Origin of the sequence: Mycolicibacterium chengduense (assembly GCF_033741155.1) — a bacterium.
Taxonomy (GTDB): Bacteria; Actinomycetota; Actinomycetes; order Mycobacteriales; family Mycobacteriaceae; genus Mycobacterium.
In genome coordinates this window covers 1-56,652 of record NZ_JAWQNH010000008.1, presented here as the reverse complement: position 1 = coordinate 56,652, position 56,652 = coordinate 1, and the positions used below count along the sequence as shown (strand labels likewise).

The window sequence follows — 56,652 nt, the reverse complement described above, 5'->3', positions numbered from 1 at the left end:
TTAAACCCGCTGGAGGCTAGCGGGGCGCCGACAAGTGGGATGGTGGGGCCAGGTGGGGGAGCGGGGTCACTCGGTGCCGGTGCGGGCGCCGGATCCGGGGGCAGAGGGTCCGCAACGGCGATCGCCGGGAAGGCGATCGCCGTTGCGAGAGCGAGCAAACCCGCTGCCGTCACAACCGCAGAGCGGCTACGTACAGAGCGTGGGTAAACCATCTCGATGTCAGACGGTCTTGGTTACGCCGTAGTACGCAACCACATCGTCGGTGTCTTCGGTCGAGCTGGTCAGCGTCGCGTAGGAACGCAGGAACGACTGACCCACGCAACCGTCGACCTTGATGTGGGTGTCCTTCAGGGTGACGCGAACCGGCGCCGCCTTGAATTCCTTCTTGTCGACGCTCACCGTGGAAACGGTGCCCGGCTTGGGGTGGATTTCGATGGTGCCCGAGAGCGGGAATGACACACCGGTCGGGATGAGGCCACCGGTCAGCGACGAACCCGAGGTGCTGATACCGGCCTGGCCGATGAGGCGGACCTGGCCGAGTTCGATGCCGCAACCGATCTGGTACCCGGCTTCGAGTGTGCCGCCCTTGAGGGTGGTCTTGCCCTTGCCCGTCACCGTGCCGGTGAACGTACCGCCGACCAGGTACTCGCGCGAGGAGACGGCGGTCGTCAGCGGGGCCACGGGCAGCTGCGTCTCGTCCTTGGCGACGACAGTCAGTGTCCAGCCGTCGGGGGTGGTCACGATGCCGGGATCGGCGGAGGCGACCACCCCGTTGTCCGGCGGCGGTCCGGCGTCGTCGGCCGGCGGATCTGCCAATGCCAGGGGCGACGTCGCGAGCGGGAGCACCATGCAGGTGGCCGCGATGGCAAAACGCTTCAACATGTTTTCTTCCGTTCGAGTTGGCGGGTGGTCAGACGGCCTTGGTGACGCCCAGGTATGTGACGACGTCATCGGTGTTGTCGGTCGAGCTGGTCAGCGTCGCGTACGAGCGGATGAACGACTGGCCCGCGCACTGGTCGGTCTTGATGCGGACGCCGGTGATGGTGACGCGGGTGGTGGTGCCCTTGAACTTCTTCTTGTCGATCGCGACCGTGGTGACCGTGCCCGGCTTCAGGTAGACCTTGCCCTGCAGCGATACGCCGAAGCCTCCGGTGACATTGCCGGTGAACGGAATGCCGATACCGGGGGTGAAACTCGCACCCGGGTTGATCTCGGTTTCGTCGGAGATGATGCCGCACCCGATCTGCTCTCCGGCTTCCAATGAACCGCCGGTCAGCTTGGTCTTGCCGCCCCCGGTGATCTTGCCGGTAAAGGTGCCGGCGACCAGGTATTCGCGCGAGGTGATGGCGGTGGTCAACGGGGCCACCGGCAGCTGGGTCTCGTTGCTTCCGACGACCTCGAGATGCCAGCCGTCCGGGGTGTTCAGCACACCTGGGGCCGATGACGGTACGGCGCCCTCGGGTGGCAGCGGGTTGGTGGCATCGAGCGGGACGACCGCAGGGTCGGCCGGGGGCGGAGGCGGGTCAGCCTGTGCGAGAGGCGCCGTCGCAACCGGCACCAGCACGCAGGCAGCCAGAGCGGCAAGATGTTTGTACATGGTGATGATTTCGCCCTCTCGTGGTCGAATCCAGAGTTCAACGGATGTGTAACGAATACGTCGCGACGAAGCGTCCAATGACCGGGTTGCCGGACGGTGAACGGCGGGCTAATAGTCCGCGCCCTGTACCCGTCGAGTGAGCGTCTACGAGCTGGAGTTCTTGTCGGAATCACAATCGCGCCCAATGATTCCCACAGGCCGATGCAAACCAATGGACAGTGAATGGAAGCCGACCGTTGGGTGTTCGTTCACCGTTTGGACACCTCGTGAATGGACCGTGATTCGGGTTGCTGATCGGCCGCGGAGTCGCAGCCTCGCTCAGACACACCGAACGCACTTGGAGGAAACAACGTGAAGCCACTTCGGTTGCAGGGCAGGGCATGGAGCGCTGGGGCCGCGTTGCTGATTGCTTTCGGTGCCGGATTGCCCGGTGCCGCCACGGCCCACGCAGACGACCTCGACGCCGATCCGGCGCCCGCACCGGTGCAGGTTGCGCAGGTTCAGGTCGGCGCGGTGACCAACGACGCTGCCGATCCGGCCGCGGTTGCGGCATGCGGTCAGTTCGCCCAGGTGCTCGATGGATCCGCGCAGTACTACGGAGATTTTGCCGACTCGCTCGAGGGCTCGAACTACAACGATCCGGCGGTGGCGAGCAGCAACACGACCGGGCGGACCGCGCTCCGTCAGGCTGCGGGAGTCGCGATGGATGCCGCGAACACGCCGGGGCTGCCGGGGGACATCTCCGACCCGATGCGGACGTGGTCGCTGGGGGCCACCAAGTTGCTGGTGAAAATGGGACTGCGCATTCCCGGCGACAGCCTCAACAGCACCGCCACCGAGATGAACAACGAGGCCACCAAAGTTCAGCAAGCCTGCGCCGCGGCCGGGACGCACGCCTGACCCGGTGAAGATCATCGTTGTGGGGGCCCTCGCCCTGGCCCTCGGGCTGGCCGGTTGCTCGTCGGGATCGGACTCGGGTGCCGCTGCGGCACCCAAACCCGTGGCCGACTCGGCGTTGCCGGGGTTGCTGCTGAGCGCCGCGGACGTGGACGCGATCATGGGCACCTCCGGCATGACGCCGCAGAACCCGGTGGACGTGATGGGTGACCATCGGAACCTGCTGCCCAACCTCAACTGCCTAGGGGTGTGGCAGGTCAACGAGGCCCCGATCTACGACCCCAGCCACTACAAGACGCTGCGCCAGCAAATGTTGCGCATACCCAACAGTGACCAGTGGGACAGCATCGTGGTGCAGTCCGCGGTCACCTACCGCACCGCCGACGCGGCCCGGGCCTTCTTCGATGATTCGGCCGGCCGGTGGTCCAAGTGCGCCAACCACACCGTGAACATCCGGCTCAACGAGCAGGCGCTGCCCAAGTGGGTGAGCGGTGCCCTGAACAAGACCGACGCTCTGCTCTCGATGCCGTACACCCGCACGGCCGGCGACCAGATCAGGTCGTGCCAGCGCGCGCTGGCCGTCGCCGCGAACCTGATCCTCGACGTCCAGGCCTGCAAGCCGGCCCAGCAGCAGCCCATCACGTCGGCGGTGGACATCGTCGACAAGATCGAAACGAAGCTGCCCCGATGATCACCACATTCATGAGGTATGGCCGCGGGTGCGGTCCGTTCCACCGGGGACGGGACGGCGGCGGCCAACTGTTACTCTCGTAGACTGTTTGACGCGCGACTGTGCAGGCTGGGAGCAGCTGAACCGGGCACCGCGCACGACTTGACCAAAACGCTGGATCAACCAGCCCCATTGGCACGCCGCGACAAGTGCTCGGCTGCGCAGGAGGAAGAGTGCTTTCGGCTTTCATCTCGTCATTGCGGACGGCCGACCTCAGGCGCAAGATCCTGTTCACACTGGCGATCGTCATCCTCTATCGCGTCGGCGCGTCGATCCCGTCGCCCGGTGTCAACTACCCGAACGTGCAGAAATGCATCGAGCAGGTCAGTGGCGGCAGCTCTGCGCAGATCTACTCGCTGATCAACCTGTTCTCCGGCGGCGCGCTGCTGCAGCTGACGGTGTTCGCCGTCGGTGTGATGCCCTATATCACCGCCAGCATCATCGTCCAGCTGCTGACGGTGGTCATCCCGCGGTTCGAGCAGCTGCGTAAGGAAGGCCAGGCCGGCCAGGCCAAGATGACGCAGTACACGCGTTACCTGGCCGTCGCGCTGGCCATCCTGCAGGGCACCAGCATCGTGGCGCTGGCCGCCAACGGCGGACTGCTGCAGGGCTGCAACCTCGACATCATCGACGACACCTCGATCTTCGGCCTGATCGTCATCGTGCTGGTGCTCACCGCAGGTGCATCGCTGGTCATGTGGATGGGCGAGCTGGTCACCGAACGCGGCATCGGCAACGGCATGTCGCTGCTGATCTTCGCCGGTATCGCCGCCCGCATCCCGTCCGAGGGCAAGACCATCCTGGACAGCCGCGGCGGCCTGGTCTTCGCCGCCGTCTGTGTGGCCGCCCTGGCGATCATCGTCGGCGTGGTATTCGTCGAGCAGGGCCAGCGGCGCATCCCGGTGCAGTACGCCAAGCGAATGGTCGGCCGGCGCATGTACGGCGGCACGTCGACCTACCTGCCGCTGAAGGTCAACCAGGCCGGCGTCATCCCGGTGATCTTCGCGTCGTCACTGATCTACATCCCGCACTTGATCACCCAGTTGATCCAGAGTGGCCGGTCCGAGCCCAGTAACGGCTGGTGGGACCGGTTCGTGGCGAACTACCTGACCAATCCGGCCGACCCCGTCTACATCTCGATCTATTTCGGCCTGATCATCTTCTTCACCTACTTCTACGTCTCCATCACGTTCAACCCCGACGAGCGCGCGGACGAGATGAAGAAGTTCGGTGGCTTCATCCCGGGTATCCGGCCCGGTAAGCCGACGGCGGACTACCTGCGCTATGTGCTGAGCCGTATTACTCTTCCGGGATCGATCTACCTCGGTGTGATCGCCGTGCTGCCCAACCTGTTCCTGGAGATCGGGAACTCCGGGTCGGTACAGAACCTGCCGTTCGGCGGGACGGCGGTGCTGATCATGATCGGTGTCGGCTTGGATACGGTCAAACAGATCGAGAGCCAGCTCATGCAGCGCAACTACGAGGGTTTCTTGAAGTGAGAGAGGGTTCCCCTAAGTGAGAATTGTTTTGCTCGGCCCGCCAGGTGCCGGAAAAGGCACACAGGCAGAGAAACTGGCCGAGAAGCTTGGGATCCCGCAGATCTCCACCGGCGATCTGTTCCGGCACAACATCAGCAATGGCACACCGCTGGGTGTGGAAGCCAAGAAGTACCTGGATGCCGGTGACCTGGTGCCGGCGTCACTGACCAACGCGCTGGTCGACGACCGTATCGATGCCGACGACGCGGCTGCCGGGTTCATCCTCGACGGTTTCCCGCGCTCGGTGGAACAGGCCGAGGCGCTCAAGGAGATGCTGGCCAAGCGCGGCCTGACGCTCGACGCCGTGGTGGAATTCCGGGTCCCCGAGGACGAACTGGTCGAGCGCCTCAAGGGCCGCGGCCGCGCCGACGACACCGAAGAGGTCATCCGCAACCGGTTCAAGGTGTACCGCGAGGAGACCGCGCCGCTGCTCGACTACTACGCCGACGAGCTGAAGACCGTGGACGCCGTGGGTTCCTTGGACGAGGTGTTCGCGCGGGCGCTGCACGCGCTCGGCCACTGAAGTAGGCGATCGTGATCTCGGTGCCAGGGCGGCGTAAGACCGTCCCGCAGCGCAGTGCCGGTGAGCTCGATGCCATGGCGGCGGCCGGTGCGCTCGTCGCGGCGGCGTTGCAGGCCGTCCAGCGGGCGGCGGCGCCAGGTGTGTCCACCGGCGAACTGGATCGCATCGCCGAGACGGTGATCCGCGACGGCGGCGGCGTGCCCTCCTTCCTCGGCTACCACGGCTATCCGGCCACGGTGTGCGCATCGGTCAACGACCGCGTCGTGCACGGAATCCCGTCCGATGACGAGGTGCTGGCCGACGGTGACCTGGTGTCGATCGACTGTGGGGCCATCCTGGACAAGTGGCACGGCGACTCGGCCGTCACGTTCGGTGTCGGCACCTTGATCACCGCCGACGAACTGCTCTCCGAGGCCACCCGACTGTCGATGGAGGCCGGTATCGCGGCGATGGTGCCCGGCAACCGGCTCACCGACGTGTCGCACGCCATCGAGACCGGCACCCGCGCCGCGGAGGCCCGCCACGGCCGCAAATACGGCATCGTCGCCGGTTACGGCGGCCACGGAATCGGTCGTGAGATGCACATGGACCCGTTCCTGCCCAACGAGGGGTCACCCGGGCGGGGCCCGCACCTGGCGGTCGGCTCCGTGCTGGCCATCGAGCCGATGCTGACCTTGGGCACCACCAAGACCAAGATCCTCGACGACGAATGGACCGTCGTCACCACCGACGGTTCGCGCGCCGCGCACTGGGAGCACACCGTCGCGGTCACCGAGGACGGACCGCGCATCCTGACTTTGCTGCCGGCTTGACCTGGTTGTGCGGTTGACCGCGTACCTTTGAACCGGATCACCACCCACGTCGTGTTAGAGACGGAGGTTGGTAGTGGACGATCCGGAGGCCGCAATGATGCGGGTGCTGTACGACGAGCACGCGGGTGCATTGTGGCGGTATGCCCTGCGGTTGACGGGCGATGCCGCCCGCGCCGAAGACGTGGTGCAGGAAACACTGCTGCGCGCCTGGCGGCATCCCGAGGTGACCGCCGACCCGGACCGGCCCGCGCGTGCATGGTTGTTCACCGTCGCGCGTAATCTCGTCATCGACGAACGGCGGAGTGCGCGGTACCGCAACGAGACCGGCACCCCCGACGTCGAACAGGCCGCCGACCGGGCCGGCCCCGACGAAGTGGATTCCGCGCTGGACCGGCTACTGATCAGCACCGCGATGAGCGACCTCTCCGAGGATCATCGCGCGGTGGTCAAGCGTGCCTACTACCAGGGCATGTCCACCGCCCAGATCGCCGCCGACCTCCAGATCGCCGAAGGCACCGTGAAGTCCCGGCTGCACTATGCGGTGCGGGCGCTACGTCTCAATCTGCAGGAGATGGGGGTGACACGATGACCGGGTTCGACCTGATGTCCGACGGAGATCAGTACGCCACCTGGGATGCCTCCTACGTGCTGGGCGCGCTGTCTCCGGGCGAGCGGCGTGAATACGAGGCGCACCTGCGCGGCTGTGCCCGCTGCAGCGCCGCGGTGGCCGAACTGACCGGTATGCCCGCCCTGCTGGCGATGGTCGACCTGGCCGATATCGAGGCGATGGATTCCGGCAAACCCGAACCGACTCCGCCGCCGGAACTACGTGAACAGGTGGTCGACCTGGTGCGTTCGCGCCGGCGCCGGTCTCGGTGGCTGACCACGGCGGCCGTCGGCCTGGCGGCCGCGCTGCTGGCCGTCGGCGCCGTGGTGGCCGTCCGCCCCGATGTTTTCGGCCTGCAGCAGGGCAGCACTCAGCAGGCGGCGCCGTCGCTGGAGATGACCAAGGTCAACGAGACGCCCATCGCCGCGAGCATCACCATGTCCGGTTACAGCTGGGGCACCCGCATCGACATGGCGTGCAGTTACGGCGACTGGGGGCAGCGCGACGTCAAGCCGCAGAACCTGGGAATGGTGGTCGTCGGTAAGGACGGCCGTCGCGACCAGATCGCCACCTGGCTCGGTTTGTCCGGTGCCACGGCGCTACCCAGCGGAAACACCCCGCTGCCGATGAATGAAATTGCCGCCGTGCAACTGGTTTCGGCGGACGACGGAAAGGTGCTGCTGGAAAAGAACCTGTGAATCGGCTTCGGGGGTGAACCCGATCCGGGCCGGGCCCGTGTCATCTGCAGAACGAGAAAGCAGGTGAACAGTGTCCGAACAGGTGACCAGCACGTACCGTGTCGTCGACCGCATCATCGGTCGGCTGGCTCGGCACGGGGTACGGCACATCTTCGGCGTCGACGGCGCCAACATCGAAGATCTCTACGATGCGGCCCACTTCAGCGCTGATATCACCGCGGTACTGGCCAAGCACGAGTTCTCGGCCGCGACCATGGCCGACGGCTATCGCCGCGGCGGTGCGGGCCTGGGGGTGGTGGTCGCGACCTCCGGGGGTGGTTCACTGAATCTGGTTGCGGCGCTGGGGGAGTCGCTGGCCAGTAGGATTCCGGTGCTGGCGCTGGTCGGTCAGCCGCCGACGGCCATGGACGGTCGCGGCTCCTTCCAGGACACCAGCGGTCGCGGTGGCGCGCTCGACGCCGAGGCGCTGTTCTCCGCGGTGTCGGTGTACTGCAGGCGAGTGGTGGACGCCGGGACGATCGACACCGCGCTGACCGAGGCGCTGGCCGTCACACGTCGGGGTCCGGCGGTGTTGCTACTGCCAAAAGATGTGCAGCAGAATCGTTTTGAAGTCGACACCGATGAACCCGCTGTGGTGCCGTGGAACGTTGTGATCGGTGATCCCGCCCCGATCGTGGCACAGCTGCGCCAGGTACGCGGGCCCGTGACCATCATCGCCGGTGAGCAGGTCGCCCGCGACGACGCCCGCGACGAACTGGAACGGTTGCGCGCCATCCTGCGGGCCAGGGTGGCCACCGTGCCCGACGCCAAGGACGTCAGCGGCGCACCCGGTCTGGGTTCGTCCTCCGCACTGGGCGTGACCGGTGTGATGGGCCATCCCGGGGTCGCCGACGTGGTCGCCGACAGTGCGGTCTGCGTGTTGGTCGGCACCCGGCTCCCGGCCACCGCACGCGCCGGGCTGGACGGCGTGCTGGCCCAGGTCCCGGTGCTGTCGCTCGGTGCCGAACAGCCGTACCCCCCGAGCCTGCACGTGCACACCGACGATCTGCGCGAATCGCTGACCATGCTCAACGCCGCGCTGTCCGGACCGCTGAGAGTCACCGTGCCGGAACGGATTCCGCATGCCGAGCTGAGTCCACCGGTGTATCACGGCGACGGGATCCGGTACCGCGACGCGATGGCCGCACTGGACCGAGCGCTGCCCGACGGTGCCGACATCGTCGTCGACGCGGGAAACACCGGCGCGGCCGCCATCCACTATCTGCCGGTGCGCCGCGGCGGACGACTCGTGGTGGCACTCGGGATGGGTGGGATGGGTTACAGCTTCGGCGCCGGTATCGGAATGTGTTTCGGACGGGGTCGGCGCACCGTGATCATCGCCGGCGACGGGTCGTTCTTCATGCATGGCCTGGAAGTGCACACCGCCATTCAGTACCAACTGCCGGTGACGGTGGTGTTGTTCAACAACAACGCCCACGCCATGTGCGTCACCCGTGAGCAGCTGTTCTACCGAGACCTGTACAGCTACAACCGGTTCGCACCGAGCAAGCTCGGTGCCGGGCTGGCCGCGATGTTCCCCGGCCTGCCCTCCGTCGATATCGCCGACATCGATGGACTGCCGAAGGCTCTGCACAGCGCCCTCAATGCCGAGGGTCCGTCGGTGGTCAGCATCGAATGCTCGGCCGACGAAATTCCGCCGTTCGCACCATTTCTGGAGAAGAAAGAGAGCCCCGCCCATGTCGCTGCCCGCACTCGCTGACATCACCGAACCCATCGACGGTGTGGTCCGTATCGAGACCTCGCCCCGGGAACAGGCCACGCCGATCATCATGGAGATGATGCGGTCGGTGTATCCACACGACAAGGTGTTCGGGGAGTTCTGCACCGTGAACAGTTACATCGACTGTCCGCCTGCCGAACTGTTCGATTATCTGGCCGACACCCGCAGCCTGGAGGAGTGGACCTACAGCCTGCGCGGGTTCACGCCGACCGACGAAGAGGGTCTGTGGTTGGCCTATGACCGGCTCGGTTCGGAGACCGAGATCTTCACCCGCACGGTGGCCAACCGCGACGCCATGACCGTCGACTACCACTGCGCCTGGGATCAGGGCCATCACCTGTGGATGATCTATCTGATGCGGGTCGTTGACGCGCAGCTGGTGTTCGACAAGCCGGGTTCGGTGGTGCTGTGGACCAACTGCCACCACCCGTTCTACGACAAGAACCCCTATCCGGAGGCGGCGCCGCCGGAGCGCCCGGTGTGGGTCGGCGATTTCTGGGACATGTTCGGCGCCGGTCACGAACTGGAGCTGCGCAACCTGAAGGCCATCGCCGAATACCGGCACCGCAACGGCCTGCCGATCACCCCCGACTGGATGAAGTGAGGTCCCCCATGACTGTCAGCCTGATCGATGTCTCCACCTATCTGCCCGGCGAGCCGATCGGTGCGGATTACTACGCACAGTTCGCCGATACCGACGACTTGCGGGAAAACCTGATGTTCCGTGCACCCAAGTACCGCCATCACGTCGCGCCCGACGAAACCGCCACCGACATGATCGAACGGGCCGCCGCCGGCCTGATCGAGCGGCACGGCGCCGACGCGCTGTCCGAGGTCGACGTGCTCATCACGCACACCCAGTTGCCCGATATGCCCTTCTACGGTGGCGGCGGGGCGATCGCGCATCGGCTCGGCATGAAGCCGGGCTGGGTGGTGGACCTGCACAACGGTGGCTGCGCCGCATTCGTGCTGGGGCTCAAGATGGCTCGCAACCTGCTGGCCTCCGGCGAGGGACGGACGGCGCTGGTGGCCGTCGCGCAGAACGCGGCGGGCCAGATCTTCGACCAGGAAACGGTGCGGCGCAAAGCCCAGGCCTCGGTGCCCGGTGATGGCGCGGCCGTCGGGTTGGTGACGTGCTCGGACACCTCGCCCATCCTGGATGTGGAGTGCCGCACCTATGGTGAGTTCGCCGGGGACATGACCATCGCGGTGGACCCACCGCGCAAGTGGTGGGCCGCCGGCCCCGGCGAGGGGTGTATCGGCTTCACCGAGTCGAAGATCACCAAGGTGCTGGCCCGCGGTAATCGACAGGTGCCCGAGGTGTCCTATGCGGTCTGTGACCGAATCGGGATGGCGCCCAAGGATGTCGATTTGCTGGTCACCAACCAGCCCAACCGGGTGTTCCTGCGCAACTGGCGCGAAGCGCTGGAGCTGCCCGAGGAGCGGCACGTCGACACCTTCGATGTCTGCGGCAACCTGTTCGCCGCCGGGATCCCGGTCAACCTGGACCGCGCGATCACCGAAGGCCGGGTCAAGGCCGGCGACACGATCCTGATGGCGGCTTTCGCGCACGCCGGCGATTTCGCGGGGGCGGCCGCGGTCCGCTGGGGTGGACGATGAGCATCCCGGACGGGGTGCTGGCCGACGTCTTCGACACCCTGCCGGCAGCCCAGGATCCACTTGCGCTGTCGCTCAACGAGATTCCGTTCCCGCCGCTGCCATCGGTGCGCTCGGCGCTGATGGCCTCGATCGGCGCGGCCAACCGCTATCCGGAGTTCCTGCCCGAGCGGTTGCGTGCGCTGATCGCCGAGCACCTCGGCGTCGACGAGACCCAGGTGGTGATCGGCACCGGAGCCACCGGGGTCATCATGCAGGTGCTGCAGGCGCTCACCCGGCCCGGTGACGCGATGGTGATGGCCACCCCGACGTTCGACGGCTATCCGATCTTCGCCCAGATCGCCCGGCTGCGGTCGATCACCATCGCCCTCGACGCCTACGGCCACCACGACCTGGACGCGATGGCCGCGGCCGCCGCCGCCGGCGCCCGGGTGGTGGTGGTGTGCCGGCCGCACAATCCCACCGGCACGGTGGAATCGGCCGCGGAGTTGCAGCGCTTCCTGGACCGGGCGCCGACCGACACCATCGTGGTGCTCGACGAGGCTTACGTCGAGTTCCTGGGTTCCGAACACCGGCTGGACACCCGTGAACTGGTGCGTACGTACCCGAATCTCGTTGTGGTCCGGACCTTTTCGAAAGCCTACGGACTGGCCGGTTTGCGCATCGGCTACGGGTTCTGCGGTCCCCAGCTGGCCCGCCGGCTGTGGACGATGCAGCTGCCGTTCGGCGTGGGGCTGACCGGCTTGGTGGCGGTGGCCGCCTGCTACGCCGCCGAAGACGAGATGCGCCAGCGCATCCGGATCATCGACACCGAACGCAGGCGGCTGCGTACCCAGTTGTCCGGACTGGGCATCTACAGCACCGATGCGCAAGCCAACTTCGTCTACCTGCCGGCCCCCGGCGGTGACCGGACGGTGTGGCGGCAGGTGTTCGACGGGGATGGGCCGCGGGTGCGGCACTACGGTGACGGCGGTGTCCGCATCACCGTCGGCATGCGGCAGTCCACCAGGGCGGTGTTGTCCGCCGTCGCCGCGTTCCGCGCTGGTGGCTGAGTCGGCGCATACGGTAAGAACAGGGGATGCCCTCTGCCCCGGACCACCGTGACCCGATCGCGCTGGCGCGCGCCAACTGGGAACGCGCCGGCTGGGGCGATGTCGCCGACGGCATGGTGGCGGTCACCTCGGTGATGCGGGCGCACCAGATCCTGCTGGCTCGCGTCGAGACCGCGCTACGCCCCTATGACCTCAGTTTCTCCCGATTCGAACTGCTGCGGCTGTTGGCGTTCAGCAGCAGCGGCGCACTGCCGATCACCAAGGCGTCGGACCGGCTGCAGGTGCACGTCACCAGCGTCACCCACGCCATCCGGCGGCTGGAGGCCGACGGTCTGGTGGAGCGGCTGCCGCATCCGACCGACGGCCGCACCACGCTCGTGCGGTTGACCGAACTGGGCCGCTCCACCGTCGAGGACGCCACCGAGACGCTGAACAAAGAGGTGTTCGCCGACGTGGGTGTCTCGCCGGCGGATTCCCGTGCGCTGGCCAAGGCCATCGAGACACTGCGCCGACATGCGGGGGATTTCTAGCCGGTCATCCCGACGGCACCGGGATGGTGGCCGTCACGGCGGTACCGGACCCCGGCCGGGACCGGATGTTGAGCCGCCCGCCCACGATCTCGGCGCGCTCGGCCATCGACAGCAGGCCGTAGCCGCCCATCTCGTCGCTGCCCAACGGGTTCTCGAAAGTGTCGAAGCCGACGCCGTCGTCCACGATCTCCAGCCGCGCGGTGTCCTCGTGCACCCCGAAGGTCAACCGCGCGGTGCCGGCCTTGGCGTGTTTGACGACGTTCTGCAGGCATTCCTGGGCGATCCGGTACAGCGCCACCTCGATATGGTCGGGTAGCCGCTCATCGGCCAAATCCAGCTCCAGCCGCAGCTGGGGCACCGAGCGGGCCAGACTGGCCAGCCCGCCGGCCAGCCCGAGATCGTCGAGCACCGGCGGCCGCAACCCACCGATCGCCGCGCGCGCCTCCTGCAGGGTGAGATCGACCAGTTCGCGGGCCCGACCCAATTGGTCTCCTGCCCTGGACAGTTCGCCGGGACTCTCGGTCACCGTGCGGGTGGCGGCATCCAGCCAGTACGACAGCGTGATCAACCGTTGGGAGATGCCGTCGTGGATATCGCCGGCCAGTCGCCTGCGCTCGATCTCCTGGGCCTGGATCACCTGTTCGACGAAGTTCTCGTGGGCCCGTTCGCGGGCCACCAACTGCCGGTGCAACCGGGCCTGATGCATGGCGCCCGCGATCAGCCTGCCGATCACCAGGAGCAGTTCGACATCGCGTGCACCGAACTCGCGCCGGGCCACGGTGTGCACATTGAGCACCCCGACCAAGCCGCCCGGATCGGTCTCCATCGGCACCGAGACCATCGAGGTGAAATCGGAGCCGCGCAGCGTCTCGAACGGCCGGTATCGCGGATCGGCTTCCTTGTCGGCGATGATCACCACGGGCTCGCGGTGGCTGGCCACCCAGCCGGACACGCCTTCGCCCAGCGGCAGCCGGATCTTGCCGACCTCGCTGTCGAAGGGCGGCGTCGCCCCGGCCAGCGTCAGGGACCGTTCGGTGTCGTCGAGCACGTGCACGAAGCACACGTCGGTACCGGTCGCCGCAGTGATCATCCGGGCCGCCGCGGCGGCCAGTGGTTCCACCCCCGGCCCGCTGGACGCGGCCCGGATGAGTTCACGCAGCAGGCTCAGCTCGCCATCGGCGGTCAGGACGTTGCGGCCGGCCGGGGCGGGGCGACCGGGGACGGCGGCGTCGCTCATCGGTAGATCCCCTCGCGCAGCGCCGTGGCGACGGCGCCGGTGCGGTCGGTGACGCCCAGCTTGCGGTAGATGGAACTGAGGTGGCTCTTCACGGTCTCGTCCCCGATCACCAGCTTGGTGGCGATCCCGCGATTGGACAGTCCGTTGACCACATACGAGAGGATCTCGCTCTCCCGCTGGGTGAGGCCTTGGCGGGCGCCCGGCCAGAATTCGTCGCGCTGCAGGCGCGCGGCGGTGTCGGCGGCCCTGGCGGCCATCCCGGGATCCAGCGCGGTCTGTCCCAGATGCACGAATTCCAGCTGCCGGACCAGTTCGTCGCTGCCGATGCTCTTGAGCAGGTAGCCCGATGCGCCCACCCGCAGCGCCTGGAACAGGTACTGCTCGTCGTCGTACACCGACAGCATGACGACCTTGCGGTTCGGGTCATGTCCGCGCAGTTGCAGGCACAGATCCAGCCCGCTGGAGCCCTGCATCCGGACGTCGCAGAGCACGATGTCGGGGTCGAGGTCGTCGACGACGGCCAGCGCACGGTCGGTGCCGACGGCCTGGCCCACCACCTGCACCCGGTCGGCGAAAGCGGCGAGCATCGCCTTGAGCCCCTCGATGACCATCTCGTGGTCGTCGACCAGGACCAGGCGCAAAGCGTTCCGCGGGCCGCTCTCGGGTGCCGGCTGGCTTGCCATGGCGACCATTGTCCGCAAGTTGGCCTCCCAAATCCCCCCTTTGGGGGAGGCCGAGGAGGTGTGACGTGGGCCACGCTGTGAGGCATGCGGGGCGACACACCTGTGCGATGTTTCTGGTGGGATGCCGGGCGGCCCGCGGGGGCCGTCGTCGAGGAGCTTAGAGCCGTCATCTTCGACGTCGACGGCGCGCTGGCCGATATCGAGCGGGACGGCCAGCGCCGCGCGTTCAACGCGGCCTTCGCCGAGCACGGCTTCGATATCAGCTGGTCGGTGGCCGAGTACGGCAGGCTGGTCCGGATCGGGGACGAGCGCCGTCGCATCGCGTCGGCGCTGCGCCGGCGCGGGTACGGCCGGATCAGCCCGGAAATCGCGAGCTATATCCAGCACACCAAGAACGACATCTTCGTCGAGTGGGTGCTCGACGGCGACGTGACACCACGTGCGGGGCTGGTCGATTTGGCGAACCGCCTCTACGCCGCCGGCATCTCGATCGCGGCGCTCAGCGCGGGATCACCGCGATGGGTGGAACCGCTGGTGCGCCAGCTGATCGGGGAGGGCATCGCCGAGGTCATCGTCACCCCGGATGACCTGTCGCCGGCCCGCGAACCGGATCTGCACGGGTACGCACTCTGGGAGCTGGGCATCGGTCCGGAGTGCGCACTGGCGGTGGCCGGATCGGCGCACGGGCTGCGCGCCGCGACCGCCGCCAAGCTCGCCACCGTGGTCGTCCCGACGGCCTACACCGCCGGCCAGGACTTCACCGGTGCGGCTGCCGTCCGTGCCGATTACGCGGGGTGGACGGTCGACGGGTGTGTGCGGTTACACCGGCATTGGTGGATGTGCCGTTAGCCCTCGCGCAGCAATTCGATGACGGCGCTGAAGTCCTTGTCGGCGTGCTCCGCGGCGAACTTGCTGTAGATCTCGGCGGCGTGCGTGCCCAGCGGTGCCGTCGCGCCGGTGGAGGCGACCGCGGCCATCGCCAACCCGAGGTCCTTGTTCATCAGGGCGGTGGCGAAGCCCGGCTTGAAGTCGTTGTTGGCCGGTGACGTCGGCACCGGTCCCGGAACGGGGCAGTTCACCTGCACCGCCCAGCAGTTGCCGGTGGCGCCGGTGATCACGTCGTAGAGCGACTGCTTGTCCAGGCCGAGTTTCTCGGCCAATACGAATGCCTCGCCGACGGCGATCTGCTGTACCGCCAGCACCATGTTGTTGCACACCTTGGCGGCCTGCCCGGCGCCGGAGTCGCCGCAGTGGATGATCTTGCCCGCCATCGGTTCCAGCACGGGACGACCGCGCTCCACCGCTTCGGCCGCACCGCCGACCATGAAGGCCAACGTTCCGGCCGCCGCGCCCTTGACCCCGCCGGACACCGGCGCGTCCAGTTGGGCGTATCCGTGTTCGGCGGCAAGCTTGTTCACCTCGCGGGCGTCGTCGACGGAGATGGTCGAGCTGTCGATGAACAGCGCGCCCGGCGTCGCCGCGGGCAACACCTCGGCGTAGCACCGCTTCACCAGCGCGCCGTTGGGCAGCATGGTGATCACCACGTCGGCGCCGGTCACCGCTTCGGCGCCGGAGCCGAACACGGTGACGCCGTTGGCCTTTGCCGCGTCGACGGCAGCCGGAACCGGGTCGAACCCCCGGACGGTATGCCCGGCGGCAACCAGATTGGCGGCCATCGGACCGCCCATGTGGCCGAGTCCCAGGAATGCGATCGTGCTCATGGGGAGCCCCTTTCTACGCCTCTATGCCTCTAAGCCGAGGCCTGCGCGGCGGCCGCGCGTCCGATGACCACGCGCATGATTTCGTTCGTGCCTTCCAGAATGCGATGCACGCGGAGGTCGCGGACGATTTTCTCCAACCCGTATTCCCGCAGATAGCCGTATCCGCCGTGCAGTTGCAGGGCCTGATCGGCCACCTCGAAGCAGGAATCGGTGACGTACCGCTTGGCCATGGCGCACAGCGTCACCTTGTTCGGGTGGTTGTTGTCCAATGCCGTTGCGGCTCGCCACAACATGTTCCGGGAGGTCTCCAACGCGGTGGCCATATCGGCAAGTGCGAACCGGATGGTGGGTTCGTCGAGCAGGGCGGCGCCGAACGCCTGGCGGTCGGCGAGATAGGCGACGGTCTTGTCGTGGGCGGCCTGCGCACCGCCCAGTGAGCACGCCGCGATGTTGAGCCGGCCGCCGTTGAGACCGTTCATCGCGATTCCGAAGCCGGTGCCCTCCGAGCCGCCGAGCAAGGCGTCGGCGGGAACCCGCACACCGTCGAAGATCACCTGCGCGGTGGGTTGGGCGTTCCAGCCCATCTTGGCCTCATTGGCACCGAAACTGAGCCCCGCGGAGCCTTTTTCGACGACGAACGCCGAGATGCCCTTGGGGCCCGGGTCCCCGGTCCTGGCCATCACCACGTACACGTCCGAGGCGCCGGCGCCGGAGATGAACTGCTTGACCCCGTCGAGGACGTAATCGGATCCGTCCCGGACGGCCTTGGTGCGCAAGGCCGCCGCATCCGAGCCGGCGCCCGGTTCGGTCAGGCAGTAGCTGGCGATCGAGCTCATCGACGCCAGCCGCGGCACCCACGTCTTGCGTTGCTCGTCGGTTCCGTAGGTGTCGATCATCCACGCGCACATGTTGTGGATCGACAGGAACGCCGCGATGGTGGGATCGGCCGCGGCCAGCGCCTCGAAGATGCGCACCGCGTCGAGGCGCCGCAGCCCGCTGCCACCGGCGTCCTCGTTGCAGTAGATGGCCGCCATCCCGAGCTCGGCGGCCGCACGCAGCACATCGGTGGGGAACTCGTGGGTCTCGTCCCATGCCAGCGCATGCGGTGCGATGCGCTTCTCGGCGAACGCGGACGCCGTCTCGGCGATCACGCGTTCGTCGTCATCGAGGTCGTACAAGTCCACGGTCATCGTCTCCTCGCGCAGGCGCTCATCCGCGCGAGCTAGTTCATCGTCGGGATGACGAACTCGGCGCCATCCTTGATCCCCGAGGGCCAGCGCTCGGTGACGGTTTTGACCTTGGTGTAGAACTGGATCGAGGCCGGGCCGTGCTGGTTCAGGTCGCCGAAGCCGGAGCGCTTCCAGCCGCCGAAGGTGTGATAGGCCACCGGCACCGGGATCGGCACGTTCACCCCCACCATCCCGACCTGCACCTTGGAGACGAAGTCGCGGGCGGCATCACCGTCGCGGGTGAAGATCGCGACGCCGTTGCCGTACTCGTGCTCGGTCGGAAGACGCAGGGCCTCTTCGTAATCGGCGGCCCGCACGATGCACAGCACCGGACCGAAGATCTCGTCGGTGTAGATGGACATGTCGGTGGTGACGTGGTCGAACAGGGTGGGGCCGATGAAGTACCCCTTGGACAGATCGGCCTCGCCGAAGGTGAGGTCGTCGCTGGCGCGTTCGCGACCGTCGACCACCAGCTCGGCACCGGCATCCACGCCCTGGCCGATGTAACTGCGCACGCGTTCCAGCGCAGCGCCGGTGACCAGCGGCCCGTAATCGGCCTTGGGGTCCAGGCTGTGGCCGACCCGCAGTTGGTTGATCCGCTCGACCAGGCGGGCCCGCAACCGATTTGCCGTTTCCTCGCCGACCGGCACCGCGACGCTGATCGCCATGCACCGCTCACCCGCGCTGCCGTAACCGGCACCGATCAGGGCGTCGACGGCCTGGTCCAGGTCGGCGTCGGGCATCACGATCATGTGGTTCTTGGCGCCACCGAAGCACTGGGACCGCTTGCCGTGCGCCGCGGCGGTCGAGTAGATGTACTGCGCGATATCCGAACTCCCGACGAAACCGACGGCCTGGACGGTCGGGTGCTCGAGGAGGGCGTCGACGGCCTCCTTGTCACCGTGCACCACCTGGAAGACGCCCGGCGGCAGACCGGCCTCGATGAACAGTTCGGCCAGCCGCACCGGAACCGACGGGTCGCGCTCAGAAGGCTTGAGCACGAACGCATTCCCGCATGCCAGGGCGGGGCCGGCCTTCCACAGCGGGATCATGGCCGGGAAGTTGAACGGGGTGATGCCGGCGACCACGCCGAGCGGCTGGCGGATGGAGTACACGTCGATACCGGTGCCCGCGCCCTCGGTGAACTCGCCCTTGAGCAGGTGCGGGATGCCGACGGCGAACTCGATGACCTCGATACCGCGCTGGATGTCGCCCAGTGAGTCGGCCACCGTCTTGCCGTGCTCCAGCGAGAGCAGTTCGGCCAGCTCGTCGGCGTTCTGGTTGACCAGGTCGATGAACCGCATGAAGACCCTGGCCCGGCGCTGCGGGTTGAACGCGGCCCACTCCTTCTGGGCTTCGGCGGCACCGGCGACCGCGGCGTCGACATCGGCGGCCGATGCGAGCAGCACCTGCGCCTGGACCTCGCCGGTGCTGGGGTTGAGCACGTCGGCGGTGCGGGTCGAGCCGGCGTCGGTGCGCCGGCCGTTGATGAAGTGCTGAATCTGTGTGGTCATGGCGTCCGTCCGAAAGATGTGCACGAAGAGTCTCGTCGAGGAGATACTTGCATATCCTAGTAATGACGGAGCGCGCTTGGCAAGGGTCGGGTCAGTCGGTATGGCCCTTCAGCCCGAGTGGCCCGGCGAGCGCGGTGAGTGTGGGCAGCAGTTTGTCCCACCCGCCGAGCACCTGGATGGTGACGTGGTCGGCTCCGGCGTCGATATGCTCGGCCAGTCGCCCGGCGATCGCCTCGGCGGTCCCGTGCGCCACCACCGCGTCGATCAACCTGTCGCTGCCCGGCTTGGCGATATCGTCCTCGGTGAAGCCGAGCCGGCGCCAGCTGTTCAGGTAGTTGCTCAAGTTGAGATAGAAGTCGACGGTCTGGCGGCCGATACTGCGGGCCTCGGCGGTCGCCTCCGCCGACCCGTCGGTGAGCACCACCTTGTGTTCCGGTGCCAGGAAAACACCGTCGCCCAAGATCTTTCGGGCTTCGGCAGTGTGCTCGGGGGTGGTCAGGTACGGATGCGCGCCTGCGCTGCGATCGCGGGCCAGCCGCAGCACCTTCGGGCCCAGTGCCGCCACCACCCGCCGCTGTGTGGGCACGCCCGCGGCGTCCAGCTCGTCGAGGTATTCCACCAGCACGTCATAGGGCTTGCGGTACTCCTGGGTGTGCTCGGGATGTCCGATCCCGATGCCCAGCAGGAACCGCCCGGGATAGGCCTTCTCCAGCCGGTGAAAGGTCTCGGCGGTCTGCTCGGCCGGCGACGCCCAGACGTTGATGATGCCGGTGGCCAGTTGCAGCGACTCGGTGCTGTCCAGGATGGCCTCGGCGAACGGCAGATCGCCGGCGGGGGAGCCGCCGATCCATACCGCGCCGTAGCCCAACTGCTCGATGGCCACGGCCTGCTCGGGTGTCACCTTGCCGAAGGTCCACACCCCGTAGTGCCCCACGTCGATCGTCATCGCAATCCCTTTCGGTTCATCGCAGGCCCAGCGGCCCGGCGAGTTCGGTCAGCGCGTCCAGCACCTCGTCCGGTGACGTCAGCACCTGTACCGGAACGTGGTCGGCACCCGCGTCGAGGTGCTCGCGCAGCCGAGCCGCGATCGCGTCGACAGTTCCGTAGGCCACCACGGCGTCCACCAGGCGGTCGCCGCCCGGCTTGGCCACATCGGCGTCGGTGAATCCCAAGCGCTTCCAGCTGTTGAGGTAGTTGTTCAGGTTCAGGTAGATCTCCAGCGCCTTGCGGCCGGCCGTGCGCGCCTGCTCGGCATCGGCGGTCAGAACTGCCTTGTGTTCGGGTGCGATGAAGGCGTCGGCGCCGAGCAGTTCCCTGGCCTGCTTGCTGTGCTCAGGCGTGGTCAGGTACGGATGTGCGCCGGCGGCTCGGTCGGCCGACAGTTGCAGTACCTTCGGGCCGAGGGCGGCCACCACCCGGCGGTGCTTGGGCACCCCGTGCTCGTCGAGCTTGTCCAGGTAGGCGTTGAGGGCGTCGAGCGGCTTCTGGTACTCGGTGATCGCCTCCGGGTGGCCGACGCCGATGCCGAGCAGGAATCGGCCGGGGTAGGCCTTCTCGATGCGATGGAACGACTCGGCGGTGGCGCCCGCATCGGCGGTCCAGATGTTCACGATGCCGGTGGCCACCTGCAGGGTGTCGGTGGCGGCCAGGATCGGTTCGACCCAGTCGAGTTCGGCGGGCGGCGAGCCGCCGGCCCACAGGGCGCCGTAGCCCAGCGCCTCGATCTGGCGCAGTTGCGCGGGGGAGAACTGTTGCCACTGGGTGTAGTGGCCGAAGACGCCGAAGGGGCCGAGGTCGGGTTTCGTTGCGTTCTGGGCCGTTGTGTTCTGGGTCATGGATCAGATCAACCGGTCGCCGGTCCGGCGGTATTCCGATGCGATCCGCATGAGCAGAACCTATTCGCCGGGGTCGGCCTCGGCGGGACGCGGTGCGACCAGCGGCAGACAGATGATGAACCGGGTGTTGCCCGGTTCGGACACCACCCGCAGATCACCGCCGTGCTTCTCGACGACGATGCGCCAGGCCAGATCCAGTCCCAGGCCTGTGCCCTCACCGAACGGCTTGGTGGTGAAGAACGGGGTGAAGATGCGGCCGATGATGTCCTCGGGGATGCCAGGGCCGTCGTCACCGATCTCGACGCGGATCATCTGCTCGTTCTCGCGGGCGGTGCGCAGCGTCAGGGTGCCGTGCCCGTCCATCGCCTGGATCGCGTTGTCGATGATGTTGGTCCAGACCTGATTGAGATCGCCTGGGTAGCACTGCAATTCGGGCAGTGACTTGTCCATGTCCTTGACCAGGGTGATGGGCTTGCCCTGATGTCCGATCTTGTCGCCGAACATCATGATGGTGCTGCGCAGCAGTTCGTGCACATCGGCGCTCTGATAGGAGCCGCGGTCCATCTGCGAGTACTGCTTGGCGCCGGCCAGCAACGCCGAGATGCGCCGGCTTGCCTCGGCGATCTCGTTCATCCGCAGCTCGGTGTCGATGGTGTACTTCAGCCAGCCGATCGCGCTCTGCAGCGACGCCGTCGCGTCCGCGTCCTCACAGGAGGCCGAGATCCGTTCCAGCCAGTCGATGTCCAGGCCCGCCTCGACGAACGTCGGCGCGTAGTCCCAGGCGCTGGCGATGCCGTGGTCTTCGAGCCACTCGCCGATCTGGTCCTCACGGTCGGAGGTCTCCAAGGCGGTCAGCTCCAGGCCCTTGCTCTTGGCGACCTGTTCGGCCACCTGGTCCTGGATGGTGATCAGCACCCGCAGGGCTTCCGGGGAGAACTTGCCGTCGGCCAGCATCGCGAGTTTGTGGCGCATCTTGCCGACGCCCTCGCGCAGATCGGCAACGGCGCGGGCGGTGGCCGCCGCCGGATTGTTCAGCTGATGGGTGAGTCCCGCGGTGATGGTGCCCAACGCCAGCAGCTTCTCGCGCTGGCCGATGATCTGGCTCTGCCTGCGGCCGCCGACCAGATGGCCCTCCAACAGGTGTACGGCCATCGGGAACTGCGAACGCATGAAGGCGGCGAACGCCTCGGCGTCCAGAACGAACACCCGGGAGGGCTCTACCAGCCGTACCGATGCCTGGTAGATGTGCTCCTCGCCGGGGATGTAGGCCGACCACGCACCGAAGTACACCCCACGCTGCGAGGTGCGGTTGGTCTGGATGTCGACGCCGCCGGAGCGCTTGGACATGATCAGCTCGCCGTCGATCAGCACGTAGAAGCAGGTGGCCGGATCCCCCTCGGTGACGATCGGCCCGGCGGGGAACGTCTCGATGGTGCCGGCCTGACACAACGTGTCGAGTTGTTCATCGGACAGGTGCTCGAACAGGAACAGGGTCCGCAATTCGTCGCGCACGCAGGTCTCACCCATCGTCGTCATCTACTCCCGTCAAGCCGGCCGGCCATCATGCTTCTGCCAAATAGCGGTGCACCAGCATCACCGCCATCGACCCCTCGCCTACGGCGGCCGCCACCCGCTTGGCGGATTCGGCGCGCACATCTCCTGCAACAAACACACCGGGCACACTTGTTTCCAAATGGTGCGGCGGACGTTCCAGCGTCCATCCGCACACGTCGCGCAGGTCGGGTCCGGCGAGGATGAAGCCGTGGTCGTCGCGGGCGACCACCCCGTCCAGCCATTCGGTGCGGGGGGTGGCGCCGATGAAACAGCACAACCGCGTCGAGCGCACGTCCTCGCGTTCGCCGGTGCGCTTGTTCTCCAGCGTCAACCCCACCAGGTGGTCGTCCGCGGCGGTGGTGCCGACCACCTCGGTGCAGGTGCGCACGTGGATGTTGGGGGTCTGCTCGATCTGCTGGATCAGGTAGTAGGACATCGACGCCTCCAGCGACGGCCCACGGACCAGCAGGGTCACCGAGTTGGCCTCCCTGGCCATGAACATCGCCGCCTGACCGGCCGAGTTGGCGCCCCCGACGATGTACACGTCCTCCCCGGCGCACTCCGAGGCGTCCGACACCGAGGCGCCGTAGTAGACGCCTTTGCCGATGAGATTGGCTTCCTCGGCCGCCGAACAGCCGGTGACCGTCAGTTCCCGGTAGTCGACGCCGGTGGCCAGGATGACGGCGCGCGCGCCGATGGTGCTGTGGTCCTCGAACGAGATGGTGCGGGCGGTGCCGACCTCGCCGGCCTGCAGTTTGATCGCCTTGCGGGTGGTGATCACCTCGGCGCCGAACCGTTCGGCCTGCCGCCGGGCCGTGGTGGTGAGCTCGATGCCGGAGATCCCGTTCTCGAAGCCGAGGTAGTTCTCGATACGGGAGCTGCGCCCGGCCTGCCCGCCGGTGGTGGCCCGCTCGATGAGCACGGTGTTCAGGCCCTCGGAGGCGCCGTACACCGCCGCCGCCAGCCCGGCGGGGCCGCCGCCGATGACCGCCAGGTCGTACATCTCCAGCGACGGGTTGGTGGACAGCCCGAGCAGGTCGGCCAGCTCGGCGTCGGAGGGCTCGACCAGCGGGGTGCCCTCCTCGGTGATGACGACCGGCAGTTGCCTGCCGTCGAGCCCCGCCGCGTCGAGCAGCTGCTTGCCCTTCGGTTCCTCGATGGTGAACGCCTTGAACGGGTAGCCGTTGCGGGCCAGGAACTGGCGCACCTCCCAGGACCGCGGATTCCACTGATGTCCGATGACCTTGGTGTAGGGAATGGCGCGGTCACCGACGGCGTGCCAGGCCTCCAACAGCCCGTCGATCACCGGGTAGAGCTTCTCCTCCGGCGGGTCCCACGGTTTGAGCAGGTAGTGGTCCAGGTCGACGACGTTGATGGCGTCGATGGCCGCCGTGGTGTCCGCGTAGGCGGTCAGCAGCACACGGCGCGCCATCGGGTAGAGGTCCATCGCGGCCTCGAGGAATTCGATACCGCTCATCTGCGGCATCCGGTAGTCGGCCACGAACACCGCCACGGTGTCACCGCGCAGCTTCAGTTCGTGCAGGGTTTCCAGCGCGTCGAGGCCGGACTCGGCACGCACGATGCGGTACCGCTCGCCGTAGTGGCGACGCAGGTCGCGGGCCACGGCGCGGGACACGGCGGGGTCGTCGTCGACGGTGAGGATTACGGGTTTGCGGGCCTGGGGCGCGGGTCCAGTCATATCGGCTTCAATTATGCTCCCGCCGTCCACTGATTTGGCGGTTGACCTCCGCAGTTCGCCGCGGGCGGCGAAGGCATCCTGCCGCGGGCGGCCTAGGTATCCCGCCGCAGGCGCTGAGGCATCCCGCAGGCCCGCGACGATTTGGGTGCAGGGCTGCGCAGAGGGTATTGTGGAACAACGGTGCGGCCTCCGCGCCGACTGTTTGCGTGCCTGTCCATGGACCCTGTGTTTCACCGGAACCAGCGTTCTATCGATCCAGCTCACGTCTTGTAGTCGGAACGATGGTGTGCACCGACTGCAGAAGCGGGCGCACGATACGAAACGAAAGCAAGGATCGCTAGACAGTATGGCCAAGAAAGACGGTGCCATCGAGGTCGAGGGTCGCGTGGTCGAACCCCTGCCCAATGCGATGTTCCGCATTGAGTTGGAGAACGGACACAAGGTCCTGGCCCACATCAGCGGCAAGATGCGGCAGCACTACATCCGCATCCTGCCCGAGGACCGCGTCGTGGTGGAGCTCTCTCCGTACGACCTGTCCCGGGGCCGCATTGTGTACCGGTACAAGTAACACGCCCCCCAACCGCAACCACCACCAGAGTGGTGACGCGCGTCTGCGCTCGTCACCGCACAACCAAGAAGGATCGCGAAGCCGTGAAGGTGAACCCGAGCGTCAAGCCGATCTGCGACAAGTGCAGGGTGATCCGCCGGCACGGGCGGGTCATGGTGATCTGCTCTGACCCGCGGCACAAGCAGCGGCAGGGCTAGCCCTGTTCGAGCAGTAGCTCCACCCACAACTGAATGCAGACATCCCAGTTCCACTGCGGGCATAGGGCCCGCATACACGTCCGGCACGGAGGCCGGACCCCATCAAGACGAGGGAACGGGCTGGGACCAGACCTCCGCATAGAAGAAGGAAACACTGCCTGATGGCACGTCTCATGGGCGTCGATCTGCCGCGCGACAAGCGCATGGAGATCGCGTTGACCTACATCTACGGCATCGGCCGTACCCGTTCCCAGGAGATCCTGGACGCGACCGGTATCGACCGGAGCCAGCGCAGCAAGGACCTCACCGACGACCAGGTGAGCACGCTGCGCGAATACATCGAAGCCAACTTGAAGGTGGAGGGTGACCTGCGCCGCGAGGTTCAGGCAGACATCCGCCGCAAGATCGAGATCGGCTGCTATCAGGGCCTGCGGCACCGCCGCGGACTGCCGGTGCGTGGCCAGCGGACCAAGACCAATGCGCGTACCCGCAAGGGACCCAAGCGCACCATCGCCGGCAAGAAGAAGGCCAGGTAACCCGAGATGGCACAAGCTAAGAAGGGCGCTCCGAAGAAGGGTGCCGCCAAGACCCGCCGCCGGGAAAAGAAGAACATCCCGCTCGGCGCCGCGCACATCAAGAGCACGTTCAACAACACGATCGTGTCGATCACCGATCCGCAGGGCAACGTCATCGCCTGGGCCAGCTCGGGTCACGTCGGCTTCAAGGGTTCGCGTAAGTCGACGCCGTTCGCCGCGCAGCTGGCCGCCGAGAACGCCGCCCGCAAGGCGCAGGAGCACGGCGTGAAGAAGGTCGACGTGTTCGTCAAGGGTCCGGGTTCGGGCCGCGAAACCGCCATCCGTTCACTGCAGGCCGCCGGCCTCGAGGTCGGCGCAATTTCCGACGTCACCCCGCAGCCGCACAACGGTTGCCGTCCGCCCAAGCGGCGCCGGGTCTAGGGAAGAGGGATTTAGACAATGGCTCGTTATACCGGACCCGCCACCCGCAAGTCGCGCCGTCTCGGCGTCGACCTCGTCGGCGGCGATCAGTCGTTCGAGAAGCGCCCCTACCCGCCCGGTCAGCACGGCCGCGCGCGGATCAAGGAGAGCGAGTACCGCACCCAGCTGCAGGAGAAGCAGAAGGCTCGCTTCACCTACGGCGTGATGGAGAAGCAGTTCCGCAAGTACTACGAAGAAGCCAACCGGCAGGCTGGCAAGACCGGTGAGAACTTGCTGCAGATCCTGGAAAGCCGGCTGGACAACGTCATCTACCGGGCCGGCCTGGCCCGGACCCGCCGGATGGCTCGTCAGCTGGTCAGCCATGGGCACTTCACCGTCAACGGCGTGAAGGTCAACATCCCCAGCTACCGGGTGTCGCAGTACGACATCATCGACATCCGCGACAAGTCGCTGAACACCCTGCCGTTCGAGCTGGCCCGCGCCACCGCCGGTGAGCGCCCCATCCCGGGCTGGCTGCAGGTGGTCGGCGAGCGTCAGCGCATCCTGGTGCACCAGCTGCCCGAGCGGGCGCAGATCCAGGTGCCGCTGACCGAGCAGCTCATCGTCGAGTTCTACTCGAAGTAAGTCGGTTCAGGCCGCCCGGCCCGAGCCACCCAGACGGCATCAAATAGCGGGTGCCGAGAAGGAGATAGAAGAGAAATGCTGATCTCTCAGCGACCCACCCTGTCCGAAGATGTGTTGGCCGACAACCGGTCCCGGTTCACCATCGAACCGTTGGAGCCCGGCTTCGGTTACACCCTCGGCAACTCGCTGCGGCGCACGCTGCTGTCGTCCATCCCGGGCGCGGCGGTCACCAGCATCCGCATCGACGGGGTGCTGCACGAGTTCACCACCGTTCCGGGGGTGAAGGAAGACGTCACCGACATCATCCTGAACCTCAAGGGCCTGGTGGTGTCCTCGGAGGAGGACGAGCCGGTCACCATGTACCTGCGCAAGCAGGGCCCGGGTGCGGTCACCGCCGGTGACATCGTGCCGCCGGCCGGCGTCACGGTGCACAACCCCGACATGCACATCGCCACCCTCAACGAGAAGGGCAAGCTCGAGGTCGAGCTCGTCGTCGAGCGGGGTCGCGGTTACGTGCCGGCCGTGCAGAACAAGGCCTCCGGCGCCGAGATCGGCCGCATCCCGGTCGACTCGATCTACTCGCCGGTGCTCAAGGTGACCTACAAGGTCGAGGCCACCCGTGTCGAGCAGCGCACCGACTTCGACAAGCTCATCCTGGACGTCGAGACGAAGAACTCGATCAGCCCGCGGGACGCGCTGGCCTCGGCCGGTAAGACCCTGGTCGAGCTGTTCGGGCTGGCCCGGGAATTGAATGTCGAGGCCGAGGGCATCGAGATCGGCCCCTCGCCGGCCGAGGCGGACCACATCGCCAGCTTCGCGCTGCCGATCGACGATCTGGACCTGACCGTCCGGTCGTACAACTGCCTCAAGCGCGAGGGTGTGCACACCGTCGGCGAGCTGGTGTCGCGGACCGAGTCGGATCTGCTCGACATCCGCAACTTCGGCCAGAAGTCCATCGACGAGGTCAAGATCAAGCTGCACCAGCTGGGTCTCTCGCTGAAGGACAGCCCGGCCACGTTCGATCCGTCCGAGGTCGCCGGCTACGACGTCGCCACCGGCACCTGGACCGGTGACGCCGGTTACGACCTGGACGACAACCAGGACTTCGCCGAAACCGAACAGCTCTAACAGGGCGCTTTCCCCGGGGCTTCGCCCGCCCGGATCCGTCCCGGCCCTACCTGATACGGGGGTCGGCCCCATTTAGGAGATAGTCGCAATGCCCAAACCCACCAAGGGTGCTCGCCTCGGCGGGTCGTCCTCGCACCAGAAGGCCATCCTGGCCAACCTGGCGACCTCGCTGTTCGAGCACGGCCGCATCAAGACGACCGAGCCCAAGGCCCGGGCCTTGCGTCCGTACGCCGAGAAGCTGATCACCCACGCCAAGAAGGGCACGCTGCACAACCGGCGTGAGGTGCTCAAGAAGATCCGCGACAAGGATGTGGTGCACACCCTGTTCGCCGAGATCGGCCCCTTCTACGCGGACCGCAACGGCGGCTACACCCGCATCATCAAGGTGGAGAACCGCAAGGGCGACAACGCCCCGATGGCGGTCATCGAGCTGGTGCGGGAGAAGACGGTGACGTCCGAGGCCAACCGGGCACGGCGCGCGGATGCGGCTCAGAAGGCGGCTGCGGCCGCCGAGGCCCCGGCCGAGGAGGCCGTGACCGAGGAGACCACCGAGGCCGCCGAGGGCACCGTGACCGAGGAAGCCACCGCGGCGCCGGCCGAGGAAGCTCAGGCTGATGCTCAGGCTGAGTCCGAGGATGACGCCAAGTAACGACGCAACGAACGAACCCGCCATCGACTCCGATGGCGGGTTTGTTCGTTTGCGGCTCGATATCGCTTACGACGGAACCGAATTCGCCGGCTGGGCCACTCAGGCCGGGCAGCGCACCGTCGCCGGCGTGCTCGAGGAGGCGTTGTCGACGGTGTTCCGCACCCCGGTGGTGCTACGGGCCGCCGGGCGAACCGACACCGGGGTGCATGCCGCCGGTCAGGTGGCGCATGTGGACGTCCCGACGGCCGCGCTGGGCAACGCCTACCCACGCACCCCGCGGCCACAGGACCCGGAATTCGGCCCCCTGGTGCGCCGGCTGGGCCGATACCTCACCGAGGACGTCCGGGTGCTCGATATCGTCCGTGCCCCAGCCGGTTTCGACGCCCGGTTCTCGGCGCTGCGCCGGCATTACGAGTACCGGCTGTCCACCGCGACGTTCGGCGCGACACCGCAACAGGTCCGGTTCGTGACCCCATGGCCGCGCCGGCTGGATGTCGCCGCCATGGCGTCGGCGTCGGCCGGTCTGGTCGGCCTGCATGATTTCGCCGCGTTCTGTCGGCACCGCGAGGGCGCCACCACCATCCGGGATCTGCAGCGCTTCGACTGGGCGGTGACCGGGGATCTGGTGACGGCGTACGTCACGGCGGATGCCTTCTGCTGGTCGATGGTGCGGTCGTTGGTGGGTGCGGTGCTCGCGGTCGGGGAGGGTCGTCGCGACGTGGCGTGGTGCGCGGGGCTGCTGGACGCCACCGTGCGCTCCAGCGCCTTCGCCGCCGCCCCGGCGCGCGGCCTGTCGCTCGTCGGTGTCGACTACCCGCCCGACGACCAGTTGGCGGCCCGCATCCTGATCACCAGGGACCTGCGAACCAGGCCTACTTGAGCTTGCCGGCCACGAAGTCGGCCGCCTGGGTCACCATGCCAGCCTTGATATAGGCCGGGGCCAGATGGTCGGGCCAGTAGGTCTGCCAGTTCTCCATGTCGGTGGGATTGCAGATCGGATCGTCACCGTGGCACAGCTCGATGGTGCGGCTCTGGAAGGTGGGGTTGAACTGGGTGATCGGTGCCACCCACTGAATGCCGTTGCCGAACAACGCGATTGCGGCGATGTGCGAGTCGGCTGTCGCCGGTAGCGGCATCTTGAACCCGAGCACCGGGAACGGCACCGCCAGCACCACATCGGTGGCGGCCGCGCCCAGCGAATAGCCGCCGAGGACGATTCGGGTGTTGGGGCAGTTGGCCATGGTGGCCTGGACACGCCGGCTCATATCGTTGGCGCCGAGGTCGATCTGGGTGTCGGCCGGGTAGTTCACCGAGTACAGCGAGATGTTCTTCTTGGTCTTCTGGCGCAGCGCCGTGACCAGGGTGTTGCCGATCTGCCCGGCCCCCGGGGGCTCCATCCGGCCGCGGGCGAAGATCAGTTCGGCATCAGGGCAGGCCGCAGCCGATGCGGACGGGAGGTTGCCGACGGGTGCCGCCGCGAGCAGGACAGCACCGACCACGGCCAGCAGCGTCGCATACCAGCGAAATCGACCCCTCGACATCAAGATCACCGGTTCGATTGTAGCGGTAGCAATTGACGCGGGCGTTCATCCGCTTTTTTGTTGCCGAAACGTGTTGCCGGTCAGCGCTATTGCAGCCGGCCCGCGGCGAAGTCGGCGGCCTGGTTGACCATTCCCGAACCGATGTAGGCGTCCTGCAGGTGACTGCTCCAGTCCCGTTGCAGGTCAGCGAGGCTCTGCGGGAAACCGTCCCCGCAGATAGGATCGGCCGGATTACAGGCCTCGAAAGTCCTGTCCCGATATTGCGGGGCGATCGACGAGTCGCCCATCCGTCGCGTCACGTTGCCCACCAACACCACGGCGGCGATATGGGAATCGACCCCGGGTGGCAGCGGATTCTTGAATCCGAAACCGCCACCGGTGGCCGATAGTGCGACGGCGGCCGACGCGGCTCCCAGCGAATAGCCGCCCACCACCAGCCGAGTGTCCGGGCAGGCGCCCGCCATGTACTGGACGTGGTTGCTGATGTCGTTGGCGCCCTCGGCGATCTGGGTGTCGGCGGGGTAGTTCACGCCGTACGCGGCAACGTCGGTTCCCGGCAGCCGGGCGCGCAGCGCGTCCACGAATGCCTGGCCGAGACGGCCGACGCCGGGCTGCTCGTGGCGTCCGCGGGCGAAGACCACCTCCACGGGCGGGCAGGGATCGGCGCTCGCGACGGGAAGCGCGCTCGACGGACCCGCCGTCGACCACGCCGTAAAACAACCGACGGCGCTCGCCGCCACCAGAACGGAGGCGGCGTAGCGCCGTACGGAAATCGATATGGTGACCACCCAGCAAATACTAGTCGTCCCGCCGGAGTGGTCGGTCCGGACCGCTCATGCTCAGCCCGGCAGGCCCTGCTCCTCGACAGGCAGCGGAGCCGGGCCCTTGATGGCCGGCTCGGCCTTCGGGACGGCCGGCGCCTTGAGCGGCGTGCTACTGGTCTGCGTGGTGCCGAGCTGCATTTCCCCGCCGTCCGCCACGGACAGCTGCGACTGCTGAAGCACGGCCCCGGTGGCCAGAGCGCCGATACATGCCAGGCCACCCACGGCGGCGGCGACCCGCACCCGGGCGCCACCCAGAGAGATCTTGTGCGCGTTCATGTTCCCTGAATCCCCGATCAATCTTGTTTGCATTAGCGGTAACTCGTAACAAGATCAACCGGCGACCCGTGCGGCGCATTCCCGTCCGCGTGAAAGAAAGTCTGTGGCTTTCCTAAAATTCCTACAGAAGCCCGGCGACGAAGCTCGCGGCCTGGTTGGTGGGCCCGCCCGTGTAGGCGCGGTGCGCTTCCACGTTGTCGCCGTCGGTGCAGATCGGGTCACCGGGATTGCAGAGGTCGATGGATCTCGGCCCCCAGACGGGGCTGGACGTGATCGGCAGACCGATCTTGGCCGACGGGTTGCCGAACAACGCGATGGCCGCCACGTGGTCGGGAGCGTTGGGCGGCAGGGGAGCGTTGAATCCGATCGCCGGGAACGGCACGGCGCTGATCACGTCGATCACCGCGGCACCCTGGGAATACCCACCCAGCACCAGTCGGGTGGCGGGGCAGTTGTCCATCATCCACTGGACGTGCCCGCTGGCGTCGTTGGAGCCGTTGGCGGCGGCCAAGAAGTCGTAGCTGGCGGGGTAATTCACCGCATAGGTGCCCACCGAGCGATTGCCGACCTTGCCGCGCAGGGAGCTGACGAAGGCGTTGCCGATCCGGCCGAGGCCGGGGTCCTCGTTGGTCCCGCGGGCGAAGACCACCTCGATATCGGGGCAACCGTCGGCGTGGGCGGCCGCAAGACCGCTCAGCGACGCCGGGCCGGCGATCACCGCGGCGGCGGTCAACAGGGCGGCAGCTGCTGCCAGGGCGACACGGCGCACAAGATCAAACGTCACGCCGCATTCTAACGCGGAGCCTAGCTAAACAAGTGCTGCGACGAAGCCGGCGGCCTGTGGGATGAACTCCGAGGACTCGTAGTGGGTGTGCGCGAACGGGTTGCGGCCGCGCGAGCAGATCGGGTCGCCGTCTGCGCACAGGTCGATGGAACGGGCGCCGTAGGGTGCGGGCGCGGTGTTGGCGGGATGGCTGAACTTGGCCCCCGGATTGCCGAACACCGCGATGGCCGAGACCTTTCCGGCCAGGTTGGCCGGCAGCGGCGGCGCCGAGCCGAACTCGCCGATCCGGTCGCCGACGGGCGGAATCCCGATCAGCATGTCGACGATCGCCGCGCCCTGCGAGTAGCCGCCCAGCACGATCTTGGTCGACGGGCACTGCGCGGCCAGGGTCGCGATACGCGCCTGCGCGTCGGAGGCGCCGTCGGCGGCGGTCAGAAAGTCGTAGGTGGCCGGGTAGTTGATCCCGTAGGTGCTCAGCGTGCGACCGCCCAGCTGGGGGGTGAGCGCGTCGGCGAGGGCCTGGCCGACACGACCGATGCCGGGGTCCTCGCTGGTGCCGCGGCCGAAGATCAGCTCGACATCCGAACACGGCTCGGCGCTCGCCGCCGGTGCGGGGCCGGCCAGGAAGGCGAAGGCGGCGACCAGGGCAGAACCGACGGCGGCCATCCGCGTCGACAACTTGGGCAACGTCACGGACAGCATCTTGGCACCTGCGGGCTAGTTGCTGCCAATCGCTTGCTCGGCATGCGGCCGCCCCGGAGGAACATCGGGCCAACCGGTTTCCAGTGCGGTCTCGGCGCGGTCACCGAGTCGGGCCAGGCCGAGTCCCAGCAGGACCACCGCGCCGCCGAACGCTTGCATTGCGGTGACGGCCTCGCCAAGGAACCCCCATGCGATGAGGATCGCGAACAACACCTCGGCCAGGCCGACCAGTGACGCGAACCGCGGCCGCAGCCGGGCCACGCCGAAGATGCCCAGCGTGTAGGCGATCGCGGTGGGGATGAGCGCCATCGCCACGACCGGCAGGTACCAGGGCAGCGGGTGCCCGGCGACCACGGTCTGCTGCGTGCTGAACGCCATCGGCAGCACCCCGGACGCGCCAAGCGCGGCCACCGCGACCGCTCCCACGACCAGCCCGCCGGCGGCCAGCGTGATGGGGTGCAGCCCGTCACCGTCGGCGGTGGCCTCATCGGACATCATGAAGTAGCAGGCGGCGCAGATCGCCGCGGCCAGTCCCCAGCTCACGCCGACGATGTTGATCCGGGCGCCGGCGAAGACGTCGAGCACCAGCATGATGCCGGTGATGGCCAGCGCGACACCGGCGAGGGTGAGCCGGCCGGGCCGGCGTCTGGTGGTCGCCCACAACCAGCCGACGACCAGCACAGGCGCGGTGTACTCGAGCAGTAGGGCGACGCCGACCGACAGATGGGCGACGGCGTTGTAGTAGCACAGTTGGGCGCCGGCGATCGGGACCAGGCCGTAGGCGACGACGGTCTTGCGGTGGGCCACCGCCTCGCCGATCCAGCCCGGTTTGACGAAACTCGCGAAGGCGGCCATCGCGAGCGCACCGCCGGCGAGTCGCGCGGTGACGGCCGCGGTCGGCGTCCAGCCGGACTCCATCAGCGCCTTTGCCAGCGGCCCGGACATGCCGAAGGTGAAGGCGGACGCCACGGCGAACAGCAGGCCGAGCCGGAACTGGCCGGTGTCGGCGCGCGTGTCGATCACGCTCATCGGAAACCCCCGAGCTGTCATGAGTAAAATATCGATTGGTCATGACGTTAGTGGGGACGGGAGTCAGGCGTCAAATGATTTTCACTCATGACACGGAGCTCACGCTGCGAGCCGCGTGTGTCCTGATCAACAGCAACCGCGCCGACGGTGAACAGCTCGGCGATACCCGCGCGCTGGATGACTACCTCGACGGCTTCGGCTGGACCGGGCGGCGGGACCGGGACGCCGCCGAACTGGCCGCGGTACAGCAGCTACGGGAACGGCTGGGCCGGATCTGGGCCTCCGCCGGTGACGAGGAGCGCGTCGTGGGACAGGTCAACGCGCTGCTGTCGGACACCGATGCCGCGCCGTGGCTGACGCGGCATCCGGAGATGCCGGAATGGCATCTGCACCTGGCGTCCATCCACGATCCGCTATGGCAGCGGATGGGTGCCGAGATGGCCATGGCGCTGGCCGACCTCATCCGCGGTGGCGAGCTTCGGCGGCTGAAAATCTGCGCAGCGCCCGATTGTGACGCCGCGTTGTTCGACATGTCCCGCAACCGATCCCGGATGTTCTGCGATACCGGCAATTGCGGGAACCGCCAGCACGTCGCCGCTTATCGAGAGCGACGGTCGAAGGACGGCGCCACCAGCTGATCCCGGGGGGCGGCCGAGCCTTCGGAGACCATCGGCGCCTGCGGCTCCAGCTCCGGCGGGACCTTCATCTGGCTGCCCCATGGGTTGGGTGGTGCCAGTGGGATCGGTGCTTTCGGGGTGTCGGTCGGTGGCCGGCCCCCGTCCCACCAGGTGGTGGTGGCGCCTGGGCTGCCCGGGTCGGGCGTCGTCGCACTGCTGTATAGCGATCGCGGTGCTGGTGCGGCATAACGTGTTGTCGGCGAGGCTATTTCGGAGGTGTAGGCCGATCCCGTGCGACGGGCCGGGGCCGCGGGCTGTGGTGCAGCGGGGCGTGTCGGTGCGGTGATCTGTGGCCCCTCGGCCGGTGCGGGCACCGCTTCCTGCGCCGCGGTCGGGGTGGACGGGGGCGCGGACTGGGCCGGGGTGGCCTGCTCGAGGTAATGCCGCCACGCCTGCAGGGTGGCCAGCAGTTGCTGCGTGTAATCCATCGGTGGCGCAGGCGAATACACCGGTGGTGCCGCGGGCGCGGGGGGTGCGGGTGGCAAGGCCGGCATGGTCAGCCCGGGCGGCGCGACCGGCATGGGCGGTAGGGCCGCGACGGGCCACGGGGCAGCGGAGGGCGCCCCGACGCTCATCGTCGCGGAACCGGCCAGCTGTTCCAGGTATTGGCGCCAGGCTTGTAGGTAAGCCAGCAGGTTGGCGTCGAACCGTGGTGCTGTCATTGGTCGGCCTCCGGTATCTGAAACGGCGATAGGGGACTGGTGACGGGTGGTGGGGTGGGGCTATTTAAGGGAGGCGGCGGGGTGGGGCTATTGAGAGGAGGCGGCGGGGTGGGGGTATCCAGGGGATGCGGCAGCGACTCGGCGGCGAACTGGGAATCGAGCACCCGCAGGGGCCGCGCATCGGCAGGTTCGCGATTCTCGATGTCGAAGATGTAGCAGTAATCGCCGGCGGGCGTGGGCATCCGGATGGGACTGGACAATCCCTGATCGAGAAAACCGTACGGAAACCGCCAGTCCAGGGTGGTGTGCTCCCGGCGGTCGGCGCCATCGGATCCCACCCACACATAGTGATCCAGAATCGCGTTCACGGCATGACGTCCCGATTCGCAGGCTGCCTCCATGGAGGTCATCCTGGTGAAGGTCTTGGTCCAGGTGCCGGCGAACACGACGGAGTTGTGGTGCACCTGGTAACCGCCGTGCCGGGCCTGCCAGACGTGGCGCAACCACAGGTCGTCGCGCCACCACGCCTCGGTCGGGCGGTAGGTCCAGGACGTGCCGTGTGGATTCCATGGGTAACCGCCGGGGCGATTGGGCCAATCGCCGATGATCGGGACCAGATAAGGGGTCTCGTTGCGCACGATGAGCCCGGTATCGGGCGAGGTGATCAGTCCCCGGTCCAGGGTGTACCACGCCGGCCACGGGATGATCTCTTCCGGCGAAGCGCCCGCGTCGGTGGTCAGGGCTGCCACGATCTGGCGCCAGACCTCGGCGGCGAGTTCATCGGGAGTGCAGTCGCGGGCAGCCTTACCGTGGCCGCGTTCGTCCACCAATGCCTGTGACGGCGTGTTGAAATCACCGATGTCCACCGAGAGCACCGACGCGTAGCCGTCACGGGCCAGGCTGGGCCTGTTCTGCCACAGGCCGTGCTGGTTGATCGACGACAGCGCCCATTCGGTGCCCGAGTAGTACATGTGCCCGCGCAGCAATTGGAACTCGGTGTCGAAGAAGAACTGGATTCCCGACAACGTCTGGAAGCGGTCCCACGGCAACCGGCCCATCTGATCCATGGCGTACGGGTCGCGCCGGCTGTCCGTGCGGGTGGCGGCGGGCTGCAGCGGTCCGTCGGGAGGGGGTGTGGACGTGGTGAAGCCATCCAGGCCGGCGACGGTTCCCCCGGTGCCTGCCGCGCGCAGGGCCGCGGTGATCCGCTCCGCGGTCGGGGCGTCGACGGCCACCACGGTGTAATCCGGGGTGACCCGCGTCCCGTCGGCGAACGTCACCCGGACCCGAGGGCGCAGGTGCGGTGGCTGGCCCGGGTCGACCACCGGCGGATCCAGGCAATCGGCGGACGCGCGGACGAAGCGCACCCCGATCTGGATCAGGTGCCGGTACCAGTGGTCGAACCAGGACTCGGTGGTCGGCCCGTTGAGCACACCGTCGGCCTTGTTGTCGCGACGGTCCATCTGCAGCTGCAACTGCAGGTAGGTCGTGATATTGGTGCGGGCGTCACCCCAGCGGGAATCGAAAGCGGCGAGCACCTTCGGCATCTCGAGCAGTAGCGCATCGAAGCGCGGTGTGTAGTAGAACCGGCGGGTTCCGTCGGGCTGGCGGCCGACGAAGTAGTCGTAGGCCGACAGGTTCTGCAACTCGGTCGCCCGCCGAACCGGGCTGGTGACCAGGTAGCGCAGTAACCGCCCGATGAAGGTCTGCACATCGGAAGCGGTGAAACCGAGCCCCGCCAATTGTCCGGCCACGCTGAGGAACTCGGCCAGACTGCGGGGCGCCTCACGCGGAAAGACCAGGGACGGTTTGCCGGACACCGTCGTGCCTTGGGTGACCACCCGTCGCACGTTGTCCAGCACGGTGCGCGACGTCGGCACCCACTGCTCGGTGCCGGCGGAGGTCACCCGGTCATAGATCGGGATGCGGTTGAACAGGTCCCAGGTGTGCAGATAGTAGGCCGGGAAGAAGCGGAACCCGTGCTCGCCGGCCACCGCCCGGCCGGGCGCCGGCGGGTGGCCGCGCCGGCCTGGAAAGGGGCGCAACTCGCCGTGCAATCCCTTGTGCCGTCCCACCATGGCGAATTGCGACGCCGCCAGACCGCCCAATTTGACTGGGGGAAGCCAGGATCCGAGCTCGGAGCGCTCATCGGCGCGCGCCTCGTAGACGGTGACCGCGAAGCCGCGCTCGGCGAGTTCCTGGGCCGCTGTCAGCCCGGCGATACCGGCTCCCAACACCGCCACCGTGGGCGGACGGTGCTGGGCCGCGGGCGGGATGATCGGCGGGCTCACGGCACGCCCGCCCGCAGGGCCGACAGCAGCGCCGGTTGGGACGGGGCCCGCACCGCCGCATGCACGTAGGCCCGCATGGTGTCGTGCGCGCGCAGGATCTCGTCGAGACCGCCGTGAACGGCAACCGCGCCACCCTCGACGGCCTCGTCGAGGGTGATCACGGCGTCGAGGACCTCGAGGATGCCCACCCGGGTGGTGACAACGCGGGTCCCCGCGCGGTCGTCGGCACCGCAGACCTCCAGCCGCCGGCCGCCCCGCAGCGAGAAACGTTCGCCATCCACTGCCAGCTCGACCACCAGGGGTCCCAGGGTGCGCAGCACCAGCCGGTAGCTGTCGGGAACCTCGTCGGCGAGATGGTAGACCGACTGTCGTAGCAATGACGAAACCGCTTCAGCCATGGAGGAACTCGAATACACCCGTGCCGACGAAGTCGATGCGCTCACCGTTGATCGAACCGGTCATCGTGGCGGCCCCGCTGGATTCGCACAGCACGGTGGTGCCGTCGAGAGTCAGCTCACTGGGTTGTGCCAGTCGAGCATAGGACTGCGGGAAGAAGCGTGCGCACACGACGTCCGCGGCGTGCGCCGCGGTGACCTCCACCGTCGCCGGGACTGCAGGCACGTCACCGTCGAGCAGTAGCCGCATCGGCGCCGGCAGGGTGCAGTCGGGTGGCCGGGCGAGCACGCCGGAGGTCCGTACCTGCACCGAGGCATGCCGGAAGATGGCCGCCGGTTCGTCACGATGCCAGACATACAGCGCCTGGGACAGATAGCGCAGCCGCCGTCTGTCGGTCATCCGCAGATACACCAGCGACCACGGGTCGCCGGATTCGCGGGGCAGCACCGTGCCCCACTCCCAGCCGAAGTCGTCGCCCCACCAGAATCGGCCCCAATTGTGGTCGTGGTAGGCGACGTCGGCGTCGAATCGGTGCTCGCGCCCACGGAGCCGGATCCAGCCCGTGGCATGTAATCGCGGCACGAACAACCAGTTCAACCGGCCGGCCCCGAGCGGCTGGTTGTTCACCACGAACGGCCGGCTCACCGACACGAAATCCAGTTCGCCGTGCACGCCGTGGGCGGGCAGGTCCACGGTGACCCGATAACCGTCCGGCCGGACCAGCATCCGGTTGCCGCCGATCGTCAGGTCCCCCAGGGTGGCCGAGATGTCCACCTGCGCTTCGTCGAACCGGACGATCTCACCATGCCAGCTGTCCTCGTGGCCGATCACGATGATCCGCGGTACCAACCGGATTGCACCCTGTGCCGTGGTCTGGGCGTGCAGGCTGAAGTTGATCAACAGCCGGAAACCGTTGGTATGCACCACGAAGTGATGCCATTCCTTGAAACCATCGGGCTCGGCGGTGCCCAGCATCGGTGTCCGCATGAAATCGCTTGCCGCCAGCGAGGCCGTCATCGCAGCCACCGCCCGGAGGCCGTAGGCGCGGCGCGCTCGCAGGGGTGCGCCGCACCGGCCTGCGATACGGCCAGCCGTTCCACCCCGGCTGCCACGCCGGCGATGCCGACCAACAGCTGGACGAAGTCGTCGGCAACGCCCGTCGTGATCTCGGCGTCGGTCGCCAACGCGCGCACCAGGCGCCCGAGCCCGGCCAAGCCCACCAGGTAGTCGATGAAGGTGCTCGCCTCGGCCAGCGCCGGTTGCGGGTCGGTGAGGCTCACGCGAATCCTTCCGGCCGGAAGCGGGCGAGAACGGAGTCGTCGAGGCCGTGCCCGACGAGTGCGTCGGACAGCAATTCCGACCAGGCCGGCGGCGCCGCCCCGGGCTCGCCTGGGCCGTCGAGAACGTTGAGGCTCAACGTTTCCCAGATGCGCCGCAGATTCTCGACGGCCTCGGACGCGGCCAATGCGTCGCGCAGCCGCGCGCCGTCGGGGGTACGCGCATACCTGACCCCTTCGGCGACGAGGATGTCGTGCACGCGTCGCGCGGCGGCCGGATTGCCCAGGACGGCTCGGCGTACGCCCCTCAGCAGCTCGAACACCGCTCGTTCGGACCCGTCGGAGTCCGGATCGGGGGTCGGAAGCAGTTGCGGGGCCTCATGTTCGACGAGATCGAGGGTGGCCTCCCTGATCCGTTCCAACTCGGTGAGCATGCCCACCAGCACCTCGGGGGTCATCGGGTTCGCCCGTGCACGTAGTCGATCAGGGCGGCTAGCATGTCCCGATGCTTACTGGCGGGCAGCCAGTCCAACCCGGCCAGCGCCGCGGCCGCTGCCCTGGCGTGCGCGGCGGCGACATTGCGGGCGTGCGCAAGAGAGCCGACCCGCTGCATCAGCGCGAACAACCAGCGGATGTCATCGAGCTGCTTGGGCTCCGAATGCTGCTGCCGGTCAAAGTAACCGATGATCTCGGCCCGACCGCTGTGCGAAAGCTCGCCGCGCCGCGTCAGCCGCTCCAGCACGTCGGCGAGGCCGACCTCGTCGTCGTCGATACCGGGGCGCCGGCGGGCCAGGATGGCCACGGCCCGGTCGCGTTCGGCTGGCGTCGCGTTACGCAGGGCATGCAGCAACATCAGTGTGCGTTTACCCTCCCACAGGTCGCCACCGATCTCCTTGCCGTAGTCCTGTGGGTCGGCGCGCAGGTTCAGCAGGTCGTCGGTGATCTGGAAGGCCGCGCCGATGTGCCGGCCCAACGCCTCAAGCGGTGCCAACCGATCGGTGTCGGCCCCGGCCGCCAGGGCACCCGCCTGCAGCGGCGTGATGAACGAGTACCAGCTGGTCTTGAGTTCGACCATGGTCAGATAGTCGGTGTCGTCGAGTTGCCAGGTATTGGATTTCACCCACTCCAGCTCGAGGGCCTGGCCGTCGACGGTCTGCCTGGTCATATGGGCCACCGCGCGCAGGATCCGCAGCGCAGGCCCGAGGCCGACGCGCTCCACGTTGTCCAGCAACGGTTGCAGGGTGAGCGAGAGCATCGCGTCGCCGACGTTCACCGCGATCGGGACGCCGTGGTCGACGTGCAGCGTGGGTTTACCGCGGCGCCACCAGGATTCGTCCTCGATGTCATCGTGGATGAGGAACGCATTGTGATAGAGCTCGAGGGTGGCCGCGGTCGGGAGGACCGCATCGAGGTGGCCCCCGAGGCCGAGGCAGATCGCGATGCTCAGGGCCGGGCGCAGGGCCTTGCCGCCGCGCAGCGGGTAGTCGAGGATCAGCTCGTGCAGGCTGCTGGTGCCGTGCCGGCCGGCGCCGTAGAGCCGCTCGATCTCACCGTCGCAGACGTGCTTGCACTGCGCGAGGTAGTGCTCCAGCGGATCGGGCGCCGCTGGGACCGAAGGTGTTTCGGGTGCGGCCGTGGTCATTACGGGCCGCTGGTGATCAAGACCAAACCGTTGACGGCCTTGGGTCGTACCGCATAACTGATCCGCACGTTGATCAAGACATTGTTGGGGGCGGTCTCACCGACGATCTCGAAACTCGGAGGAATGCTGACGGCGAGGTCGACGGGTTCTTCGCCAGGGGATGCGTCGGCAGCGTATCCGGGCGCGATGCGCTGCCGACGGCCGAGTGCAACAGCGCGCAAGGTGTCACCGGCCGGGATGGCCGTCGTGGGCGGCGTGGTGATGTCCGGGCTGGTGAAGGTGCCGACACGGTAGGGGGCATTGATGTTGCCGGCATCCAGGATCGAATCCTTGACGGGGGCGTAGCCGTTGACCAGTTGATAGAGCGCCTTCATCGAGTCGGCGTCGGCGAACGCCGCTGACGGGGCGCGGAAGCCGGCGCTCTCCAACAGGACTCTGGCGTCGATCACCCCGCCGACCATCTTGGGCGGATCGTCGGCAGGGTCGACGATCCTGACGATGTTGGGTGCGGCGTTGCGCAGGAGTGGAATGACGAATCCGTCGACCTTCGCCGCCAGCGCGACCACCGCGGGGGTGACCTTGGCCAGCACCGCATCCGGCGTGGGCGACATCAGCTCACCGACCGTCAGATTGACGGGCTCGGCCGCATGGTTGACGGTGACGACGGGATTGGTGGCGTCGTCGTTCACCACCGCGGTCTGTCCCGGATCCCCGGTGTCCCAGTGCGGAATCGCTTGCCACGCGATACAGGTCTGCTCGAACGTCTCCTTGATCGTGTGATTGACCATGGCAACGCGTTCGGCACTGAGATACATGGCGGCGCCCCCCTCGAGTATGGCTCACATGATCGCAGACCCGGGCGTTGTCGGGGCAGGACTTGTGTCGGTCAATCGGCGTACTTTTGCCGCAGCACCACGTCTTGGCCGGGCCGCAATTCCCCGCGTTGCATGGCATCGCAGTGCGCGATGTGCAAGGTGGCCACCGCGTCGTCGGGCAGGAGTCGATGACAGCGCTCGAAGGCGGCACGGGCCTTGTCCACGGCACCGGAGTCGAACAGGTCGAAAGCCTCGTCGAAAGCGGGCTGGGCCGCCAGCTTGGCGGCCAGGAGATCCTCGGGATCCTCGTCGTAGACCTCGTAGACGGTCACCGGTTGTCGGCGGTTGACCACCATCACCCGCTCCATCCGGCGGATGTGGAATTGGGCGGGGTCGGCGAGTTCGCCGTAGGTGGCGTCGGAGATGAGCAGCGCGGAGTCGTAACGCTTGGTGGTGCCTTCGATCCGGGCTGCCAGGTTCACCGCGTCGCCGACCGTGCTGAGCACCATCCGGTTTACACCGCCGACCAGGCCGAGTCCGACGACCCCGGAGTTGATTCCGATGCCCACCCGCAACTCCTCGGAGCCATGCGCCAACCGGTCGCCGTTGTGCTCGCGCAACGAGCGCAGCATGCCCAGACCGGCTCGGACCGCATCATCGGTGCTCTCGAAGACGGCGAGGATCTCGTCGCCGCGCATGTCCTGGATCATGCCGTTACAGGCGACGATCGGCAGTTCCACCGCGCGCAGGAACCCGGTGGCCAGGGTGTTGGCCTCCAACACGTCCATATCCTCGATCAGGGTGGTGTAACCCCGGATGTCGGAGACCAACACCGTCATCTGCCGCTCGACGCGGTATCCGCTGCGCACCCGGCGGACGTCGTCGATATCCAGCATGCGCAACAGTTCGTTGGGCACGAATCTGGATTGGACGTCCATCAGGGATTGGCGATGCTCGTCGGCTGCGCGCAATTGGGCTTCCAGCTGAAAACTCCACAGTGGTGCCGCCGCCTGCGCGCACAGGAAGGTCAGCGCATCCTCGTGCTGGGCGCTGAACGGTGCACCCGCTCCGGTTCGCTCGGCGTACAGGACACCGATTATCTTGTCCTGCAAGATGATCGGTGCTGCCAGGACCGACGTGTCAGAGGTCAGGCACAACGGTGTCGCGGTCTCGATGACGCGGCGCACCACCGACGTGTCGTAGGGCACCGTGGCCCACGGCTCGTCGATCGTGGTGGTGACGCCCCGTTGATGGACCGCGCGCACGGTCAGCTGGTCCGGCTCGCCGGTCAGGCACAGCACCCGATCGGCGCCCGTCATGTCGGCGGCGGCGCCGAGGGCCAGTGTGGCGAGGCTGTCCGGCGTGCGCGCGGCGGCCAGCGTGCGCACCAGTTGGTGCGCCCCGACCGGGTCGATGCCTGCGCCGGATTGCACCAATGCGCGGCTGAGCAGCCATGGGTGGTGGCGGGCGAGCCGGTTGACCCGCAACGTGAACCCCAATGCCTGCCAACGCTGGTAGGCCGAGCGCAGCATGTGCTCGTGCAGCCGGGCCCGGCCGGTATCGGTGTAGAGGTCGGCGGCCTCCTCGTGCGCCAGCGCGCCGATCAGCGGCAGCTGATGCTCGTCGGCCAGCTCGATGGCGGTGTCCAGGAATCGCTCTGCCTCGCGATGCCGTCCGCGCACCCTGGCCCAGGCACCTTCGATGAGAGCGCACGGCGCGGCATAGTTCGCCGGTGCCTCTGCCGCCCATTTACGGTGCAGCGCAAGCGAATCACGCACCGTCTTTCTCGTCGCGCGGGCATCCGGCGCGGAATGGATGCCGCTCAGAGCGCTGACCATGTGCACCAGCTGCAGGCCCGTGGTGCCCACGGTGCCGGCCAGGTGCTGCATCACCTCCTCGGTGACCGCGGCGGCGCCGACGTGGTCCCCGCTCCAGAAATGCAGGCCCTGTTTGACATCGGCCGCGACGCTCAACGTGACCTCGTCGCCTTCGTTGCGGGCTGCCGGCACGATCGCGCGTTCGTCGTAGCCGCTCTCGCCGGCGACCAGCATCGGGTCCTCGCTGCGGCCGAGCAGGTTCAGGCACAGTTGGTGCAGGGCCTGGCTGAGCGTGCTGGGCACCGGCTGGGACCGGATCTGCGGGATCAGCGAGCGAGCCATGGTGTCGATCTCGGTCGCCGGGGTGCCCGCCCAGAACGATTGCGACAGCAGCACCGTGACCAGGAAACCGGCGTACTCCTGGTCGCCCTGGTTCAGGGCCGCCGTGACGGCGTCGCGGACCTGGCCGAGTCCGTCGCGCACGGGATGGCGCCAATGTCGGATGAAGTTCAGGTAGAGGAACAAGGTCTCGGGTCGCGCCTGCCGGAACTCGGCGCGCTCGGTCAGCGCCAGGGCAACCTCGCCGAACCGTTGGGCGCCCGTGCGGTCACCGGCGATCACCAGGACCACGCCGTAGCTCACCAGAACCAGCGGTGTGGACGGGGTGTGGCCGTGCGCGAGGGTGAGGGAAAGCTGTTTACGGACGATGAGCGGGAACAGATTGGGCCGCGCGATGTAGGAGATGCTGCGCAACTCGGCCAGGATGTGTTGCGCCTCGATGACCCGGCGGTCGGTACATTCCCGCAGCTGCAGCAGCTGCTCGGTACTCCATCGGCGCGTGGTGAGTTTCATCCGCCCGAGCGCGTTGAGGATGCGGGGCTTGCCGGCATCGGCGGGCAGGGGTTCGCCGAGTTCGTCGAGCGCCCGCAGGCCCACCGTCAGGGCGTCTTGGATGCGATTCTGCGCGATCCGGCCCTTCAGGCGCAGATAGGAGAGGCGCGCGCGGTCGGCCGGATCCCGCAGCACCCCTTCGGCCTCGTCGAGCAGCTCGTGCAGCGTTGCGACGTCACCGACCAACAGCGCGGCCTCGGCCGCCTCGAGCTGTAGTTGCAGGGTCAGGTCGAAGTTCGTCGACCAGCGCTGCCCACCCAGCAGGTGCAGCGCACTGCGGCAATGCTCCAGGCACAGCGGGAAGGAGGCTTGGACCCTGGCCTTGTTCGCGGCGCGATGCAGTACGTGCACGAAGCGCAGGCGCTCGCCGGCCTCGGTCGCCGCACCGCCTCCCAGCCCGACGTGACGGGCCGCCTCGAACAACCGGTCGTCGCCGAGCTCCAGCAGCCGCCGGCCGATCCGGAGATGGATGCGCCGGGCATCCTCCGCCGCGAGTCCTTCGCGGGCCGACTCCTTCACCTTGTCGTGGCTGAACCGGTAGCGCACGTCGTGGCTGATCGTGTTGGCTATCCGCCTACCCGCTCGATCGAGGGCTTCGATCAACCGCAATTCGAGTGCCGTCCACAGGGTCTGTGCCACCGTGTCCGGGGCGACGGCCGCCGCCGCCGCGGCATCCTCAAGGTCGAACTCACTGCCGATGACGGTCAACGATCTGAGTACGTCCCGGTCGACCGGCCGGAGCTGGTCGAGGTAGCGGCCGAGGAATTCCGCCGCCGACGCCGATATCTCGATCGAACTCAGGATGCGAAGATCCCACCTCGGCCGACCTCCGGGGCCGACCGCAACGAGCGCGCCGGCCTGCTGGGCGCGGTACAGCAACTGCCGCACCTGCAACGGATTGCCGTCGGTCCGATGATGGAACTCCCTGGCAACGTCACCCAACTCGACGCTGGGACCGGTCACGCCGGCGAGTAGTTCCTCGATATCGGTGCGCGACAACGGGGCAAGGTCGAAACGGCGAATGGTCGAGGCCGTCAGACCGGCTTCGCCCGGCTCGAACTCACCGGTCCGATACGCGCCGACCACCAGCACATTGCGCAACGACACGGTCAGCAGTTCGGACAGGAACATCAGCGAGTCGCCGTCGGCCCATTGCAGGTCGTCGATCGTCAGCACCACCGGACGGAAGGCGGCCGTCTCCGAAAGCAGCGCGATGATGGCCCGGTGCAGCCGGCGGCGCATATCGGCCGCCTGTGGCGCCGGAGCCGGGGTTGGCGCATCCGGCGTGGATATCTGACGCAAGTCGGGCACCAGGTCACCGAGCACGTCCGACAACGGGGGTGTGGCGCCGATCAGCGCCGAGCGCCAATGGTTGCGTTCGGCGGCGAGCGTGGCATCCATGGCGCGCACCAGCGCGCCCAGGGCCTCGCCCAGCGCGGTATACGGCGCGGGAGCCCCGTCACGGCACCGTCCGTAGGCGAAGACGCAGTTCCGCTCGGACACCTCGGCGCCGAAAGCCTGGACCAGCGTTGATTTGCCGACCCCGGAAACGCCACTGATCAGGACGCACGATCCCGCGACTCGCCCTGCCGACTCGACGGCCTCGCGCAGGTCGGTCAGCTCGCGCCGCCGATCGACCACCCGTCCGTCGAAATCGAGTACCGGGGTCGTCACCGCCGCGTCGGTTCCCTTCTCGTGACGCTGCCTTCCCATGCCGTGGGGCCGCTGCCGCCTCGGTGGGCGGGATGTGTCAGCTTAACGTTTTCACCGGGGGAGGGTGGTTGCTGGGCACGGAGGCCGCGGGCCGCAGTAGCCGTGCCGCTCCTGTTCCGGCGGTCTCCCCGAGCAAAGGATTTGGTGTGTCCGGCGGCCGCACCCCGCGATTAAGCTCGACACCGGGGGAACACATGGACCGGCGATCGTCGACCAGGCTGCTTGCCAGCGGCCACCGCTTTCTCGTGCGCCGCATGGAATATGCGTTGATCGCTCGCGACACCCGCATGCTCGACGATCCGATCCGGACCCAATCGCTGGCGTTGGTCGCCGGGGCGGTACTCACCGCCGTCGGCCTGGGGGTCTGCGTGGTGCTGTCGGTGGTCACGCCGCGCGGCACGATCGGTTCCGCACCGATCGTGATCGACCGTGCGTCCGGCGAGGTGTACGTGCGTGTGGGTGACGCCCTGCATCCGGCCCTCAACCTGGCTTCGGCCCGGTTGATCGCGCGTACCGCCGCGGAGCCGGTGCTGGTCAGTGCCGCGAGTATCGCGGCAGCCAAGCGTGGTCCGTCGATGGGAATTCCCGGCGCACCGGCCACCGTGCCGACCCACCCGCCGGCCGACGCAGCGTGGACCGTGTGTGACGGCGAGACCACCACCGTGTTCATCGGTGCCGCGCTCGATGACGAACCTGCGGCACCCTTGCTCGTTCGCCCGGTCGGGGACAGCGCCGCGGTGGTTTACCTGCTGTTCGACGGCCGGCGCGCCGCGGTCGACCTTCGCGATCGTCCGGTGGTTCGTGCGCTGCGACTGGAAGGTGTTGCACCGCTGATGGTCTCACCGGCATTGCTGAACCTGGTGCCCGAGGTCGCCGCCCTCACCACCCCGGTGATCGACAGGGCGGGCCGGCCCGGTCCGCCGCAATTGCCGGCCAGCACGGTGGGCACCGTGCTGACGGTGCGCCGCACCGGTGCCGCCCCGGACCACTACGTGGTGTTGACCACCGGTGTGCAACGCATCGGGCAGGTCGCCGCGGATCTGATCCGGTTCGCGGTGCGTCAAGGTGACGGTGTGCAGACCGTCCCTGCCGACCGGATCGCCGATGTGCCCGTCATCGAATCCCTTCCACTCGACCACTTCCCACCTGCCGCCGCCATACCCGCCGGGGCGGATCTCGCCGCCCAGGTGTGCGTGCGCTGGCGGCCGGGCAAGGTGGGCGCCGCTCCCGAGGTCACCGTGTCGACTCGTAAAAGCCTTCCAGCGCAACGTCAACCGGTTGCCCTGGCGCAGGCCGACGGCGAAGGTCCGCGGATCGACGCCGTCGTGAACACCGACGGTGTCTACGTGCGCGCGACGGGCGCCGCGGGAGCGGGCGCCGCGACGGGCCCACTGTTCGTGGTGGATCGGGGCGGCGTGGCCTACGGCATCGACGACGAGCAGTCCGCAACCAGTCTGGGGTTGCCCGAGGATCCCGCCAGTGGACCGTGGCCGGTGCTCGCATTGCTGCCACGCGGTCCCGCACTCGGCTCCGCGCGGGCCTCAGTCCAGCGGGACGCCGTGCCGGGGCCGGCGTAGCCGGCCCGTCGCGATGGAGACCATCGCGACGGCCAGGCACAAGGCCGCCCCCGCAGTCGCGATCCGGCCGGGGCGGGTGTCCTCCGCCGCCGGGGACACCGCAGCGACGGGGCGGGCCGGCGGTGGGGCAGCCGGGTGGACCGCGTCCAGGGCGCCACGAAGGTCCACGACGCCGTGACCCGTATGCGGGTTCCAGCCGCCCGCGGCAGGCAGCGCGGTGTCCTCGATCCGCTTCATCACCTGGCGCGCCGTCAGGTGCGGTGCCACCGAGCGCAGCAATGCGACGTAACCGGCGACCACCGGCGCGGCGTAGCTGGTTCCCGAAATGGGCTGCGTGCCGTCGCCATCAGGAGCTCGGTCGACGAGGCCCTCGCCGACCGGATCCAGTGACACGACGCCTTCGGCGGGTGCGGCCACGTCCACCCACGGGCCGGCAAGGCTGTATTCGGAAGCCGTGCCGTCGGCGCGCACCGACCCGACGGTCAGTACCTGATCGTCGTACCAGCAGGGGCTGGCGACGACGTCCACCCGTTCCCAGTCCGGTGCCGGCCCGGCCGTGGCAACCGGGTTCTGTCTCGGACAGCTACCGTGCCCGCCCACATTGCCCGCGGCGGCCACCACCACGGCATTCTTGACGTCCACCGCGTAGCTCAGCGCGGCGCCCAGTGCCCGGTCGTCCAGGGCGTCCGCGGCTGCCAGGCACGCCACCGAGGAGATGTTGATGACGGTCGCCCCGAGGTCTGCCGCCAACCGCACGGCTGCCGCCAGCGTGTCGACATCGCCCACGCCCGCTCCGCCACCCGCTTCACGAAAAGTGCTGCTGGACTGGCGGATACCGATGATCGTCGCCTCGGGCGCGATCCCGCTGAACCCCGACGCCGCGTCGGGCGCCGAGCCGATCAGCCCGGCGACGATGGTGCCGTGGCCGTCACAGTCCTGTGTCCCGTCCCCGGTGGATACGAAGTCGCCACCCGCCACCAGATGCGGCAGCAGGCGGTGCCGCGCCACGCCGGTGTCGATCACCGCGACGGTCTGCCCGGCACCGCGCGTCACCGCCCACGCCGACCGCAGATCCGGTCGGTCCGGCAACCGGGTGGACACCGCGGGGCCCGAGGTGGCGCACGGAGCCGACGGTTCGGTCGGGTAGGGCGGTGCGGCCGGGCCGGGTGCCGGTAGGAAACCTCTGTCCACCACCGGTGGGGTGACGGCTCGTGCTGTCGGCGGCGCCACCGCCGGGGAGATGACCAGAACGGCGACGACGAGCAACCGGGTCACCACGGCAGGCTCAGCTCACGGACCACTCCGAAGATGCCGGCACACCACGCGGCCGTCGGGATCACCGTGGCCAGCAGCGCCACCTCGACGATGTCGACGACGCGGGAGGTGGCCGCGCTCACCGTATTGCGTTGCGTATACAGCACCGCTGCCACCGCCGCGGCGGTGGCACTCACCGCGCCGGCATACACCGGTATCCAGCGCAGCAACAGCACCGAAGTGGCGGTGGCGCAGGCCAATCCACCGATGAGCAGGGCCACCTTGCACCGACCGTCGGCGTGTAACCGGATGCGCAGCAGGACCACACCGGTGACCACCCCGGCGAGCAGGGGTTCGGCCGCCCGGTCGGCGAATGCCACCGCCAGCATCACACAGCCGGTTGTCGCCGTGGTGGCAGCGCCGGCCACGATCCCGGTCAACACCTGCCGTGCATGCCCGGTGCGCCGGCCGGTGACCCCGGTGCCGGTGCGGCCGGGTGACGCCGGGTTGAGCCCGGTCACGACGATGACCAACCGAGCCGCGAGGCCGAGGGTTGCGATGGCCGCCGCGCACAGCACCGCAGCGCTGACTCCGAATCCGGTCGCCCACAGCGCCGCCGGCGCGATCCCGATGGCCGACAGGGTCGCCCAGGTCCCCACGGTGGTCAGCAGGATCGTGTCGGCGGTTGTCAGCCGGGCGAGCAGGACGGCGCATGACGCCGCGGCGGCGACCGCCAGCAGTGCCCCGGGTGCCGGCGCTGACGTGCCGACGGCGAGGTATCCGGTGGCGGCGCTGAATATCACCGCGATCACACTGCCCGCGGTGGCCGCCACCGTGGCGGGCGCCCGGCGGGCCATCGCGGCGGCCGTCACCGCGACACCCGCCGCGGTTGCCGATGCCACCACCGGAAGTCCGGACATCAGCACCGAACCCACGATCGTCGCGGCGGCGACCGCGGCGGACCATCCCCACGCCAGAGCTGCCCACACGGCGGTCGCCCGGTGCGGCGCGGGGTGCGCCGCCTCGGTCGCGGCCACGGTGCCGAAATCACCTGCCGCCGGGGCGTACAGCGGTGCCGGTGCTGCCGCGATGGCCAGCACATCGCCGTCGCGAACGCCGTTTTGTCGCAGCGTCTTATCCTCGTCCAGCCGATCACCGGCCGGTCGGCTCAGGTGCCAGCTGCGCCCCGGTCGGGCGTCCGGTGCGATCACCATGTCGACGATGTCGGGCAGCGCGGCGGCCACCGATATGTCCGCCGAGCACACCAGATCGGTCACGGTATCCGCGTGGGCGATCGATACCCGGCACCACGAATCCTGCACACCTCTGACCGTAACCGGCACCGGGCTGCCCCCCGTGCGCCAGAATTCGACGGAACCGGTTGGCGCATCGGTGCGTCGAACAGAGTGTGGAACTCGTGCAACCCGCTCCGCCACCGTCGCGTGCGGTGGAGTTGCGGCGGCCGCCGGACCTGCCTGCGGCCCAGCCGGTGAACCCGTTGACCCGGCTGCTGCCCGTGGTGATGCTGGTGGCAGTCGGCGGGATGGCCGCGGTGTACCTGAGGTCGGGGCAAGGCACCCCGCGAAATCCGATGTTCCTGCTCTTCCCCGTGATGATGCTGGCCTCGGCGACGGGCACGCTGGCACACACCTTCCGCGGCCGTACCGCCGAGGTCAATGCCGCGCGCTGCGGTTACCTGCGCTACCTCGACGACATCGTCCACGACACCACGGAGACCGCACGCCGGCAACATGATTGGCTGCACTGGCGGCACCCGGACCCGGCGGCATTGTGGACCTTGGCCGGTGGGCCGCGGATGTGGGAGCGCCGCCCCGGTGATCCGGATTTCGGTGTGATCAGATTCGGTCTCGGGCCGGTGCCGCTGGCCACCCCGCTCATCGCGCCGCAGTCCGACTCGCTCGGCGACACCGACCCGGTGACCGAGGGCGCGCTGCAGGAGGTGCTCGAACGGTGGGCGCTGCTCGCCGAAGTACCGGTCACTCTCGCACTGGCGGAGAGTGGCCGAACATCGGTCCACTCCGATCCCGAGGTATCCCGGAACGTGCTGCGTGCCATGCTGTGTCAGCTCGCAACCCTGCACAGCCCGACCGACGTCCGGATCGCCGCGGTGGTACCGCCCGGCGATACCCACTGGGACTGGTTGAAATGGTTACCGCACCATCGGGATTCCCTGCTGTGCGACGGTGCCGGCCCGCGCCGGCTGACGTTCACCGACCTGGCTGCCGCCCAGGACGCCTGCGCCGCGCTGGGTGCTGCGCAGGTGGTGATCGTGGTGGACGGTGTCGACACCTCCGTCACCGCGGTCACCGCGGGTGTGTCGGTGTTCGATATCGCTGCGGCGGCTGCCGTCATCACCGCCGGTTGCCGCCCGGACGAACTCGGCCCCGGGCAGGCCGCGCGCTGTGCGCGGCGGATCGCCGGGTACGCGCCCGACGGCGGGTCGGCCGGTCGGCCCGGCTGGCCCGACCTGATCGGGGTCGCATCGGGTGATTTCGATCCGGCCGAGGCGTGGCGGCCGCGCGCGGACGAGGACCGACTACGGGTCCCGATCGGGTTCACGACGACCACCGGCGAGCGTGGTCAACCCGTCGTGCTGGATATCAAGGAGGCCGCGCACGGCGGCATGGGTCCGCACGGGCTGTGCATCGGCGCCACCGGTTCGGGGAAATCGGAGTTCCTGCGCACGCTGATCCTGGGACTGGTCGCCACCCATGCACCCGATGAACTCAATCTGGCACTGATCGATTTCAAGGGTGGTGCGACCTTCCTGGGCCTGGACCGGGCCGCGCACGTGGCGGCCGTCATCACCAACCTCGCCGACGAGGCGCACCTGGTGGAGCGCATGCGGGACGCGTTGACCGGTGAGATGAACCGGCGGCAGGAACTGCTGCGGGCCGCGGGCAACCTGGCCGGGGTGCACGACTACCGCCGCGCGCGGGCCGCGGGTACCGATCTGCCCGCACTGCCGGTGTTGTTCATCGTCGTCGACGAGTTCTCCGAACTGCTCAGCCAGCAGCCCGATTTCGCCGATCTCTTCGTTGCCATCGGCCGTGTCGGCCGATCGCTGGGCATGCACCTGCTGCTGGCCAGCCAGCGTTTCGACGAAGGCCGGATGCGGGGCCTGGACACGCACCTGTCCTACCGGATATGCCTGCGCACCTTCTCGACGGGGGAATCCCGCGCGGTGCTGGGCACTCCGGATGCCTATCAGCTGCCCGCCGCACCGGGGGCGGCGTACCTGCGCACGCCGACGGGCGAGACCGTCCGGTTCCACACCGCGTACGTCTCGGGGATGGTCTCGGATCCCCTGACCGCAGCGGCACCCGGGGCTGCTCTGCGCCCGTTCACCGCGGCACCCGTGCCGGACCGCGCGGCCCGCAGGCCGGGTGCGCAGTCCACGCTGCTGGACAGCGTCTTGGACCGGATGGCCGGCCACGGCACGCCGGCGCACCAGGTGTGGCTGCCCCCGCTGGACCGCTCGCCGTCCCTCGGTGACCTGCTGCGCGCACCCGGCACCGGTCCGCTGCGGATACCGGTGGGCCTGGTGGACAACGCGTTCGCGCAACGGCATGACCCCCTGCTGATCGACCTGACCGGTGCGACCGGTCACGCCGCGGTGGTCGGCGCCACCCAGTCCGGGAAGTCGACGGCACTGTGCACGATCGTGCTGGGACTGGCTGCCACGCGCGATCCCGCCGCCGTGCAGTGTTACCTGCTCGACTTCGGCGGCGGTGCACTGGCACCGTTGGGGGCGTTGCCGCACATCGGTGTCTACGCCGGCCGCGCCGACGCCGAACTGGCCCAGCGCGCCGTGCGGCACCTACACGACCTGCTCCGGCGGCGGGAGGCCAATCTGCCCGACGATCAAGGTGAGGTGTTCCTGGTGGTCGACGGGTGGGCCGCCCTGCGTCAGGTGTGCGACGGTCTGGAGGACGGCATCACCGCGCTGGCGGCCCATGGTCTGGCTCACGGCATCCACGTCGTCGTCGCCGCGTCGCGGTGGGCCGAGCTGCGGCCCGCGCTCAAGGACCAGCTCGGTACGCGTATCGAACTCCGGCTCGGCGAGCCCGCCGAATCGGAGACCGATCGCCGACGTGCCCGGCTGCTCACCGGCCGCGGCCCCGGTGCCTGCCTCACCCGCGACGGCCTGTTCTCGGTGATCGCCCGGCCCACCCTGTTCGGCCTGGACACCGCGGCGGCGGTGCAGGCGCTCCGCGCGCGGCACGGCGATGCGGTGGCACCGCGCATCCAGGCGCTGCCGGACATGCTGACCTGGCCCGACGGCCCGCCGGCGCCACCCGCGACCGGCTCCAGTGTTATCCCCATCGGCGTCGGAGAAAGTGCAATGCACACGGTGGCAATCGATTTCGCAGAACATCAGCATCTGATCGTGCTCGGTGACATCGGGTGTGGGAAGACGGCCACGCTGCGGACATTGTGCCTGGCCCTGACCCGCTCCGGCGGTCCCCGGGACGTGCAGTTGCTCATCGTCGACTACCGGCGCAGCCTGCTCGGGGTGGTCCAATCCGGGCACCTGGCCGGCTACGCCATCTCGGCTGACGCCGTGCAATCCCGCCTCGATCCCGTCCTGGCGCAGTTACGGGGGCGGCGGCCCGGTGTCGACGTGACGCAACGCCAGCTGCGGGACCGGTCCTGGTGGTCCGGACCCGATATCTACCTGGTCATCGACGACTACGACCTGGTGGCGGCCGCCTCCGGTAACCCGCTCGGGCCATTGCTCGAATACCTGCCGCACGCCAGGGATCTGGGCCTGCACGTCATCGTGGCGCGCCGGTCCGGTGGGGCCGCACGGGCGCTGTTCGATCCACTGCTGGCCGGGTTGCGTGAACTGGGCAGCGCCGGCCTGATGATGAGCGCGGGCGCGGAAGAGGGGGTGCTACTGGGTTCTGCCCGGCCGGTCCGATTACCGCCCGGCCGCGCGACGCTCAGCGTCCGCGGGGCACCGGACGAACGCATCCAGATCGCCTGGGCGGACCCGCCATGACCAGCACCCCCGTCCTTTTCGGTCCGGCGACGGTGCGCGGGCCGTGTCCGGTGCCCGCGGAGTTGGTGCGGGCCGGGCTGGCCGCCGTGGACGATCAGCACACGGTCGTCGACGACCGGATGGTCGAGGTGGGCACCGTGCTCGGTGAGATCGTCCACACCGCGCTCGGTGACGCCTGCCGTGAGATCGTCCTCATCTGTCCCGGGTGGTGGCCCGCCATCAGGCTGGACCGGGTCCGTTCCGCGGCCGCCGGACACTGCTCGGAAGTCGTTGTGCTGCAGCGCCCACAGGTGTATCGGCGGGCGCACCCCGATGTCGAGGTGTTCGTCGAGTTCGCCGACGAGTTCGTCATCGCGGGCGCCCTCACCGACGGGCCGCCCGCCGCGGCGCTGGTGGTCCCGCGGCAGGCCGATCCGACCGATGCGGTGCTGTCCGGCCTCGGCGAACCGGCCTCGGTGCTCATCGACGTGCCGGCCGCGGTCACCGGTGCGCGCGCCGTCGCCACCGATATCGCGGCCCGGTTACGTCGCGGCGGCACCGACGTCATCGTCGTCGGTGATCGGCACCTGTGCCGGGCCGCCGCCGGGCGGCCCGATATCGCGGCGGCCATCACGATGGCGACCGACGTGCGGCGCCGCGCGCTGCCGTGGATCGTCGCCGCCGGGCTGCTGGCGGTATCGGTCACCACGTGGGCACTGCACGACGAACCGGACGGCGACACAACGGTATCGGTCGTCGAAGGCCGGGTGGCGGCCAGCGTGCCGGCCGGCTGGACTATCGAACGGGTCACGGCGGGAACGGGTTCGCGCCGTGTGCAAGCCGTGGAGCCGGGGAGCGACCGCGCGGTGCTCATCGTGCAATCCCGGGCCGAAGCGAACCTGGCCGCGACCGCGGCGACGCTGGACACGGCGCTGCAGCAGCAGGATCCCGACGTCTTCACCGCACTGCGGAGCCCCGCCGAGCGTGGCGGCCGGACCGTCATCGGCTATACCGAGACCAGAGCCGGACGCGAAATAGACTGGGCCGTCTTTCTCGACGGCGCCGTACGGATTGCCGTGGGATGCCAGAGCCCGCCCGGTCAGGCCGCACAGCTGCGGGCCGCCTGCGACGCGGTGATCCGCTCCGCGCATGCCATTTCGTGACGAATGGGAACCGAACCGGTGTTGCCGGCGTCCAATCACAGTAACGGCACCCAACGAGAGGACAGCAGATGGCTTCGCTCAACACCGATTTCGATCTCATGCACGCGGTCGCAGGGCATATCGACAACCGCAACGAGGAGATCCGGGGCATGCTCGCCGCGTTCATCGGCCGGATGGGTTCGGTCCCGCCGTCGGTGTGGGGCGGGGCCGCGGCGCTGCGTTTCCGCGAGGTCGTCGACCGCTGGAACGCCGAATCCCTGACATTGCACACCGCCCTGGCCCGCATCGCCGACACCATCCGACTCAACGAACGCGCTTTGCGGGAAGCCGGTGAGAGTCACTCACAGCAGATCGGCGCCGTCATCAACCACCTGTAAGGAGCCATCATGGACAGCACACTTTCCTACAATTTCGACGAGATCGAGTACTCGGTGCGTCAGGACATCCACACCACCTCGGCCCGGCTGAGCGCCGCGCTGGAGGATCTGCGCGCCCAGATCGCACCGCTGCAGCAAATCTGGACCCGTCAGGCGGCCGAGGCCTACCGTGACGAACAGTTGCGCTGGGATCACTCGGCATCGGCACTTCAGGACATTCTGTTCCGGCTGGGCAACGCCGTCCGCGCCGGTGCCGACGAGATCGCCGCGACCGACCGGCAGGCCGCCAACGCCTGGGGGCGCTGAACTGCCCCGCTGAACTGCCCCGCCGAATTATCCGATGCGACATGACAAACGTCTTCAAATGTCCTGCCCGACAGGGCACTCGCGGTGGCCGGATTAGGTGACCCTTTCGGGTTCGTGCCGACCGGCGCGAATTGGGGCTATGGTGTGGGGTGCGGCCGAGGCAGTGAGGCGACCGGTCGTGATCGGGAGCGTGATCATTTGTGAGGACGACCAAGGTTCCGAGTGCTCGGCAGCTGCGTGCTGTGCACGAACTCTTCTTGGCCGGAGAGGTCGATGTCACTGAGCTGGAACCCACGACGGTGCGGCCGGTGGTTGCCAAGAGCTGGCAGCGCAGCCTCGCCAAGGGGGTTGACCCGGATTTCGACCGGGCCCGGCCCGCGGCGGTGGCGTCCGGCATCGCCAGATTGCGCGATGCGCATCCGCTGGCGCCCGCACTACCCGTCATCCGGCGGCTGCTCGTCGACGACGCGGTCGATGCGGGTGTCCTCGTCGCGGTGACCTCGGCCGACGGCACCCTGCTGTGGGTCGAAGGCGATCCGAAGGCCCGCCGAAAAGCCGAACAGATGAACTTCGTGCCGGGCGCGGACTGGAGCGAGCGCAGCGCCGGGACCAATGCCCCGGGCACGGCGCTGGCGCTGGACCGAGAGTTGCAGATCCGAGGATCGGAGCATTTCTCCCGCGTCGTGCAGCCGTGGAGTTGCACCGCGACACCGCTGCACGACCCCGACACCGGTGCGCTACTGGGCGCCATCGACCTGACCGGCGGTCCGCAGGCGGCGTCGTCGCAGACGTTGGCGCTGGTCAGGGCCACCGCGCTGGCCGTGGAGAGCCACCTCGCGCTGCTGCGGTTGACCGGATGCGCGCCGGAACCGGCCACCCGCAAGCCGCACCTGGTGGTGCTCGGTTCGGACCGGCCGCGCTGGGTGACCACCGACGTGTACGGCCATCTGCGGGCCACCATGCTCACCGGTCGGCATGCCGACATCCTGGTGCTGCTCAGCCGGCATCCCGAAGGCCTGTCCGCCGATCACCTCGCCGTCCTGCTCGACGACAAAGACCTGGATGTGGTGACCGTCCGCGCCGAGATGTCCCGGTTACGCAAGGTCATCGGTGCCGAGTTCCTGGCGTCCCGGCCGTACCGGCTGCTGGTGCCCATCACCACCGATATCGGGGAGGTGTTCGATGCGCTCGACCTCGGTGACGTCGAGGCTGCGCTGAACGCCTACCACGGGCCGTTGCTGCCGCAGTCGGTGTCGCCGTCGATCGCCCGGTTGCGCATGCAGGTGTCGGCCAGCATGCGGGGTGCGGTGCTGGCCGAATGCTCGCGGGGCGATATGGCGCCCCTGCGGCGCTGGCTGGAGATGCCGGAAGGGCGTGACGATCGGGAAGGTTGGGAGGCGCTGCGCAACAGCGAATCGATCGACCCGGTCGGCCGCGCCCAGGCCGGCGGTCATCTGGCCGGACTCGATTTCGAACTGGGCTGACCGCACGCCGGTTGCAACGGTGCTGCAACCCTCTCCTCGTACATTGAGTGACGACCGACACACTTTTCGTCGTCCCATGGCAGGAGATCAACCGTGACTGTTTATGCACGCCCGGGTGTTGAGGGCGCTTTGATGTCTTTTAAGTCTCGTTATGAGAATTTCATCGGTGGGCAG

55 protein-coding genes and 1 pseudogene are annotated in these 56,652 nt (G+C 68.2%); 29 read left to right on the top strand and 27 right to left on the bottom strand.

The genetic code is table 11. The annotated features are described in order from the left end of the window. Nucleotides 1-219: 219 nt before the first annotated feature. Both SBI67_RS26200 and SBI67_RS26195 read right to left on the bottom strand, forming a co-directional pair. On the bottom strand, nucleotides 220-882 hold the full coding sequence (locus SBI67_RS26200) for an MspA family porin (RefSeq protein ID WP_318983390.1): 663 nt from the start codon (nucleotides 880-882) through the stop codon (nucleotides 220-222). 28 nt (nucleotides 883-910) lie between these two features. After that, nucleotides 911-1,597, bottom strand: a complete 687-nt coding sequence (locus SBI67_RS26195; protein ID WP_318983389.1) for an MspA family porin — start codon at nucleotides 1,595-1,597, stop codon at nucleotides 911-913. Nucleotides 1,598-1,948: 351 nt separating this feature from the next. Here SBI67_RS26195 and SBI67_RS26190 point away from each other — a divergent pair, with 351 nt between their 5' ends. The 12 genes from SBI67_RS26190 to SBI67_RS26135 all read left to right on the top strand — a co-directional run bounded on the left by SBI67_RS26190 (nucleotide 1,949) and on the right by SBI67_RS26135 (nucleotide 12,381). Then, nucleotides 1,949-2,497 (top strand): Rv2240c family protein, encoded by a 549-nt coding sequence (locus SBI67_RS26190; protein ID WP_318983388.1) that lies wholly within the window; start codon nucleotides 1,949-1,951, stop codon nucleotides 2,495-2,497. A gap of 4 nt (nucleotides 2,498-2,501) precedes the next feature. Continuing rightward, a complete protein-coding gene (locus tag SBI67_RS26185; protein WP_318983387.1) occupies nucleotides 2,502-3,185 on the top strand; it encodes a sensor domain-containing protein in 684 nt (227 codons plus the stop codon). A 212-nt stretch (nucleotides 3,186-3,397) separates the two neighbouring features. Next, on the top strand, nucleotides 3,398-4,723 hold the full coding sequence (gene secY, locus SBI67_RS26180) for a preprotein translocase subunit SecY (protein ID WP_318983386.1): 1,326 nt from the start codon (nucleotides 3,398-3,400) through the stop codon (nucleotides 4,721-4,723). A 16-nt stretch (nucleotides 4,724-4,739) separates the two neighbouring features. Beyond that, nucleotides 4,740-5,285, top strand: coding sequence for an adenylate kinase (locus SBI67_RS26175; protein ID WP_318983385.1), 546 nt, complete (start codon nucleotides 4,740-4,742; stop codon nucleotides 5,283-5,285). Nucleotides 5,286-5,296: 11 nt separating this feature from the next. Then, the gene (map, locus tag SBI67_RS26170) at nucleotides 5,297-6,097 is read left to right on the top strand and encodes a type I methionyl aminopeptidase (protein WP_318983384.1); all 801 of its coding nucleotides are present in this window, start codon (nucleotides 5,297-5,299) and stop codon (nucleotides 6,095-6,097) included. A 73-nt stretch (nucleotides 6,098-6,170) separates the two neighbouring features. Then, entirely contained in the window at nucleotides 6,171-6,686 is a 516-nt protein-coding gene (locus tag SBI67_RS26165; protein WP_318983383.1) for a sigma-70 family RNA polymerase sigma factor, read from the top strand. Next, nucleotides 6,683-7,402, top strand: a complete 720-nt coding sequence (locus tag SBI67_RS26160) for an anti-sigma factor family protein (protein ID WP_318983382.1) — start codon at nucleotides 6,683-6,685, stop codon at nucleotides 7,400-7,402. The genes SBI67_RS26165 and SBI67_RS26160 overlap by 4 nt, the downstream gene beginning before the upstream one ends. A gap of 70 nt (nucleotides 7,403-7,472) precedes the next feature. After that, nucleotides 7,473-9,161, top strand: coding sequence for a thiamine pyrophosphate-binding protein (locus SBI67_RS26155; protein WP_318983381.1), 1,689 nt, complete (start codon nucleotides 7,473-7,475; stop codon nucleotides 9,159-9,161). Further along, the gene (locus tag SBI67_RS26150; protein ID WP_318983380.1) at nucleotides 9,139-9,786 is read left to right on the top strand and encodes a DUF8713 domain-containing protein; all 648 of its coding nucleotides are present in this window, start codon (nucleotides 9,139-9,141) and stop codon (nucleotides 9,784-9,786) included. The genes SBI67_RS26155 and SBI67_RS26150 overlap by 23 nt, the downstream gene beginning before the upstream one ends. Nucleotides 9,787-9,794: 8 nt before the next feature. Beyond that, nucleotides 9,795-10,802 carry a 3-oxoacyl-ACP synthase III family protein gene (locus tag SBI67_RS26145; RefSeq protein WP_318983379.1) on the top strand — a complete coding sequence of 336 codons (1,008 nt, stop codon included), beginning with the start codon at nucleotides 9,795-9,797 and terminating at the stop codon, nucleotides 10,800-10,802. Continuing rightward, the gene (locus SBI67_RS26140; RefSeq protein ID WP_318983378.1) at nucleotides 10,799-11,851 is read left to right on the top strand and encodes a pyridoxal phosphate-dependent aminotransferase; all 1,053 of its coding nucleotides are present in this window, start codon (nucleotides 10,799-10,801) and stop codon (nucleotides 11,849-11,851) included. Before SBI67_RS26145 ends, SBI67_RS26140 begins: the two co-directional genes overlap by 4 nt. Before the next feature lie 26 nt (nucleotides 11,852-11,877). Next, nucleotides 11,878-12,381 (top strand): MarR family transcriptional regulator, encoded by a 504-nt coding sequence (locus SBI67_RS26135; RefSeq protein WP_318983377.1) that lies wholly within the window; start codon nucleotides 11,878-11,880, stop codon nucleotides 12,379-12,381. 4 nt (nucleotides 12,382-12,385) lie between these two features. Here the strand turns inward: SBI67_RS26135 and SBI67_RS26130 are convergent, their stop codons facing one another. Together SBI67_RS26130 and SBI67_RS26125 are read right to left on the bottom strand one after the other, a co-directional pair. Further along, nucleotides 12,386-13,618, bottom strand: a complete 1,233-nt coding sequence (locus tag SBI67_RS26130; protein ID WP_318983376.1) for a GAF domain-containing sensor histidine kinase — start codon at nucleotides 13,616-13,618, stop codon at nucleotides 12,386-12,388. After that, entirely contained in the window at nucleotides 13,615-14,301 is a 687-nt protein-coding gene (locus SBI67_RS26125) for a response regulator (RefSeq protein WP_318983375.1), read from the bottom strand. The genes SBI67_RS26130 and SBI67_RS26125 overlap by 4 nt, the downstream gene beginning before the upstream one ends. Nucleotides 14,302-14,385: 84 nt before the next feature. Between SBI67_RS26125 and SBI67_RS26120 the strand changes: the two genes are divergently transcribed. Further along, a complete protein-coding gene (locus SBI67_RS26120; RefSeq protein WP_318983374.1) occupies nucleotides 14,386-15,150 on the top strand; it encodes an HAD family hydrolase in 765 nt (254 codons plus the stop codon). On the opposite strand, the gene mmsB is transcribed toward SBI67_RS26120, so the two are convergent. From mmsB to SBI67_RS26085, 7 genes are all read right to left on the bottom strand, one after another. Then, on the bottom strand, nucleotides 15,147-16,022 hold the full coding sequence (gene mmsB, locus SBI67_RS26115) for a 3-hydroxyisobutyrate dehydrogenase (protein WP_318983373.1): 876 nt from the start codon (nucleotides 16,020-16,022) through the stop codon (nucleotides 15,147-15,149). The two genes, SBI67_RS26120 and mmsB, sit on opposite strands and share 4 nt — an antisense overlap. 29 nt (nucleotides 16,023-16,051) lie before the next feature. Further along, nucleotides 16,052-17,206, bottom strand: a complete 1,155-nt coding sequence (locus SBI67_RS26110) for an acyl-CoA dehydrogenase family protein (protein WP_318983509.1) — start codon at nucleotides 17,204-17,206, stop codon at nucleotides 16,052-16,054. 38 nt (nucleotides 17,207-17,244) lie between these two features. After that, the gene (locus SBI67_RS26105) at nucleotides 17,245-18,765 is read right to left on the bottom strand and encodes a CoA-acylating methylmalonate-semialdehyde dehydrogenase (RefSeq protein ID WP_318983372.1); all 1,521 of its coding nucleotides are present in this window, start codon (nucleotides 18,763-18,765) and stop codon (nucleotides 17,245-17,247) included. A 91-nt stretch (nucleotides 18,766-18,856) separates the two neighbouring features. Then, on the bottom strand, nucleotides 18,857-19,711 hold the full coding sequence (locus SBI67_RS26100; protein WP_318983371.1) for an LLM class F420-dependent oxidoreductase: 855 nt from the start codon (nucleotides 19,709-19,711) through the stop codon (nucleotides 18,857-18,859). 16 nt (nucleotides 19,712-19,727) lie between these two features. Continuing rightward, a complete protein-coding gene (locus tag SBI67_RS26095) occupies nucleotides 19,728-20,600 on the bottom strand; it encodes an LLM class F420-dependent oxidoreductase (RefSeq protein WP_318983370.1) in 873 nt (290 codons plus the stop codon). A 60-nt stretch (nucleotides 20,601-20,660) separates the two neighbouring features. Further along, nucleotides 20,661-22,127, bottom strand: a complete 1,467-nt coding sequence (locus tag SBI67_RS26090; RefSeq protein ID WP_318983508.1) for an ATP-binding protein — start codon at nucleotides 22,125-22,127, stop codon at nucleotides 20,661-20,663. A gap of 34 nt (nucleotides 22,128-22,161) precedes the next feature. Further along, nucleotides 22,162-23,853: an NAD(P)/FAD-dependent oxidoreductase gene (locus SBI67_RS26085; protein WP_318983369.1), complete on the bottom strand. Its 1,692-nt coding sequence runs from the start codon at nucleotides 23,851-23,853 to the stop codon at nucleotides 22,162-22,164. A gap of 346 nt (nucleotides 23,854-24,199) precedes the next feature. Here SBI67_RS26085 and infA point away from each other — a divergent pair, with 346 nt between their 5' ends. The 8 genes from infA (at nucleotide 24,200) to truA (ending at nucleotide 28,855) form a co-directional block, all read left to right on the top strand. After that, complete coding sequence (gene infA, locus SBI67_RS26080) at nucleotides 24,200-24,421, top strand: translation initiation factor IF-1 (protein ID WP_003418601.1); 222 nt, start codon at nucleotides 24,200-24,202, stop codon at nucleotides 24,419-24,421. 83 nt (nucleotides 24,422-24,504) lie between these two features. Further along, the gene (gene rpmJ / locus SBI67_RS26075) at nucleotides 24,505-24,618 is read left to right on the top strand and encodes a 50S ribosomal protein L36 (protein WP_003879483.1); all 114 of its coding nucleotides are present in this window, start codon (nucleotides 24,505-24,507) and stop codon (nucleotides 24,616-24,618) included. A gap of 161 nt (nucleotides 24,619-24,779) precedes the next feature. Continuing rightward, the gene (rpsM, locus tag SBI67_RS26070) at nucleotides 24,780-25,154 is read left to right on the top strand and encodes a 30S ribosomal protein S13 (RefSeq protein ID WP_024449925.1); all 375 of its coding nucleotides are present in this window, start codon (nucleotides 24,780-24,782) and stop codon (nucleotides 25,152-25,154) included. Between the two features lie 6 nt (nucleotides 25,155-25,160). Further along, nucleotides 25,161-25,574: a 30S ribosomal protein S11 gene (gene rpsK / locus SBI67_RS26065; protein WP_024449926.1), complete on the top strand. Its 414-nt coding sequence runs from the start codon at nucleotides 25,161-25,163 to the stop codon at nucleotides 25,572-25,574. Nucleotides 25,575-25,592: 18 nt separating this feature from the next. Then, complete coding sequence (gene rpsD / locus SBI67_RS26060) at nucleotides 25,593-26,198, top strand: 30S ribosomal protein S4 (protein ID WP_318983368.1); 606 nt, start codon at nucleotides 25,593-25,595, stop codon at nucleotides 26,196-26,198. 75 nt (nucleotides 26,199-26,273) lie between these two features. Next, a complete protein-coding gene (locus tag SBI67_RS26055; RefSeq protein ID WP_024449928.1) occupies nucleotides 26,274-27,326 on the top strand; it encodes a DNA-directed RNA polymerase subunit alpha in 1,053 nt (350 codons plus the stop codon). Between the two features lie 88 nt (nucleotides 27,327-27,414). Continuing rightward, nucleotides 27,415-27,975, top strand: a complete 561-nt coding sequence (gene rplQ, locus SBI67_RS26050) for a 50S ribosomal protein L17 (RefSeq protein ID WP_318983367.1) — start codon at nucleotides 27,415-27,417, stop codon at nucleotides 27,973-27,975. Continuing rightward, the gene (gene truA / locus SBI67_RS26045) at nucleotides 27,962-28,855 is read left to right on the top strand and encodes a tRNA pseudouridine(38-40) synthase TruA (protein WP_318983366.1); all 894 of its coding nucleotides are present in this window, start codon (nucleotides 27,962-27,964) and stop codon (nucleotides 28,853-28,855) included. Before rplQ ends, truA begins: the two co-directional genes overlap by 14 nt. Here the strand turns inward: truA and SBI67_RS26040 are convergent. From SBI67_RS26040 to SBI67_RS26015, 6 genes are all read right to left on the bottom strand, one after another. Beyond that, nucleotides 28,848-29,516, bottom strand: coding sequence for a cutinase family protein (locus SBI67_RS26040; protein WP_318983507.1), 669 nt, complete (start codon nucleotides 29,514-29,516; stop codon nucleotides 28,848-28,850). The genes truA and SBI67_RS26040 overlap by 8 nt on opposite strands. Nucleotides 29,517-29,602: 86 nt before the next feature. Further along, complete coding sequence (locus tag SBI67_RS26035; protein ID WP_318983365.1) at nucleotides 29,603-30,304, bottom strand: cutinase family protein; 702 nt, start codon at nucleotides 30,302-30,304, stop codon at nucleotides 29,603-29,605. Between the two features lie 51 nt (nucleotides 30,305-30,355). Next, nucleotides 30,356-30,616, bottom strand: coding sequence for a hypothetical protein (locus tag SBI67_RS26030; RefSeq protein ID WP_318983364.1), 261 nt, complete (start codon nucleotides 30,614-30,616; stop codon nucleotides 30,356-30,358). 121 nt (nucleotides 30,617-30,737) lie between these two features. Beyond that, nucleotides 30,738-31,400, bottom strand: coding sequence for a cutinase family protein (locus tag SBI67_RS26025; protein ID WP_318983363.1), 663 nt, complete (start codon nucleotides 31,398-31,400; stop codon nucleotides 30,738-30,740). 24 nt (nucleotides 31,401-31,424) lie between these two features. After that, on the bottom strand, nucleotides 31,425-32,102 hold the full coding sequence (locus tag SBI67_RS26020; RefSeq protein ID WP_318983362.1) for a cutinase family protein: 678 nt from the start codon (nucleotides 32,100-32,102) through the stop codon (nucleotides 31,425-31,427). 15 nt (nucleotides 32,103-32,117) lie between these two features. Then, the gene (locus tag SBI67_RS26015) at nucleotides 32,118-33,131 is read right to left on the bottom strand and encodes an EamA family transporter (protein WP_318983361.1); all 1,014 of its coding nucleotides are present in this window, start codon (nucleotides 33,129-33,131) and stop codon (nucleotides 32,118-32,120) included. A 74-nt stretch (nucleotides 33,132-33,205) separates the two neighbouring features. Here SBI67_RS26015 and SBI67_RS26010 point away from each other — a divergent pair, with 74 nt between their 5' ends. Further along, nucleotides 33,206-33,769: a CGNR zinc finger domain-containing protein gene (locus SBI67_RS26010; RefSeq protein ID WP_318983360.1), complete on the top strand. Its 564-nt coding sequence runs from the start codon at nucleotides 33,206-33,208 to the stop codon at nucleotides 33,767-33,769. On the opposite strand, the pseudogene SBI67_RS26005 reads toward SBI67_RS26010, so the two are convergent. The 8 genes and pseudogenes from SBI67_RS26005 to SBI67_RS25970 all read right to left on the bottom strand — a co-directional run bounded on the left by SBI67_RS26005 (nucleotide 33,730) and on the right by SBI67_RS25970 (nucleotide 45,312). Next, a pseudogene (locus SBI67_RS26005) lies at nucleotides 33,730-36,761 on the bottom strand (FAD-dependent oxidoreductase). The gene SBI67_RS26010 and the pseudogene SBI67_RS26005 overlap by 40 nt on opposite strands. Further along, the gene (locus tag SBI67_RS26000) at nucleotides 36,758-37,159 is read right to left on the bottom strand and encodes an SCP-2 sterol transfer family protein (RefSeq protein ID WP_318983359.1); all 402 of its coding nucleotides are present in this window, start codon (nucleotides 37,157-37,159) and stop codon (nucleotides 36,758-36,760) included. The pseudogene SBI67_RS26005 and the gene SBI67_RS26000 overlap by 4 nt, the downstream one beginning before the upstream one ends. Next, a complete protein-coding gene (locus SBI67_RS25995) occupies nucleotides 37,152-38,174 on the bottom strand; it encodes a hypothetical protein (RefSeq protein ID WP_318983358.1) in 1,023 nt (340 codons plus the stop codon). Before SBI67_RS25995 ends, SBI67_RS26000 begins: the two co-directional genes overlap by 8 nt. After that, the gene (locus SBI67_RS25990) at nucleotides 38,171-38,437 is read right to left on the bottom strand and encodes a hypothetical protein (RefSeq protein ID WP_318983357.1); all 267 of its coding nucleotides are present in this window, start codon (nucleotides 38,435-38,437) and stop codon (nucleotides 38,171-38,173) included. Before SBI67_RS25990 ends, SBI67_RS25995 begins: the two co-directional genes overlap by 4 nt. Further along, on the bottom strand, nucleotides 38,434-38,892 hold the full coding sequence (locus SBI67_RS25985; RefSeq protein ID WP_318983356.1) for a hypothetical protein: 459 nt from the start codon (nucleotides 38,890-38,892) through the stop codon (nucleotides 38,434-38,436). The genes SBI67_RS25990 and SBI67_RS25985 overlap by 4 nt, the downstream gene beginning before the upstream one ends. Next, the gene (locus SBI67_RS25980) at nucleotides 38,889-40,076 is read right to left on the bottom strand and encodes a polyprenyl synthetase family protein (RefSeq protein WP_318983355.1); all 1,188 of its coding nucleotides are present in this window, start codon (nucleotides 40,074-40,076) and stop codon (nucleotides 38,889-38,891) included. Before SBI67_RS25980 ends, SBI67_RS25985 begins: the two co-directional genes overlap by 4 nt. Further along, the gene (locus SBI67_RS25975) at nucleotides 40,076-40,864 is read right to left on the bottom strand and encodes a hypothetical protein (RefSeq protein ID WP_318983354.1); all 789 of its coding nucleotides are present in this window, start codon (nucleotides 40,862-40,864) and stop codon (nucleotides 40,076-40,078) included. Before SBI67_RS25975 ends, SBI67_RS25980 begins: the two co-directional genes overlap by 1 nt. Before the next feature lie 98 nt (nucleotides 40,865-40,962). Then, nucleotides 40,963-45,312, bottom strand: coding sequence for an AAA family ATPase (locus SBI67_RS25970; protein WP_318983353.1), 4,350 nt, complete (start codon nucleotides 45,310-45,312; stop codon nucleotides 40,963-40,965). A 194-nt stretch (nucleotides 45,313-45,506) separates the two neighbouring features. On the opposite strand from SBI67_RS25970, the gene eccB reads away from it, so the two are divergent. Next, complete coding sequence (gene eccB / locus SBI67_RS25965) at nucleotides 45,507-46,889, top strand: type VII secretion protein EccB (protein WP_318983352.1); 1,383 nt, start codon at nucleotides 45,507-45,509, stop codon at nucleotides 46,887-46,889. Here the strand turns inward: eccB and mycP are convergent. Beyond that, nucleotides 46,854-48,155, bottom strand: a complete 1,302-nt coding sequence (gene mycP, locus SBI67_RS25960; RefSeq protein WP_318983506.1) for a type VII secretion-associated serine protease mycosin — start codon at nucleotides 48,153-48,155, stop codon at nucleotides 46,854-46,856. The genes eccB and mycP overlap by 36 nt on opposite strands. A gap of 5 nt (nucleotides 48,156-48,160) precedes the next feature. Continuing rightward, nucleotides 48,161-49,465 (bottom strand): type VII secretion integral membrane protein EccD, encoded by a 1,305-nt coding sequence (gene eccD / locus SBI67_RS25955; RefSeq protein WP_318983351.1) that lies wholly within the window; start codon nucleotides 49,463-49,465, stop codon nucleotides 48,161-48,163. A gap of 95 nt (nucleotides 49,466-49,560) precedes the next feature. Between eccD and eccCb the strand changes: the two genes are divergently transcribed. From eccCb to SBI67_RS25925, 6 genes are all read left to right on the top strand, one after another. Next, nucleotides 49,561-53,169: a type VII secretion protein EccCb gene (gene eccCb / locus SBI67_RS25950; protein WP_318983350.1), complete on the top strand. Its 3,609-nt coding sequence runs from the start codon at nucleotides 49,561-49,563 to the stop codon at nucleotides 53,167-53,169. Beyond that, nucleotides 53,166-54,311 carry a type VII secretion-associated protein gene (locus SBI67_RS25945; protein ID WP_318983349.1) on the top strand — a complete coding sequence of 382 codons (1,146 nt, stop codon included), beginning with the start codon at nucleotides 53,166-53,168 and terminating at the stop codon, nucleotides 54,309-54,311. Before eccCb ends, SBI67_RS25945 begins: the two co-directional genes overlap by 4 nt. Before the next feature lie 68 nt (nucleotides 54,312-54,379). Beyond that, on the top strand, nucleotides 54,380-54,688 hold the full coding sequence (locus SBI67_RS25940; RefSeq protein WP_318983348.1) for a WXG100 family type VII secretion target: 309 nt from the start codon (nucleotides 54,380-54,382) through the stop codon (nucleotides 54,686-54,688). A gap of 9 nt (nucleotides 54,689-54,697) precedes the next feature. Then, the gene (locus SBI67_RS25935; RefSeq protein ID WP_318983347.1) at nucleotides 54,698-54,994 is read left to right on the top strand and encodes a WXG100 family type VII secretion target; all 297 of its coding nucleotides are present in this window, start codon (nucleotides 54,698-54,700) and stop codon (nucleotides 54,992-54,994) included. Nucleotides 54,995-55,236: 242 nt separating this feature from the next. Continuing rightward, a complete protein-coding gene (locus tag SBI67_RS25930; protein ID WP_318983346.1) occupies nucleotides 55,237-56,478 on the top strand; it encodes a GAF domain-containing protein in 1,242 nt (413 codons plus the stop codon). A gap of 93 nt (nucleotides 56,479-56,571) precedes the next feature. Next, nucleotides 56,572-56,652: hypothetical protein (locus SBI67_RS25925; RefSeq protein ID WP_318979524.1), on the top strand; the 81-nt coding region annotated here is incomplete at its 3' end.

Coding starts and splice junctions, on each gene's coding strand:
- SBI67_RS26200 (WP_318983390.1), bottom strand. CDS start 882: ATGTTGAAGCGTTTTGCCATCGCGGCCACCTGCATGGTGCTCCCGCTC.
- SBI67_RS26195 (WP_318983389.1), bottom strand. CDS start 1,597: ATGTACAAACATCTTGCCGCTCTGGCTGCCTGCGTGCTGGTGCCGGTT.
- SBI67_RS26160 (WP_318983382.1), top strand. CDS start 6,683: ATGACCGGGTTCGACCTGATGTCCGACGGAGATCAGTACGCCACCTGG.
- SBI67_RS26150 (WP_318983380.1), top strand. CDS start 9,139: ATGTCGCTGCCCGCACTCGCTGACATCACCGAACCCATCGACGGTGTG.
- SBI67_RS26145 (WP_318983379.1), top strand. CDS start 9,795: ATGACTGTCAGCCTGATCGATGTCTCCACCTATCTGCCCGGCGAGCCG.
- SBI67_RS26140 (WP_318983378.1), top strand. CDS start 10,799: ATGAGCATCCCGGACGGGGTGCTGGCCGACGTCTTCGACACCCTGCCG.
- SBI67_RS26135 (WP_318983377.1), top strand. CDS start 11,878: ATGCCCTCTGCCCCGGACCACCGTGACCCGATCGCGCTGGCGCGCGCC.
- SBI67_RS26130 (WP_318983376.1), bottom strand. CDS start 13,618: ATGAGCGACGCCGCCGTCCCCGGTCGCCCCGCCCCGGCCGGCCGCAAC.
- SBI67_RS26125 (WP_318983375.1), bottom strand. CDS start 14,301: ATGGCAAGCCAGCCGGCACCCGAGAGCGGCCCGCGGAACGCTTTGCGC.
- SBI67_RS26120 (WP_318983374.1), top strand. CDS start 14,386: ATGCGGGGCGACACACCTGTGCGATGTTTCTGGTGGGATGCCGGGCGG.
- mmsB (WP_318983373.1), bottom strand. CDS start 16,022: ATGAGCACGATCGCATTCCTGGGACTCGGCCACATGGGCGGTCCGATG.
- SBI67_RS26105 (WP_318983372.1), bottom strand. CDS start 18,765: ATGACCACACAGATTCAGCACTTCATCAACGGCCGGCGCACCGACGCC.
- SBI67_RS26100 (WP_318983371.1), bottom strand. CDS start 19,711: ATGACGATCGACGTGGGGCACTACGGGGTGTGGACCTTCGGCAAGGTG.
- SBI67_RS26095 (WP_318983370.1), bottom strand. CDS start 20,600: ATGACCCAGAACACAACGGCCCAGAACGCAACGAAACCCGACCTCGGC.
- SBI67_RS26090 (WP_318983508.1), bottom strand. CDS start 22,127: ATGGGTGAGACCTGCGTGCGCGACGAATTGCGGACCCTGTTCCTGTTC.
- SBI67_RS26085 (WP_318983369.1), bottom strand. CDS start 23,853: ATGACTGGACCCGCGCCCCAGGCCCGCAAACCCGTAATCCTCACCGTC.
- infA (WP_003418601.1), top strand. CDS start 24,200: ATGGCCAAGAAAGACGGTGCCATCGAGGTCGAGGGTCGCGTGGTCGAA.
- rpsM (WP_024449925.1), top strand. CDS start 24,780: ATGGCACGTCTCATGGGCGTCGATCTGCCGCGCGACAAGCGCATGGAG.
- rpsK (WP_024449926.1), top strand. CDS start 25,161: ATGGCACAAGCTAAGAAGGGCGCTCCGAAGAAGGGTGCCGCCAAGACC.
- rpsD (WP_318983368.1), top strand. CDS start 25,593: ATGGCTCGTTATACCGGACCCGCCACCCGCAAGTCGCGCCGTCTCGGC.
- SBI67_RS26055 (WP_024449928.1), top strand. CDS start 26,274: ATGCTGATCTCTCAGCGACCCACCCTGTCCGAAGATGTGTTGGCCGAC.
- rplQ (WP_318983367.1), top strand. CDS start 27,415: ATGCCCAAACCCACCAAGGGTGCTCGCCTCGGCGGGTCGTCCTCGCAC.
- truA (WP_318983366.1), top strand. CDS start 27,962: ATGACGCCAAGTAACGACGCAACGAACGAACCCGCCATCGACTCCGAT.
- SBI67_RS26040 (WP_318983507.1), bottom strand. CDS start 29,516: ATGTCGAGGGGTCGATTTCGCTGGTATGCGACGCTGCTGGCCGTGGTC.
- SBI67_RS26030 (WP_318983364.1), bottom strand. CDS start 30,616: ATGAACGCGCACAAGATCTCTCTGGGTGGCGCCCGGGTGCGGGTCGCC.
- SBI67_RS26020 (WP_318983362.1), bottom strand. CDS start 32,102: ATGCTGTCCGTGACGTTGCCCAAGTTGTCGACGCGGATGGCCGCCGTC.
- SBI67_RS26015 (WP_318983361.1), bottom strand. CDS start 33,131: ATGAGCGTGATCGACACGCGCGCCGACACCGGCCAGTTCCGGCTCGGC.
- SBI67_RS26010 (WP_318983360.1), top strand. CDS start 33,206: ATGATTTTCACTCATGACACGGAGCTCACGCTGCGAGCCGCGTGTGTC.
- SBI67_RS26000 (WP_318983359.1), bottom strand. CDS start 37,159: ATGGCTGAAGCGGTTTCGTCATTGCTACGACAGTCGGTCTACCATCTC.
- SBI67_RS25995 (WP_318983358.1), bottom strand. CDS start 38,174: ATGACGGCCTCGCTGGCGGCAAGCGATTTCATGCGGACACCGATGCTG.
- SBI67_RS25985 (WP_318983356.1), bottom strand. CDS start 38,892: ATGACCCCCGAGGTGCTGGTGGGCATGCTCACCGAGTTGGAACGGATC.
- SBI67_RS25980 (WP_318983355.1), bottom strand. CDS start 40,076: ATGACCACGGCCGCACCCGAAACACCTTCGGTCCCAGCGGCGCCCGAT.
- SBI67_RS25975 (WP_318983354.1), bottom strand. CDS start 40,864: ATGGTCAATCACACGATCAAGGAGACGTTCGAGCAGACCTGTATCGCG.
- SBI67_RS25970 (WP_318983353.1), bottom strand. CDS start 45,312: ATGGGAAGGCAGCGTCACGAGAAGGGAACCGACGCGGCGGTGACGACC.
- eccB (WP_318983352.1), top strand. CDS start 45,507: ATGGACCGGCGATCGTCGACCAGGCTGCTTGCCAGCGGCCACCGCTTT.
- SBI67_RS25945 (WP_318983349.1), top strand. CDS start 53,166: ATGACCAGCACCCCCGTCCTTTTCGGTCCGGCGACGGTGCGCGGGCCG.
- SBI67_RS25940 (WP_318983348.1), top strand. CDS start 54,380: ATGGCTTCGCTCAACACCGATTTCGATCTCATGCACGCGGTCGCAGGG.
- SBI67_RS25935 (WP_318983347.1), top strand. CDS start 54,698: ATGGACAGCACACTTTCCTACAATTTCGACGAGATCGAGTACTCGGTG.